This is a genomic window from Helicobacter sp. 11S03491-1 (assembly GCF_002272835.1).
Classification (GTDB): domain Bacteria; phylum Campylobacterota; class Campylobacteria; order Campylobacterales; family Helicobacteraceae; genus Helicobacter_J.
Genome location: NZ_MLAO01000009.1, coordinates 1 through 57671, shown reverse-complemented (window position 1 = coordinate 57671; position 57671 = coordinate 1). Strand labels below are relative to the sequence as shown.

58 protein-coding genes (1 of these 58 running past the window's edge) are annotated in these 57671 nt (G+C 33.3%); 43 read left to right on the top strand and 15 right to left on the bottom strand.

The window, feature by feature from the left end:
- The 7 genes from BKH45_RS06825 to BKH45_RS06795 form a co-directional block, all read left to right on the top strand.
- On the top strand, positions 1 to 92 hold the end of the coding sequence (locus BKH45_RS06825; protein ID WP_095274738.1) for a zinc ribbon domain-containing protein. It extends 616 nt beyond the left edge of the window; 92 of the gene's 708 nt are visible here — the last part of the coding sequence; its start codon lies off the left edge, out of view; it ends in the stop codon at positions 90 to 92.
- A 12-nt stretch (positions 93 to 104) separates the two neighbouring features.
- Entirely contained in the window at positions 105 to 1304 is a 1200-nt protein-coding gene (gene waaA / locus BKH45_RS06820) for a lipid IV(A) 3-deoxy-D-manno-octulosonic acid transferase (RefSeq protein ID WP_095274737.1), read from the top strand.
- A gap of 8 nt (positions 1305 to 1312) precedes the next feature.
- Positions 1313 to 2038: an RluA family pseudouridine synthase gene (locus BKH45_RS06815; RefSeq protein WP_095274736.1), complete on the top strand. Its 726-nt coding sequence runs from the start codon at positions 1313 to 1315 to the stop codon at positions 2036 to 2038.
- Between the two features lie 222 nt (positions 2039 to 2260).
- A complete protein-coding gene (locus tag BKH45_RS06810; RefSeq protein WP_095274735.1) occupies positions 2261 to 2581 on the top strand; it encodes a hypothetical protein in 321 nt (106 codons plus the stop codon).
- A gap of 12 nt (positions 2582 to 2593) precedes the next feature.
- Positions 2594 to 3436 (top strand): prolipoprotein diacylglyceryl transferase, encoded by an 843-nt coding sequence (gene lgt, locus BKH45_RS06805; RefSeq protein ID WP_095274734.1) that lies wholly within the window; start codon positions 2594 to 2596, stop codon positions 3434 to 3436.
- Positions 3429 to 3752: an SMR family transporter gene (locus BKH45_RS06800; protein WP_095274733.1), complete on the top strand. Its 324-nt coding sequence runs from the start codon at positions 3429 to 3431 to the stop codon at positions 3750 to 3752. Before lgt ends, BKH45_RS06800 begins: the two co-directional genes overlap by 8 nt.
- Before the next feature lie 5 nt (positions 3753 to 3757).
- Entirely contained in the window at positions 3758 to 4069 is a 312-nt protein-coding gene (locus tag BKH45_RS06795) for an SMR family transporter (RefSeq protein ID WP_257874519.1), read from the top strand.
- A gap of 47 nt (positions 4070 to 4116) precedes the next feature.
- Here BKH45_RS06795 and BKH45_RS06790 read toward each other — a convergent pair whose 3' ends face one another.
- A complete protein-coding gene (locus BKH45_RS06790; protein ID WP_095274731.1) occupies positions 4117 to 4941 on the bottom strand; it encodes a DUF5718 family protein in 825 nt (274 codons plus the stop codon).
- Between the two features lie 130 nt (positions 4942 to 5071).
- Between BKH45_RS06790 and BKH45_RS06785 the strand changes: the two genes are divergently transcribed.
- Positions 5072 to 7012 carry an acetate--CoA ligase family protein gene (locus tag BKH45_RS06785; protein WP_095274730.1) on the top strand — a complete coding sequence of 647 codons (1941 nt, stop codon included), beginning with the start codon at positions 5072 to 5074 and terminating at the stop codon, positions 7010 to 7012.
- 504 nt (positions 7013 to 7516) lie between these two features.
- Here BKH45_RS06785 and BKH45_RS06780 read toward each other — a convergent pair.
- The 5 genes from BKH45_RS06780 to BKH45_RS06760 are packed head-to-tail and all read right to left on the bottom strand — an operon-like array spanning position 7517 to position 12376.
- Positions 7517 to 8356, bottom strand: coding sequence for an SPOR domain-containing protein (locus tag BKH45_RS06780; protein WP_095274729.1), 840 nt, complete (start codon positions 8354 to 8356; stop codon positions 7517 to 7519).
- 20 nt (positions 8357 to 8376) lie between these two features.
- A complete protein-coding gene (locus tag BKH45_RS06775; RefSeq protein WP_095274728.1) occupies positions 8377 to 8919 on the bottom strand; it encodes a DUF1882 domain-containing protein in 543 nt (180 codons plus the stop codon).
- Between the two features lie 8 nt (positions 8920 to 8927).
- Entirely contained in the window at positions 8928 to 10178 is a 1251-nt protein-coding gene (locus BKH45_RS06770) for a serine hydroxymethyltransferase (protein ID WP_095274727.1), read from the bottom strand.
- Entirely contained in the window at positions 10178 to 11707 is a 1530-nt protein-coding gene (lysS, locus tag BKH45_RS06765) for a lysine--tRNA ligase (protein ID WP_095274726.1), read from the bottom strand. Before lysS ends, BKH45_RS06770 begins: the two co-directional genes overlap by 1 nt.
- Positions 11708 to 11710: 3 nt before the next feature.
- Complete coding sequence (locus BKH45_RS06760; protein ID WP_095274725.1) at positions 11711 to 12376, bottom strand: CvpA family protein; 666 nt, start codon at positions 12374 to 12376, stop codon at positions 11711 to 11713.
- A 120-nt stretch (positions 12377 to 12496) separates the two neighbouring features.
- On the opposite strand from BKH45_RS06760, the gene BKH45_RS06755 reads away from it, so the two are divergent.
- Complete coding sequence (locus BKH45_RS06755; protein WP_095274724.1) at positions 12497 to 13816, top strand: apolipoprotein N-acyltransferase; 1320 nt, start codon at positions 12497 to 12499, stop codon at positions 13814 to 13816.
- A gap of 9 nt (positions 13817 to 13825) precedes the next feature.
- Entirely contained in the window at positions 13826 to 14464 is a 639-nt protein-coding gene (locus tag BKH45_RS06750) for an ATP-binding cassette domain-containing protein (RefSeq protein ID WP_095274723.1), read from the top strand.
- On the opposite strand, the gene BKH45_RS06745 is transcribed toward BKH45_RS06750, so the two are convergent.
- Both BKH45_RS06745 and BKH45_RS06740 read right to left on the bottom strand, forming a co-directional pair.
- Positions 14461 to 15363, bottom strand: coding sequence for a tetraacyldisaccharide 4'-kinase (locus BKH45_RS06745; protein WP_095274722.1), 903 nt, complete (start codon positions 15361 to 15363; stop codon positions 14461 to 14463). The two genes, BKH45_RS06750 and BKH45_RS06745, sit on opposite strands and share 4 nt — an antisense overlap.
- Positions 15364 to 15414: 51 nt before the next feature.
- A complete protein-coding gene (locus BKH45_RS06740) occupies positions 15415 to 16200 on the bottom strand; it encodes an NAD+ synthase (RefSeq protein ID WP_095274721.1) in 786 nt (261 codons plus the stop codon).
- A gap of 302 nt (positions 16201 to 16502) precedes the next feature.
- Between BKH45_RS06740 and petA the strand changes: the two genes are divergently transcribed.
- The 4 genes from petA (at position 16503) to BKH45_RS06720 (ending at position 20977) form a co-directional block, all read left to right on the top strand.
- Complete coding sequence (gene petA, locus BKH45_RS06735) at positions 16503 to 17006, top strand: ubiquinol-cytochrome c reductase iron-sulfur subunit (protein ID WP_095274720.1); 504 nt, start codon at positions 16503 to 16505, stop codon at positions 17004 to 17006.
- Positions 17007 to 17016: 10 nt separating this feature from the next.
- Positions 17017 to 18252, top strand: a complete 1236-nt coding sequence (locus BKH45_RS06730) for a cytochrome bc complex cytochrome b subunit (RefSeq protein ID WP_095274719.1) — start codon at positions 17017 to 17019, stop codon at positions 18250 to 18252.
- Positions 18249 to 19106 carry a c-type cytochrome gene (locus BKH45_RS06725; RefSeq protein WP_095274718.1) on the top strand — a complete coding sequence of 286 codons (858 nt, stop codon included), beginning with the start codon at positions 18249 to 18251 and terminating at the stop codon, positions 19104 to 19106. The genes BKH45_RS06730 and BKH45_RS06725 overlap by 4 nt, the downstream gene beginning before the upstream one ends.
- A 305-nt stretch (positions 19107 to 19411) precedes the next feature.
- Complete coding sequence (locus tag BKH45_RS06720) at positions 19412 to 20977, top strand: type I restriction-modification system subunit M (RefSeq protein ID WP_095274717.1); 1566 nt, start codon at positions 19412 to 19414, stop codon at positions 20975 to 20977.
- Between the two features lie 52 nt (positions 20978 to 21029).
- Here the strand turns inward: BKH45_RS06720 and BKH45_RS06715 are convergent, their stop codons facing one another.
- From BKH45_RS06715 to thrC, 4 genes are all read right to left on the bottom strand, one after another.
- Complete coding sequence (locus BKH45_RS06715) at positions 21030 to 23780, bottom strand: type I restriction endonuclease subunit R (RefSeq protein WP_257874516.1); 2751 nt, start codon at positions 23778 to 23780, stop codon at positions 21030 to 21032.
- Positions 23747 to 24076 (bottom strand): hypothetical protein, encoded by a 330-nt coding sequence (locus BKH45_RS09075; protein WP_257874515.1) that lies wholly within the window; start codon positions 24074 to 24076, stop codon positions 23747 to 23749. Before BKH45_RS09075 ends, BKH45_RS06715 begins: the two co-directional genes overlap by 34 nt.
- A 62-nt stretch (positions 24077 to 24138) precedes the next feature.
- A complete protein-coding gene (locus BKH45_RS06710) occupies positions 24139 to 25338 on the bottom strand; it encodes a restriction endonuclease subunit S (protein WP_095274716.1) in 1200 nt (399 codons plus the stop codon).
- A 29-nt stretch (positions 25339 to 25367) separates the two neighbouring features.
- Complete coding sequence (gene thrC / locus BKH45_RS06705) at positions 25368 to 26828, bottom strand: threonine synthase (protein ID WP_095274715.1); 1461 nt, start codon at positions 26826 to 26828, stop codon at positions 25368 to 25370.
- Positions 26829 to 26947: 119 nt separating this feature from the next.
- Between thrC and BKH45_RS06700 the strand changes: the two genes are divergently transcribed.
- The 19 genes from BKH45_RS06700 to BKH45_RS06610 all read left to right on the top strand — a co-directional run bounded on the left by BKH45_RS06700 (position 26948) and on the right by BKH45_RS06610 (position 44443).
- The gene (locus tag BKH45_RS06700; RefSeq protein WP_257874514.1) at positions 26948 to 27154 is read left to right on the top strand and encodes a hypothetical protein; all 207 of its coding nucleotides are present in this window, start codon (positions 26948 to 26950) and stop codon (positions 27152 to 27154) included.
- A gap of 3 nt (positions 27155 to 27157) precedes the next feature.
- Positions 27158 to 28171: an NADH:flavin oxidoreductase/NADH oxidase gene (locus tag BKH45_RS06695; protein WP_095274713.1), complete on the top strand. Its 1014-nt coding sequence runs from the start codon at positions 27158 to 27160 to the stop codon at positions 28169 to 28171.
- 8 nt (positions 28172 to 28179) lie between these two features.
- Positions 28180 to 29529, top strand: coding sequence for a potassium transporter TrkG (locus BKH45_RS06690; protein WP_095274712.1), 1350 nt, complete (start codon positions 28180 to 28182; stop codon positions 29527 to 29529).
- Entirely contained in the window at positions 29526 to 30218 is a 693-nt protein-coding gene (locus BKH45_RS06685) for a TrkA family potassium uptake protein (RefSeq protein WP_095274711.1), read from the top strand. Before BKH45_RS06690 ends, BKH45_RS06685 begins: the two co-directional genes overlap by 4 nt.
- A gap of 60 nt (positions 30219 to 30278) precedes the next feature.
- A complete protein-coding gene (locus BKH45_RS06680) occupies positions 30279 to 30656 on the top strand; it encodes a hypothetical protein (RefSeq protein WP_095274710.1) in 378 nt (125 codons plus the stop codon).
- Positions 30657 to 30667: 11 nt separating this feature from the next.
- Positions 30668 to 31336 (top strand): response regulator transcription factor, encoded by a 669-nt coding sequence (locus tag BKH45_RS06675; protein ID WP_095274709.1) that lies wholly within the window; start codon positions 30668 to 30670, stop codon positions 31334 to 31336.
- On the top strand, positions 31327 to 32535 hold the full coding sequence (locus BKH45_RS06670; RefSeq protein ID WP_095274708.1) for a HAMP domain-containing protein: 1209 nt from the start codon (positions 31327 to 31329) through the stop codon (positions 32533 to 32535). Before BKH45_RS06675 ends, BKH45_RS06670 begins: the two co-directional genes overlap by 10 nt.
- A 120-nt stretch (positions 32536 to 32655) precedes the next feature.
- Entirely contained in the window at positions 32656 to 35265 is a 2610-nt protein-coding gene (locus tag BKH45_RS06665; protein ID WP_095274707.1) for an HD domain-containing phosphohydrolase, read from the top strand.
- Positions 35266 to 35267: 2 nt separating this feature from the next.
- On the top strand, positions 35268 to 35645 hold the full coding sequence (locus tag BKH45_RS06660; protein WP_095274706.1) for a LysR family transcriptional regulator: 378 nt from the start codon (positions 35268 to 35270) through the stop codon (positions 35643 to 35645).
- A 53-nt stretch (positions 35646 to 35698) separates the two neighbouring features.
- On the top strand, positions 35699 to 36436 hold the full coding sequence (modA, locus tag BKH45_RS06655) for a molybdate ABC transporter substrate-binding protein (protein WP_257874513.1): 738 nt from the start codon (positions 35699 to 35701) through the stop codon (positions 36434 to 36436).
- A complete protein-coding gene (locus tag BKH45_RS06650) occupies positions 36429 to 36821 on the top strand; it encodes a TOBE domain-containing protein (RefSeq protein WP_095274705.1) in 393 nt (130 codons plus the stop codon). The genes modA and BKH45_RS06650 overlap by 8 nt, the downstream gene beginning before the upstream one ends.
- Entirely contained in the window at positions 36817 to 37497 is a 681-nt protein-coding gene (gene modB, locus BKH45_RS06645) for a molybdate ABC transporter permease subunit (protein WP_095274750.1), read from the top strand. The genes BKH45_RS06650 and modB overlap by 5 nt, the downstream gene beginning before the upstream one ends.
- Complete coding sequence (locus BKH45_RS06640) at positions 37494 to 38357, top strand: ATP-binding cassette domain-containing protein (RefSeq protein WP_095274704.1); 864 nt, start codon at positions 37494 to 37496, stop codon at positions 38355 to 38357. Before modB ends, BKH45_RS06640 begins: the two co-directional genes overlap by 4 nt.
- Positions 38358 to 38411: 54 nt before the next feature.
- Complete coding sequence (locus BKH45_RS06635) at positions 38412 to 39059, top strand: LPP20 family lipoprotein (RefSeq protein WP_095274703.1); 648 nt, start codon at positions 38412 to 38414, stop codon at positions 39057 to 39059.
- A 23-nt stretch (positions 39060 to 39082) separates the two neighbouring features.
- Positions 39083 to 39664, top strand: coding sequence for a hypothetical protein (locus BKH45_RS06630; RefSeq protein WP_143428392.1), 582 nt, complete (start codon positions 39083 to 39085; stop codon positions 39662 to 39664).
- Positions 39665 to 39762: 98 nt separating this feature from the next.
- Positions 39763 to 41421 (top strand): outer membrane protein transport protein, encoded by a 1659-nt coding sequence (locus BKH45_RS06625; protein ID WP_095274701.1) that lies wholly within the window; start codon positions 39763 to 39765, stop codon positions 41419 to 41421.
- 18 nt (positions 41422 to 41439) lie between these two features.
- Positions 41440 to 42438, top strand: coding sequence for a UDP-N-acetylglucosamine 4,6-dehydratase (inverting) (gene pseB, locus BKH45_RS06620; RefSeq protein ID WP_095274749.1), 999 nt, complete (start codon positions 41440 to 41442; stop codon positions 42436 to 42438).
- A gap of 14 nt (positions 42439 to 42452) precedes the next feature.
- Entirely contained in the window at positions 42453 to 43694 is a 1242-nt protein-coding gene (gene coaBC / locus BKH45_RS06615) for a bifunctional phosphopantothenoylcysteine decarboxylase/phosphopantothenate--cysteine ligase CoaBC (protein WP_095274700.1), read from the top strand.
- Positions 43688 to 44443: a hypothetical protein gene (locus tag BKH45_RS06610; RefSeq protein WP_095274699.1), complete on the top strand. Its 756-nt coding sequence runs from the start codon at positions 43688 to 43690 to the stop codon at positions 44441 to 44443. The genes coaBC and BKH45_RS06610 overlap by 7 nt, the downstream gene beginning before the upstream one ends.
- Before the next feature lie 352 nt (positions 44444 to 44795).
- On the opposite strand, the gene icd is transcribed toward BKH45_RS06610, so the two are convergent.
- Positions 44796 to 46088, bottom strand: coding sequence for an NADP-dependent isocitrate dehydrogenase (gene icd, locus BKH45_RS06605; protein WP_095274698.1), 1293 nt, complete (start codon positions 46086 to 46088; stop codon positions 44796 to 44798).
- A gap of 175 nt (positions 46089 to 46263) precedes the next feature.
- Here icd and BKH45_RS06600 point away from each other — a divergent pair, with 175 nt between their 5' ends.
- The 4 genes from BKH45_RS06600 to BKH45_RS06585 all read left to right on the top strand — a co-directional run bounded on the left by BKH45_RS06600 (position 46264) and on the right by BKH45_RS06585 (position 50180).
- Positions 46264 to 47547 (top strand): citrate synthase, encoded by a 1284-nt coding sequence (locus tag BKH45_RS06600; RefSeq protein WP_095274748.1) that lies wholly within the window; start codon positions 46264 to 46266, stop codon positions 47545 to 47547.
- 58 nt (positions 47548 to 47605) lie between these two features.
- Entirely contained in the window at positions 47606 to 48553 is a 948-nt protein-coding gene (locus BKH45_RS06595) for a bile acid:sodium symporter family protein (protein ID WP_095274697.1), read from the top strand.
- A 77-nt stretch (positions 48554 to 48630) separates the two neighbouring features.
- Positions 48631 to 49143, top strand: a complete 513-nt coding sequence (locus BKH45_RS06590; protein ID WP_095274696.1) for a DinB family protein — start codon at positions 48631 to 48633, stop codon at positions 49141 to 49143.
- Entirely contained in the window at positions 49143 to 50180 is a 1038-nt protein-coding gene (locus BKH45_RS06585) for an AI-2E family transporter (protein WP_095274695.1), read from the top strand. Before BKH45_RS06590 ends, BKH45_RS06585 begins: the two co-directional genes overlap by 1 nt.
- A gap of 92 nt (positions 50181 to 50272) precedes the next feature.
- Here BKH45_RS06585 and BKH45_RS06580 read toward each other — a convergent pair whose 3' ends face one another.
- Positions 50273 to 51928, bottom strand: coding sequence for an L-lactate permease (locus BKH45_RS06580; protein WP_095274694.1), 1656 nt, complete (start codon positions 51926 to 51928; stop codon positions 50273 to 50275).
- A 228-nt stretch (positions 51929 to 52156) separates the two neighbouring features.
- Here BKH45_RS06580 and BKH45_RS06575 point away from each other — a divergent pair, with 228 nt between their 5' ends.
- From BKH45_RS06575 to BKH45_RS06550, 6 genes are all read left to right on the top strand, one after another.
- Positions 52157 to 52900 (top strand): (Fe-S)-binding protein, encoded by a 744-nt coding sequence (locus BKH45_RS06575; protein ID WP_095274747.1) that lies wholly within the window; start codon positions 52157 to 52159, stop codon positions 52898 to 52900.
- Positions 52900 to 54354 (top strand): LutB/LldF family L-lactate oxidation iron-sulfur protein, encoded by a 1455-nt coding sequence (locus BKH45_RS06570; RefSeq protein WP_095274693.1) that lies wholly within the window; start codon positions 52900 to 52902, stop codon positions 54352 to 54354. The genes BKH45_RS06575 and BKH45_RS06570 overlap by 1 nt, the downstream gene beginning before the upstream one ends.
- Positions 54347 to 54979: a lactate utilization protein C gene (locus tag BKH45_RS06565; RefSeq protein ID WP_095274692.1), complete on the top strand. Its 633-nt coding sequence runs from the start codon at positions 54347 to 54349 to the stop codon at positions 54977 to 54979. The genes BKH45_RS06570 and BKH45_RS06565 overlap by 8 nt, the downstream gene beginning before the upstream one ends.
- Before the next feature lie 12 nt (positions 54980 to 54991).
- Entirely contained in the window at positions 54992 to 55447 is a 456-nt protein-coding gene (bcp, locus tag BKH45_RS06560) for a thioredoxin-dependent thiol peroxidase (RefSeq protein WP_095274691.1), read from the top strand.
- A 134-nt stretch (positions 55448 to 55581) separates the two neighbouring features.
- Positions 55582 to 56424, top strand: coding sequence for a biotin synthase (locus BKH45_RS06555; protein WP_095274690.1), 843 nt, complete (start codon positions 55582 to 55584; stop codon positions 56422 to 56424).
- An 11-nt stretch (positions 56425 to 56435) separates the two neighbouring features.
- Positions 56436 to 57260 carry a YihY family inner membrane protein gene (locus BKH45_RS06550; protein ID WP_257874512.1) on the top strand — a complete coding sequence of 275 codons (825 nt, stop codon included), beginning with the start codon at positions 56436 to 56438 and terminating at the stop codon, positions 57258 to 57260.
- A 131-nt stretch (positions 57261 to 57391) separates the two neighbouring features.
- On the opposite strand, the gene BKH45_RS08900 is transcribed toward BKH45_RS06550, so the two are convergent.
- Positions 57392 to 57671, bottom strand: a 280-nt coding sequence (locus BKH45_RS08900; RefSeq protein WP_180675685.1) for a hypothetical protein, incomplete at its 5' end; no start/stop codon positions are given.

Here is a 57671-nt window from a genome sequence, read left to right as displayed (position 1 = left end):
TCAACGATCGCGTATATGCTGAAATTATTCAAAGTAACGATATTATTACTTGTCCTCATTGTGGAAGGATTCTTTATATTGAAGAATCTTAATAGAGCTTTTTGATGTTTGAAGTGATATATTATTTATTAACAGTTATAGTTTATATTATTTCGCTTCCATTATTACTTTTTGCTTTATTGAAGTCTAAATACAGGCATTCTATCCCTGCAAGATTTTTTCTCAAAGATTTTTATCTTTACACGTCTCCTGCTTTTTGGTTTCATGCTTGTTCTTATGGTGAGATAAAATCCTTGGAACCCATCATCAAAGCAATGCCTCTAAAACCTATTCTTATTACAACTATTACACAAACCGGATTTGATTTAGCAAGACACACATATCAAGATTACGCCCATATACAAGTTAAGTTTTTGCCTTTTGAAATTTTTATTCCTTTTTGGAAAAAAAAACTTCAATTTCTTCAAACTCTCATTATCACAGAGGCAGAATTGTGGTATTTGGTGCTAAAGACTGCTAAAAATGTGGGAGCAAAAACAATGCTTATCAATTCTAGAATTTCTACGCATTCTTTCCCCAGGTATAAAAAAATTGCATGGTTTTATAAGAGGTTGTTCCATCAGATTGATGAAGTTCTCGCACAAGGGAAGGATGACATTTTAAGACTTGAATTATTAGGAGCAAAAAATCCAAAGGTTTTTGGAAATCTTAAACTTCTAGGCACCCCTCATATTCGCACTCATTATCCCAAAAGTCCAAAACTTACTATCATCGCAGCAAGCACTCATCCCGGAGAAGAAGAATTGATTTTGCAAGCTTTTTTAAAGCTCAGAGATTCTCTGGAAAAATGTTGGCTTATTGTCGTTCCCAGACATCCTGAGAGGTTTAAGGAAGTTGAGAGATTTATTGAAAAAACACTTGCAAATACTCCTTATAAATATAAAGTTTTTTCCCAAGAGGGTTTTTCTCAAGAATGTGATGTTTTGCTTGCGGATATTTTAGGAGAACTCTTTAATCTTTATGCCATTGGCGATGTGGTTATTTTGGGTGGATCGTTTGATAAAATAGGAGGTCATAATCCACTTGAGCCGGCATTTTTTCATACAAAGCTTCTTAGTGGTCCTCATATTTTTAATCAAAGCGCTCTTTTTGAGGCTATTGAAGGGTACCAAATTGTTGAGGCAAATCAATTAGCCCAAACTCTTTGTAATTATCATTTTTTGCCAAATACAAATATTTTAAATCAAGATAATAAACTTCAAAGTCTTCTGAATTCTATTACAAATTCTCATCATCATTTCTAAGGAAAAATATGGAAAAAGCCTATAAACTTTTAAGTCTGCAAGAAAAAATTTCAAATAAAAAGGCTAAAACTTTAATCGATAAGGGTCTTGTAAGTCTAAAAGGTAAAAAAATCATGCTCGGACGCATGGAATTACCTAAAGATTCTATTTTTCAAATTTCTCAAGTCCAAAAACCCAAAGTTATTTTTGAAGACAAAAATATTCTTGCTGTGGATAAACCCCCTTTTATTGAGAGCTATGAGTTAGCTCAAATGTTTAAAGACCGGGTATTGTTGCATCGATTGGATAAGGATACAAGTGGGGTTATTTTGTTTGTAAAAGACAGGAGTCCTTTCCATTTGCAAGCAAAAAATGCCTTTAAAAATCAAGAAGTATATAAGGAATATCTTGCTTTGGTAGAGGGGATTGTTAGCCAAGAGTGCGAAATCAATAAGCCTATCTTGACAATTAAAACCACTCACGCTAAAAGCAAAATTTCCAAAGCAGGGCTTCAGGCGCAAACTTATATCAAGCCACTTCGCATTATAGGTAAAAAAACCTTGCTTGAAGTTGTTATCAAAACAGGACGCACACATCAAATCAGAGTACATTTAAAAAGTATTTTTCACCCCATTGTTGGAGATAATTTTTATGGGGGTATGGATGCAAAACGTTTAATGCTTCATGCCCATAAAATTTCTTTGTTGGGATATGAGTTTGTTTCTCAAGAGCCTATGGAGTTTCAAAATTTATAGTTTATTCTTGAAATATTTTTCAAAATATATTTCAATTTAAATAAACTAAAATAAATATGCAATAGCAAATATGAAGGAAAGATAACATGTTAAAATTATTTTTTATATGTATTGAAGTTTATAGGAAATGCCGTTATTTCAATGATGACAAAAAAATCATAAAATATCGGATGGCTGTTGGGGTAGTTAAAATGAGATAAGAATGATAATTAAGGGGAGACAATGATTATTGAAACTCAAGAAGTTCAAAATGGGATAATGGTAAAATATGAAGGCAAAATTAAAACTTATGCTAATTTTTTAGAATTCAAAAGCGCCATGATACCCATTGTAAAACAAATCAAGCAAACTCCCAATCAAACTCTTTTTGTCTTTTTTGTTCATGCTTACCCTATTAATTCTTATGCTTTGGGTTATTTGCTTAAACTGAAAGAAAATGATTTGATAGATGTAAAAATTTATACTGATGAGATGAAGTTATTCAATCTATTTGAGAATATAAGTTTAGATAAGAAACTTGAAATTTCAATCAAACAAAATTAACAAAGGAAAAAGATGTATAGCAAATGGAATGAAATTTATAGTATTTTTAATCCCATAGCTTTTGAAATATTTGGTATTCAAGTGCATTGGTATGGCATTGCTTATGTTTTAGCCTTGTTGGTTTCTCTTTATATTGCTAAATATTTTATAAGACATGATCCACAAAGATTCCCTATTTCAAATAAAAATATAGATAATTATTTTATTTGGGTTGAAATTGGTGTTATTTTGGGAGCAAGAATTGGGTATATTGCTATTTATGATCCAAATAGTTTGTATTATTTTAGCCATCCTTGGCAGATTTTTAATCCTTTTGATATGCAAGGTAATTTTGTAGGGATTCGGGGCATGAGTTATCATGGAGCTTTGATTGGATTTTTGATAGCTTCTGTTTTGTTTGCATACAAGAAACATCAAAAGTTTTTACTTTATATGGATTTGGTTGCCATAAGTGTGCCCTTAGGTTATGTATTTGGTAGGATTGGTAATTTCCTTAATCAAGAACTTTATGGTCGTATTGTGCCTTTAGGAGATAGTTGGGGACAAAAAATTGGCATTCTTGTGAATAGCGAACTTCGCTATCCTAGCCAGCTTATTGAAGCTTTTTTAGAAGGAATTGTTGTTTTTATCCTTGTCATAATTGCAAAAAAATTTTTAAAAACACAAGGTATGCTTATTGTTGTTTATGGCGTATCTTACGGGATTATGCGCTTTGTTGCTGAATTTTGGCGTGAGCCTGATGTGCAAATGGGATATTATTTTGGGGGGTTGAGTATGGGGCAGATTTTAAGCATCCTCATGATTTTGGTTTCCTTAGGATTGTTATTTTATATCAAAAGCAAAAAAAATGTCTAAAACACGTGCATGGATATTTCTCATGATTGCTATAGTTGCAGAAGTGATTGCCACTATTTCTCTCAAAGTTTCTTCCGGGGATTTATGGGGATATATTTTAATGGGGATTTTTATTATTTTTTCATATTATATGATGGGTTTATCCGTGAAAATTATCCCTATTAGCATTGCTTATGCAATGTGGGAAGTTTTGGGGTTGATATTGATTTGTAGTTTTGGCATAGTTGTTTTCGGAGAGATTTTAACTTTTTATCAAAAGCTTGGCTTAGGCTTTGGTATTATTGGGATTATTTTAATCAACTTAGGCAAAAAATAATGAGTATTTATTTTGTTTTCATTGTTTTTGCAGCATTCCTTGATGTTATCGCCAATCTTATGTTAAAAAAATCTGAAGGTTTTAGTCATAAATTCTTAGGTATAGGTTCTATCATTTTGGTTTTGTGCGCTTTTATTAGTCTTTCTATTGCTCTGAAAGAAGTTTCTTTAAGTATTGCTTATTGTGTTTGGGGGACAATTGGAATTATTGGGACTGTTTTTGGAGGGTATTTATTTTTTGGTGAAAGACTTAAGCTTATTGGTTGGGTTGGAGTTATCTTTGTTGTTGTCTCTGTTGTGTTATTGAGTGCTTTTTAGAGGATTATTTTTACAAATCTGTAATAGATCTGTAAAAATTTAGATATTTATTTCACTTCTTGTCGGATGATAGAAATATCTTGTAAATTTGTTGGAATACAATCTTTAGAAACAAGTTCTTTGATATTTTCAAAACTATATTTTGTATGATCAAAAACTACAATAGCAACAACATCGCCTTTTTGTAAAAATCTTGTTTCAGCAAGATGGGTATAGCGTGTTGCCCCAATGGCAATAATGATTTTTGTAGGGTAACAAGCCTCTTTGAGTATTTCGCTAAGATTTTCCAAAACAGAATATTCTTTTTGATGGTTGAGTTTGTCTTTTATCCATTCAATCAATTTATCATAAAAATAGCTATAACCTGTTAATTCACTGCATTCTCCATACTCTTGTGTTTTGTTATCAAAAATAAGAAAAGAAGCAAGAGAATAACGATCGCAGATTCCTCCACTACTGAAATGATCGATGGGGATTTTTGCTCCTATTGCTTTAGATCCGTCAGAAAAATTCTTTTTTTGAGATAGTTTTTTAGCATTTTTATCATTCCTCACTGAAGAGTCATTAAAAGCCATAAAAAATTTTGGAATTACTTTAATGACTTCATTGTTTTGATACTCTAATTCACATTCTAAAGCAACTTCAGGTTCTGCTTGTACTCTAAATGAACTATCATTGGGTAAAATAATTGCTTGATTGTTGATACAATATCTACCTAAAGGCGTAACACTACAAGGAATGTAAAAAGGAAAAATTCCCTTAGGGGCATTTTTTTCATCCGTTATAATCTCGGAGAAATCATTGGATTCTCCGGCTTGTTCGAGATGATTGGCAAAATTTCCTGCAACTCCAAAGCCTAAATATTCTTTCATCGCCATTCCTTAAAGTTTTAGTAAAAATAATACTCTAATTAAAAATAATAATTGATAAAAAATTTCAAAAAATTTAAAATTTAATCTATAATATCAAACATATAAACAAAAATAAAAAAGAGGAGTTTCTATGACAGAAAGCGAATTATACCAATGGTTAGGGAAATATGGCATCAAAACACCACAATGTAGAGTAGTAAAAATGGATGAAAAAATCAATATTGATTTTTTTCCGGCTGTTTTGAAAATTCAATCTCCTAAAATAGTTCATAAAAGCGATGTAGGCGGGGTTATGCTCAATTTGAACTCAAATGAAGAGCTTGAAAATGCACGCGAGAAAATGAAAAAAAATATTCAAGAAAAACACAAAATTCCTTTAGATAGTAATGATTGTTTCATAATTACACAAATGCTGGAAGGCGAAGAATTGTATATTGGTTCTGTTGAAGATAGTGTGTTTGGAGATATTATTCTTTTTGGGAAGGGTGGGATTTATTTAGAGCTTTATAAAGATATTTGTTACATCGATTCTCAAGCCAAAGAAGATGAAATACTTCGAGCATTTAAAACTACTAAAATTTCCAAACTTTTTGAAGGTTTTCGTGGAAGCACACATCAAATGAGCGAGGTAGTAGAGCTTGTAAAAAGTGTTCAGAAACTCATCCTGAGCAATCCTGATATCCTAGAGCTTGATATTAATCCTCTGAAACTTACCAAAAATGGGCTTGTAGCTGTAGATGCCAGAATCAAAAAAGGTTCTTTAGTCTCTGGAGATACTCAAAGAAAACTTCCCAGACCTGATTTCTTGAATAATCAACGTATAGCTATTATTGGAGCGAGTACAGACAAAACAAAAACCGGTCATGTGGTTGCCAAAAATTCTATGGGCTTTAAGGGTGAATTGTTTTTTGTTAATCAAAAAGGCGGAGAACTTTTTGGCAAACCTTTGTTAAAAAGTGTTGGAGAAATTAATGGAGATATTGATACAGCTGTGCTTGCTATACCTGCACAGTTTGTTATCCCTACCATCAAAGATCTAATCAAAAAAAATCTCAAAAACCTCATTGTCATTACAGCAGGATTCAAAGAAAGCGGGCATGAACAAGAGGAGCTTGAAATTGGCAAGCTTGCGCAAGAGAATAATTTTAATGTTTTAGGTCCTAATTGTTTGGGATATTTCAATGATAATACAAATTTGAATTTAACTTTTGGAACAGGTAATCTTAAAAGTGGTGGTGTGGCTTTTATTTCTCAGTCAGGCGCAGTTTTAGCTGCCCTTATGGATAGCGCAAATACGCTTGAAATTGGTTTTTCTCACATTGTTAGCACTGGAAATGCAGTTGATTTAGAAAGTTCAGATTTGATCCCAATGCTACAAAAAGATCCTCGTTGTAAAAGTATTTCTTTGTATTTAGAAGGAGTCAATAAAGGAAAAAATCTTTTAGAGAGTATTCGATCATGTCAAAAACCTATCTTTTTATTTAAATCAGGTAAAAGCGAAGAGGCTGCCAAAGCCGCTTTTTCACATACCGGTAATTTAAGTGGAAATTATGATATGTTTGCAGGTTTGATGAAAAGCTTAGATGTGCGAGTAGTCGATAATATTGAGGCTTTGATTTTAAAACCTATGTTTCACAATAGTAAAGAAATTGCTATTATTACAAATGCCGGAGGTCCCGGAACAGTATTGACTGATGCTATTGTAGCTAGAGGCAAAAAATTATATACATTAAACGATCAAAACATTCAAGCTCTTAATAAAATTTTGCCTGAACACTGGTCTCACAATAATCCTATAGATATTATAGGAGATGCCTTAGCAGATAGATATAAAGCGGCTTTAGATGTTGTGGATTCATTTGATGGGGTTGATTTTATCTATATGTTAATCACACCTCAAGACATGACCGATCCCCTTGGCTCTGTTAAAATTCTCAAAGAGAGCGTTTATAAACACAAAGTTGCTCCCATCCTCATTGGAGGAGAAATGGTTGAGGAAGCTAAAGAATTCTGCAGGATTAATAAAATTTTATTCTTTTCAAGCATTACTGAAGCTACTTCTTTCTTATAGTAAATAAAGAGTTGAAAAATTCAACTCTTTATTTATAGAATATTCTTTATATTCTGCTATTTCATTTTTCATCATTGTTCTGATAGATATTTTTAAGATTTTTTATAATTTTAGTAAACTCTGAAGAAATAAAAGATCGCGCTATATTTAAAAATACTTAGATGCTAAGAACCATTATGGATATAACTTTAAGCTTATTTTAATTTTTACTATATAAAATAAAAGTGAGAAACTCACTTGGATACAAGTAGTAAATTGCAGAAGGCTTTGAAAGAATTGAATTAAAGAATTACTGATAAGTACTAATAAAACCCTATAACAGCTGATTGTTTGGTAAAAATTCCCTATTATCAATCGTATTTTTATTCAAATAATATAATTAAAATGATAATCATCAGTATGTTATGTATTTTGCAAAACAATTTATTTGGATTTTAGATCTCTAAATATTTGGATTGGATAGTTCATGTATTCAAAAGGGGGTACTCCCCCTTTGTGTCAAGACTATTTAATTTCAATATGGATAGGCTTACCAATATCTGTTGTGATTTGCAATACATCTCTATTTGCATCTGTTCTTGATTTGTATGGACCAATGAGGTACTTGGTAATAGTTTGCCCATTATTATTTGTAGAAGTTTGAATACGGTAGCTATATTTTTTGATTTTTTCTAAGAAATATTTGTTGGGTGTCTTGCTAAATGCTCCTATTTGCAAATAATGACCCGCAGTAGCTATAGAACCATTTTTAGAAGCCTGTATTTTTGCAGAGGCTTGTTTTGGTTTTGCTGCTGATGAAGATTGCTTTTGAGGTTTTTTATCTTCTTTTTTTGGAGAGGTTTTTGCAGTAAGAGTCTTTTGGGATTTGTTTGATTTTGTAATATTTTTGTCCGGACTCAAAGCCGGCTCTTGAATAGTTTCAGATTGGAGGGCTTGATGATTGTGAGAGTCTCCTAAGACAGGTTTTTCTATTTTAGATGATTCTTGCGCAGATTCTTGAGTGCTTCCGAGTTGTTTGGACTTAATATCTTGGACGATTTTGTCAAATTTATTGTCTTCTTCTGTTTTGGACATATCATCAATAGACATATTTTCAAAATTATCATTAGTTTGCACGCTATTTTCATTTTCATCATGGAATGTATCCATTTTTTGAATAGAGTTATCAATTGTGCTTACTTGTTCTTTAGGCTCTTCTCGAGTCATTTTCCAAACAACTACTAACAAAATAAATACAATAATGATCGCAACAATAATCATCAAAATTAGTTTTTTTGTTTTTGACGGTTGGTTGTTGTTATGATCTCCTAGCAAAATTTCATTCAACTCTTTTTTTTCTTCCATTTTTTACTCCTTGAATAGATTTAAAGATGTCTTGCCCATGAAGCACCACGTTCTTTTGCATAAATTTCATAGGGCAGTATTAATATATTAAATTCTGAGGGCATTTCATCATTTGGAAATACTCTCCACTCTGTTGGATAGGTTTGAGATAGTCTCACAGAAAGCGTTCTGGCCAATCTTTTTGCTTCATTAAGCTCAGTATGTCCCTTATGGATATAAAGATGAAGATGACCGGGCGTTTTTGAATGATAAGCAGTAAAATTAATAAACCCTTCTTCGCGTAACATCAATTGAGCTTTGTGATAGAATTTTTCAGGATTCCTGCCATTGTAGTCAAAAACTATATTTTCTACTCTATTGTCTTCAATGATAAGAGAATGTGCAATGGTAAGTTCTTTTTTGAAATGCTTACGGATAATAAGATTTGAAAGAAATGAGTCAATTTTTTCAAATTTATCAAAAAAGACTTTTCCCATATGTGTAATTTTTTTGCCTAACCCTTCTATTTTTTGGTAATAAAAAGAAGTATTGATTTTAATCAGGCTTAAATCCATTTCAGTCATTGTTTGCCTTAAAAAATTGGTTTATCATATACTTGAAATCCTTTTGTGAGTTGCTTAATTTCTTCTTTAATTTTACTCTGCAAGGATACATTATTAATATCATCAAGTATATCGGCAATTTTATGAGATATCCATTCAAATTCATTTTCTTTCATTCCTCTTGCGCTTAAAGCAGCCGAACCTATTCTAATACCACTTGTTATAAAAGGGCTTCTATTTTCGCCCGGAACGGTATTTTTATTGACGGTAATGCCTGCATTGCCAAGGGCTATATCAGCATCTTTTCCACTAAAGCTTTTATCTAAGAAACTCATTAAAATAAGATGGTTATCACTATCGCCACTTACGAGATTATAACCCCTATTAACTAATACATGGACCATTTTTTTAATATTTGCTTTTATTTGTTTGGCATAAATTTTCCATTCCGGCTTGAGATTTTCCCCAAACCCAACAGCTTTACCCGCAATTACATGCATTAAAGGACCCCCTTGTAAGCCCGGAAATACAGCTTTATTGATTTTTTGAGCTATTTCTTCATCATTAGTTAGAATGATCCCTCCTCTAGGTCCTCTAAGAGTTTTGTGAGTAGTAGTAGTAACTATATGACAATGGGGGAATGGGTGAGGGTATTCATCTGCAACAACAAGTCCGGCAACATGTGCGATATCCCCCATTAAAATAGCTCCTACGCTATCAGCTATTTCTCGAAATTTTTTAAAATCAAGTTCTCCGGTATAGGCAGAAAAACCGCATATAATCATTTTGGGTTTGATGAGTTGGGCATACTCAGCAACTTTGTCATAATTGATCCTCCCATCAAGTTCAACTCCATAAAAAAAACTTTGATATATTTGTCCGCTAACACTTACTTTTGCGCCATGGGTAAGATGTCCCCCATGACTTAAATCCATCCCTAAAATTTTATCATAAGGTTTTAGTAGGGCCGCATAAACAGCACCATTAGCCTGACTGCCCGAATGGGGTTGGACATTAGCAAACTCGCATTTAAAAAGCTTTTTGACTCGATTGAGGGCAATTGTTTCTATCTCATCTACGAATTCACAACCTCCATAATATCGTTTTCCCGGATACCCCTCAGCGTATTTATTGGTCAGGATACTCCCCATAGCTTCCATAACACTTGGGAATGTATAGTTTTCGCTAGCGATCATCTCAAGATGATCGTTTTGTCTTTGGAGTTCTTTTGAAATGAAATCAAAAACTTCTTTATCTGAGTGTTGCATTGCATAATCCATTATAGATCCTTTTTTTCTTTTTCTTCTTGTGTGATTGTATCATCATAATCTATTCTAATAGGTTTCATTGCAGGAAATAAAATAACATCTTTGATGGTTTTTGAATCACTAAGGAGCATGATGAGCCTATCAATCCCAATGCCTTGACCGGCTGTTGGGGGAAGTCCATATCCCAATGCCCAAACATAATCTTCATCCATATATTGGGCTTCTTCATCCCCGGCATCTTTTGCCTTTACTTGAGCTTTAAATCTTTCAAGTTGATCAAGAGGATCATTAAGCTCGCTAAAACCATTAGCTATTTCTTTCCCGCCGATAAAAAGCTCAAAACGATCGGCAATTTCAGGATCCAGATCGTTCCTGCGTGCCAGAGGACTAATATCAATAGGGTATTGAGTAATAAAGGTTGGATTGATAAGTTTTGCTTCGACAAATTCATCAAATGCTTCTGCTAAAAGTTTGCCATAGCTTATGGATTTGTCCAATTTAATATTATGTTGTTGGAGGAAGTTTTTGAGTTTATCTTCATTTTCGACAATATCTTTAGGAATACCTCCAATTTCTTGGAGAGCATCTTTGTAAGAGATAATTTTAAAATTACTAAAATCAATTTCATTATCCATATGCTTGATTCTGATAGGGAGTTGGAGTTTATCTAAAAGATAAGCAAAAAGTTCTTTAGTCAATTCAATTAAGTCAGAGTAAGTTTTGTAAGCCCAATAAAATTCAATTGTTGTAAATTCGGGATTATGGGAGTGATCCATACCTTCATTTCTAAAATTTCTATTAATTTCAAATACAGCTTCAAAACCACCTACAATCAAACGTTTAAGATAAAGTTCAGGAGCAATTCTAAGATATCTTTGGACATCAAGGGCGTTATGATGAGTGATAAAAGGTTTGGCATTGGCTCCTCCGGGAATGGGGTGGAGCATGGGCGTTTCAACTTCCAGGAATCCTTTGTCTTCAAAAAATCTGCGAATATTTGAGATAATTTGCGTGCGAAGTTTGAATGTTTCTTTGACATTTGGGTTCATAATAAGATCGAGGTAACGTTGTCTGTAACGTAATTCAACATCTGTAAGACCATGAAATTTTTCAGGTAAGGGGATGATTGATTTGGTGAGAATTTTACATTCCAGGGCATGGATACTTAATTCTCCTGTTTTGGTAACAAAAGGATATCCATAGATATTGATAATATCTCCAACTTCTAGAATTTTTTTGATAAGAGAAAATTCATCACCCAAATCATTTTGAGAAAGATAAGCTTGTAAAGTGGCGCTTTCATCTTCAATTTTGACAAAACAAGCTTTGCCCATAAGCCGCAAAAATTTTATCCTTCCTGTGATAGCATAATTTTGTGAAGTTACTTTTTGTTCAGTTTGGGATTTGAGGTATTCAAATTTTTGAATAAAGCCAAGATTGCTGATAGTTTTAGATGCGTCATTGCGATAAGGATTTTTACCTACATTTCTAAGATCACGTGCTTTTTGGATTCTTTGTTGTATGTATTGATTTTCAAACATATATTATTCCTTATGTGTATCTGTCTTATCGTGAGTTTGTGGTGGAATATCTTTGGATATGTCTTTAAGTGAGTTATTTATTGTGTCTGAAATATTTGGACCGGCTTCATTCACAGCTTTTTGCAGATTTTCTATTGCAGCATCAGCGGCAGGTTGGGTTGTATTTTTAATATTATTGGTTGTTTCTTGCACGATTTGAAGTTTCATGATTGAAGAAGAAATTGTGTTCATTATCGTATAAATCTTGCTATTTTGTTTCATGTATTTTTGGAAGTCTTTCATAAAATTTAGGTTAGAAATTCCATAAAGAATAAAACCGATAATTAAGAATATTTTGCAACATGAAAAGATAAATCCAAGTGTTTTGTCAATAATACCAAAATCGCTGATTTTAATAAATTTACTAATAATGATGCCTAAAATCAAAAATGCTATCCAAATTACAGCCAAAATAATAACAAATCCAATCAAGCTTGCAACTGATGGGCTATGAAAGTTATATACATCGGATGAAAACCAATCCCCCATTCTGCCGGCAAACCTTGAGGCAAAAAATACACCCAGGATAATCCCTATTACGCCCGAAATTTCATTTATGAAACCATTATAAAAACCTCTTAATCCAATTACGATGATGATTACTGTCAGTATTAAGTCTATATAGCCCATTTTTCACTCTACAATTCAATTAATTTAGCTTTAAAAAGCTATTATTCTACAATAAATAACCTAAAAATAAAAATTTTAAATCAAATAAATTTCACGATATTAAGGAAATCCGGAAAAATCATGAATAGAATTTTAAATAAAATAGAAAAATCACAAACATATGGTATTTGGAGAATCTGGGTTCGCCCAAAGATATTAGGGCTTTATTTGGTCAGTGCTTTTATATTGGGAGCCATTTTTTTAATCCCTGTTTATGGGAGTATTTTATTTTTTTATCAAGATTGGCAAAAAGAAATACTCGTTTTTAATAGTATTTTTGCTCTCTTGAGTGTATGGGTATGGTTTAGTGTCCCTAAAAAAATTGGTTTTTGGTTTGGATTTTTTGTTGGTTTGGGGTTATTTTATTGGATAGGATTGAGTTTCCGATTTTCTGTAATGGAGTTTTTGATTCCAATCATAATGGTTGGTGTGGGCGTTGGATATGGGATTATTTTTTATTTTTTATTGTGGTTTCCTTCTTGGTTGTATCGCATGATAACTTTGATGATAATGAGTTATATTCACCCTTTTGGTTTTGATTGGATGGTAGTAGAATCATTTTTTTCTTATAGTATTTTTGGAGTTGATAAACTTCATTTCTTGTGTATTATTGTGGGTGTGGGTGTGTGGATTCATTTTAAGAGATTTTATAGAATATTTGCTGTTTGCTTTTTACTCTTTGGCATAGATTGGGGGCATATAAATGGTGAGATAACTTTGCCTTTAAAAGTAGAAGTTACTACAACTCACGTTTCTCAAGACTCAAAATGGCAATCTCAAAATTTTCAAAAAATTATTGATAAGAATTTTGATTTGATTGATCAAGCAATTTTAAAAGGCAAAGATATTGTAGTTTTGCCGGAAACAGCATTTCCAATTGTCTTGAACAAAAGCATCCTAAAAGAAGTTTTGGAAAAATTAAGTAGCCAAATAAGTATCGTTACAGGGGGGTTGCGTGAAGAAAAAGGAAAAATTTACAATAGCACTTATTTGTTTGAAAATGGCGATTTTAGTTTTATTGATAAAGTTGTACTCGCTCCTTTTGGAGAAAAAATCCCTTTGCCTGATTTTTTGGCAAGACCACTTTATAAGGCATTTTTTGGTAAAGAATATGGCTTAAGTGAGGGGAAAATTCCCGAAAATTTTCAAATCAAGGGCGATGTATTTCGAAGTGCAATTTGTTATGAAGGAACTTCAAAAATTATGTATCAAGATAAGCCAAAATATATGATTCTTATCAGCAATAATGGTTGGTTTGTTCCAAGTATTGAGCCATTTTTTCAACGAATGTTGGTGAAATACTATGCTAGAATTTATAAAAGCATTGTAATTCATAGTATCAATCAATCAAGTTCTTATATTCTCTCACCTTCAGTTTTGGGAGATAAGCTTGTTTTATGAAAGGAAAAAATGTTAAAAGCAATTCAAATGTCTCATCGTTTTGACACATTGTTATATGAAGATCTTAATTTTGAGGTTTCATCCGGGGAATCTGTAGCGATTTTGGGAGTAAGCGGGAGTGGAAAATCCACGATATTAAATAATCTTTCTACAATGTTAAAGCCAATAAGCGGGAGAGTTAGTCTTCTGGAATTTGAGGATATTTACGGACTTTCTCCCAACAAGCTTTTAGAAATTCGACGTTATCAAATAGGGATTATTTTTCAATCTCATTATTTATTTCGCGGGTTTAATGGGTATGAGAATTTAAAAGTTGCTTCAATTCTTTCAGGGCAGCCTATTGATAAGAGTTTGTTAGAATCTTTAGGAATTGCTCAAGTGCTTCATCAAAATATTGGAGAGCTTAGTGGAGGGCAACAACAACGTCTCTCGATTGCTAGGGTATTGACCAAAAAACCCAAGATTATCTTTGCTGATGAACCTACAGGAAATTTAGATAAACAAACAGCCCAAAATGTGATGGAGATTATATTTGAATATGTTGATAAGAGCGGGGGTATTCTTGTGTTGGCTACTCATGATGAGAAAATCGCCAAAAAATGCACTCAAACATTTCGCCTTGAAAATACAAAATTGGATGTGCTCTAAGCATAAGATTCAATGTAGTGAGAAATCTTTTTTTTGATAATGGGGTTGATTTGGAGTCTGAGTTGCATAATGCTTAAAGGAATAGGACAATCTTGAAGTTTGACTTCATCTTTTTGGGTAACAAGCAAAGAAGAGGCTTTTTGTTTGATGGCTTGAGATTGCAGATAGTTGATATCAAAGACATAATGATCTCTAAAAGTGAGTTTGCCAATCACATTAGGAAGATATTCATCCAGTCTTGATGGATTGGCAATGGCAGTAACCAAAAGCATTCTTTGTGTTGGATTTATAATTTTTACTTCGCGTTGATAATCTATCCCTTCAGTTGCCAGAATATCAGCACTTTTGTATAAAGAGGGCTTTTCGCGATAAATACCACTTGGAATGCAAAATTTGAAATAAGGCTCTAATTTAGGCTTTAATAAGATATTTAATTTTTTAAAATTAAAACGAAACCCATCATCAAGTAAAATTATTTTACACCCTAGTTTTTTAGCTTCTTTGATAGCGGGGACTCTTTTTTTGCTCACGATAATGGTAGCATGGGTGAGTGTTTTGGCAATCAGATAAGCTTCATCCCCGGCATCTTGTTGCGAAACAAGAATTTTGCCTTTTTGGCTGACAATAAGCAATCCTTTGGATTTTCTTTTATAGCCTCTGGAAATAATGGCAACATCTTGGTAATCTTTTGCAATTTCGATGATGAAAGGAGTCTTGCCGCTTCCTCCGGCAACAAGATTGCCTACACTGATAATAGGGATATGAAAGTCTTTGAGAAATCCTATATGGCGTCTAATAGTTGCAGCTATGTAATATAAAAGAGAAATGGGCAAAACAATTAATGCAAGAATTTTTTGCCAAAAATTCGGTTTATAAAAATATTGATCTATAAAACGCATTAAAAATAACTTTTTAAATATTTTGGGAAAAAATAACCCATTTATGAAACTTTATTTTATTTCATAAATGGTAGGGAGGGCATGTTTGAAGAGATTTTTCTTGATTCTTGGAACGATAATATTGAGCATTTCTTTATCATAGCCCATTTGATAGAGTTTCTTGACATCAATTTGCGAAAAATCATCATAAATTTTACAAATTTCAAAAAGAAGTCTGTCAATTTTTTCATATCCATAACCTAATTCTTCTTCATCGCTTTGTCCTGCATAAAGATCAGCGCTTGGTTTTTTCTCAATAATATGTCTGGGAATATTGAGTATTTTGGCAAGTTCATAAACTTGAGTTTTGAATAGATTGCCAATGGGGTTAATAGCATAAGCGAGATCCCCATAAAGAGTGCCATACCCCAACATCAATTCACTTTTATTGCTGGTTCCTACTACAAGGGCGCGAATTTCTTGAGAAAGATCATATAAAAGAGCCATACGAATACGGGTGCAAAAATTCCCCTTGCGGATAAGATTGGCATCTTTATGATTCATTCTGAAGGCTTCATCATAGGGATTGATTGATTGTATTTGATAGGGAATATCAAATTGCTCGCATAAAGCTATTCCATCTGTCACACTGGATTTTGATGAGGTGATCGAAGGCATAAGAAGGGCTTGAAGATGATTGCCAAAGGTCATTTTACATAAAACAGCGACTACAGCGCTATCTAAACCACCACTTACTCCTAAAATTACTCTATTGAAACCGCGGCTTTTAGACTCCTGATATAAAAAATTAATCAGTGATTTAACAATATTTTGAGGTAAAGGAGGGATATTATTCATAAATTTATTCCTATAAAATTAATTTTGATGTAATTCTACCAAAAATATTCGTTAGAATTGACAAAGAAAAATACTTTAAATATAACTATAAAAATCTTTTGCCGGTTCTTGTCTTCGTAGTTTTCATAAAATATTTTTCTTTGTCAATATACTCTTGATATTTCAGTTTGAAACATTTTGAGGTTTAAATAAGAGTTTCAAAAAGTGAAATAAAAAATATTTAAGTCTAATTGAACTACAATTACTAGATTTTTTACATTAATTTACAATAAAAATCAACTCAAACTAAAGGAGAATAAGCGATGGCTGAGATAAAGAGACGCGATTTTTTAGGAATGACACTAGGAGGGGTGACTGCCGTTGGTGCGATAGCTTCTCTAGTTGCCATGAAGAAAACATGGGATCCGTTGCCAAGCGTAGTTTCAGCGGGTTTTACTACTACTGATGTGGGGAGTATGACAGAAGGTGAATTTTCTACCGTGGAATGGAGAGGTAAGCCTGTGTATATTATCAAAAAAACTAAAGCAGAGGGTTTTAATCCCAAAAGAGATTTTAAGATCAATGGAGATGTTTTTACTGTGGGGATTCAAATTTGCACACATTTAGGTTGTATCCCAATTTTTAATGCCGATGAAAAAGGATTTTTGTGTCCTTGCCATGGGGGTAGATTCACTCTTGATGGAATCAATGTGCCCGGAACTCCACCGCCAAGACCTTTTGATATTCCTCCTTTTAAAATTGACGGAACAAAGATTGTATTTGGGGAAGTAGGTAGCCAATATCAAGAAATGATAGGCAAAGCATAAGGAGCAAAAAATGGCAGAGATAAGAAAAGCTGATGGATTGATTGATTGGTTAGATCAGAGATTGGGTGTTAAAAAACTGACAAAAGTTTTGATGACTGAATATTGGATTCCTAAAAATATAAATTTTTTATGGGCAATGGGTGTGGTTTTGACTGCATTATTCACAATGCTGGTTGTTTCGGGAATTTTTTTATTAATGTATTATAAGCCGGATGCAAAGATGGCTTTTGATAGTGTAAATTATACAATTATGCAAGAAGTTGCCTATGGCTGGTTATGGAGACATATTCATGCAGTCGCAGCAAGTATGATATTTGTAATTATCTATATCCATATGTTTGTAGCTATTTACTATGGATCTTACAAAAGAGGCAGGGAAATGATATGGGTAAGCGGCATGCTTTTATTCGTAGTCTTCTCTGCAGAGGCTTTTAGCGGTTATATGTTGCCTTGGGGGCAAATGAGTTATTGGGCTGCTACAGTTATTACCAATCTTTTTGGAGGCATTCCTTTTATCGGAAATGATGTTGTTGAGTGGGTACGAGGTAATTATGTCGTGGCTGATGCGACTTTGACAAGATTTTTTATGCTCCATGTATTTTTGTTGCCGGTGGTCATTATGATTTTGATTGTAGTGCATTTTTATGCTCTTAGAATCCCTCATGTTAATAATCAAGATGGAGAAGTTTTTGACTTTGAGGCAGAGGAGAAAAAATACATTGAAGGCAAAAAGAAAGAATCAAAAGTAATTCCATTTTGGCCGGTATTTCTTTCAAAGGATATTTTTGTAATTTGCGCTTTCATGATATTTTTCTTTTATCTGGTTTGTTATCATTTTGATTTTGCGATGGATCCGGTTAATTTTGATCCCGCCAATAGCCTTAAAACCCCTACGCATATTTATCCTGAATGGTATTTCTTATGGAGTTATGAAGTTTTAAGAGGATTTTTCTTTAGTGCCGATTTGGGTTTGATAGCCTTTGGAATTGCTCAAGTGATTTTCTTTTTCTTGCCTTGGCTTGATAGAAGTTCTAAAGTAGCTCCCGCACATAGGAGACCTGCCTTTCTTATTTGGTTTTGGTTAATGATATTGGATTTGATCGTGCTGACAATTTTTGGAAAGCTACCTCCTGAGGGGGCTAATATTTATGTCGGGTTTGTGGCTTCTATTTCATTCTTGATATTATTTCTTGTGGTGTTGCCTATTATTACAATTGTCGAGAGAAAAAAAGGAGGTGCTCAATGAAAGAGTTCAAAATACTTATTCTTTTAATAGTTGTAATTGGTATTATTTATTGGGGTGTAGAGCCTTTAGCGCATTCTATTATGCACCCTAAGGTGGCTCCGGCTGATTATACTTTTAGTGATTTGGAAAAAATTGATTTGTCCAAAGGAGATGCTACAAAAGGTAAGACGCTTGTAGAGGAGAATTGTACAGCTTGTCATGGGATTAAATCTCAAAATATTCCTGCTCCTATGGATAATGCCAGTGCGGCCGGTGCTTATGGTGTTGTGCCCCCGGATTTATCTGATATAGGCGCTGTATTTGATCATAATTTTTTGGCTAATTTTATTAAAAATCCTGTTAAAGCAACTTTGCTTTCTCATAAGTTTGGTGAGAATACACCTTATCCGATGCCGGGGTATGATTGGATGAGTAATGATGATATATCTAATATTGTGGCTTATTTTGTTTCGATAGCTCCTCAAAGTCTTACAGATGCGCAAGTGTTTGATCAAGCTTGTCAGAGATGCCATAGCGTAGAGTATGCTAAAACTTATGCCCTCACTCCCGAGAGTGATTTGGAAAAATATTTAGGAGCAAAAGCGCCTGATCTATCTATGATGATTAGAAGTAGAGGGGAACATACTTTGAGTATTTTTATTAATGATCCTCAAAAACTCCTTCCGGGAACTTCAATGCCAAGAGTTGGGTTAGACCAAAAAGCAGAGAAGCAAATTATTAATTATTTGCAAAAAATAGGCGATAGCAAAAAAGCTCAAAGAGATGGGCTGGGTATCAAGATTATGATATTTTTTGTAGTGATGGCATTACTTGCTTATGCATGGAAAAGAAGAATTTGGAAAGATTTGCATTAAGCCTATCTGCATCAAAAATCCCGGCTATTTTTAGCCGGGATTAACTCTCTTTATATAAGTCTTTGTATTTAAGATTATTTCTTCATATAAACACAAACAAAATTATCAGCTTAAAAAGTTTTTATTTAAAATATTTATAGAGATAAATGATTATCATTAAACTAAAATAATAAATCCGAGCAATAAGATATTTTTTGAAATAAATATTTTTCAAATTTTTTTAAGTAAGTAATTTAATTTATGAGAGATTTTTTGACATTATAATTTTGATATAATTTTAAAATTAAATATATTAAAGGCATTTTATGGAAAGTGTGCAGCAGAGAGCAAAACTACATAGAGCAATTTGGAAAATTGCAGAGGATTTGCGTGGGAGTGTTGATGGTTGGGACTTTAAGACTTATGTTTTGGGTTTTTTGTTTTATCGATTTATTTGTGAGAATTTGAAAACTTATATCAAAGAAGAATTTCCGGATGTTGAAGATTACTCAAAGATAGAGTATGAACAAATTAAGAGTTATGAGGATGACATCATTGATGACAAAGGTTTTTTTATCTCTCCTGAGGATTTATTTGAAAATATTTTAAAAGAAATCCGAGAAGATCACTCTAAATTAGAAAATCTTAATATGAGACTCAAAGAAGCATTTGATAATATTGAAAATTCTTGTAAAGGCAAAGCGAGCGAAGATAACTTTAAAGATCTTTTCAAAGATAAAGATATCGATGTAAATTCAGCTAAGCTTGGTAATAGCAATATTGAACGCAATAAAAAGTTGCTAAAGATTATGGAATCCATCAATGCGTTAGAACTTGATTATAGCAACAATAAAATCGATGCCTTTGGGGATGCTTATGAGTTTTTGATGATGATGTATGCGAGCAATGCAGGCAGAAGTGGTGGCGAGTTTTTTACTCCTCAAGAAGTCAGCAGGCTTTTAGTAGAAATTACTTTGAGTAATAAGGGAATTCCAAACAAAGTCTATGATCCTGCTTGTGGGTCAGGTTCATTGTTATTGCAATACAAAAAATCTCTAAAACAAGATCCGAAGTTGGGCTATTTTGGTCAAGAAGAAAATATCACTACTTATAATTTAGCGAGAATGAATATGTTTTTGCATAATGTTGGATATGAAAAATTTCATATCGCACACGGGGATACATTGGTAAATCCTTGTGAAAAACATAAAAATGAAGAACCTTTTGATGCTATCGTTAGTAATCCTCCTTATTCCAAAAAATGGGAAGGCAAAAATAATCCAATATTGATTAATGATGATCGTTTTAGTAGGGCAGGGGTTTTGGCTCCTACTTCTAAGGCAGATTTGGCATTTGTGATGCATATACTTTCTTGGCTTTCAGAGAAGGGAAGTGCAGCGATTGTCTGTTTTCCGGGTGTGCTGCATCGTAGAGGTGCAGAAGAGAAAATTAGGGGTTATTTGGTGGATAATAATTATGTTGATTGTATTATTTCATTGAGTGATAATCTCTTTTTTGGTACGTCTATTGCTGTTTGTATAATGGTATTGCGTAAAAATAAGCAAGATAATAATACCCTTTTTATCAACGCTTCTAAGGAATATATTAAGGTTACAAACAAAAATATGCTCACTGAAGAAAACATACAAAATATTTTGAGTCTCTATAAGAAACGCGAAAATATAGATTATCTTTGCTCATTAGCAGATAAAGGGGAAATCAAGGCAAATAACTATAATTTAAGCGTTTCAAGTTATATAGAGTCTGAAGATACACGTCAAAAAGTTGATATTAAATCTCTCAATAAAGAGATAGAAGAAATCGTAAAAAGGCAGTCAGAATTAAGGATACAGATAGATTCTATTGTGATGGAATTAGAAAAAATTTCCTAAATTAGCTTGAAGATTAAAATCAATCAAACAAGTTAGCCAAACCTGAAATCTCTTAATTTGCAGGAGATTTTTTTCTTATGTCGTTAAACCTTTCAAAGAAATCTTTGAGCTTTGAGATGATGTCTTTTCTTTTTTGAATATTTTGTTTTTGTATTTCTTTGGGAACAAGTAGTGGAAATTTTGGAAGTACGCTATTTATGCCTATACCTAAGTCTTGAAACTTATTGGTTTCAAAGGCATTTTGTAAGAATTTTTTTGTTTTCTCTTCATTGAGATTTTCATCTTTTATAATCTTTTGGAGTTCATTTTCTTGTTTTTCTTTTATATAGGCTTCAAAGAGTTGATCAAAATCTTCATCTTGTTTTTTATCGATTTCTTCTAAAAATGAACGTATCAAATCTTTTTTGTTGTATAAGGTAATGCTGGAATCAACTAGACGTAAGATACTTTTTTTAGAGTCTTTTTCTTTGTTTTTATAATATTTTTCTAATAAAAATAAAATATAATCTACATTGACTTCTACTTGTTTGATGAGTTCTATTTCAAAACTAATATCATCTTCAATAGTGACTTTTTCTTTGGTATTTCGTATTTGTTTGTATAGCTTAACATATTGGCTTTGATAGTCTTGCTCTAGAGATTCATCTAAAATATTGTGTTCTTTAAATTCATTAAAAACATCTAAGATATTTTTTAATTTGAGCAATTGACCAAAACATTGGATAAATTCCTTTTTTTCTTCATCGGTTGTAAGAGGGAAATTCTTTATATTAAATTTTTTTTCTAATTTGGTTACAAGTTCGTTATATCCAACTTGATGGATATTGTTTTCATTATAGCCTTTGAGGTATTCATCAAATGTTCTTAATAAAACGATATTTTTAGTTTCCTCATGTCCAAACAACTTTAAGCTAGCATTCATGGCTTGTTCCAGGTTTCTAAAACTCACAATATTGCCAAAAGTTTTGACATCATTGAGTATCCTATTGGTACGTGAAAAACTCTGTAAAAGTCCGTGATGTTGCAAGTTTTTATCCACCCATAATGTATTGAGGGTTTTGGAGTCAAATCCTGTTAAAAACATATTCACCACGATTAACAAATCCAATTCTTTATTTTTAAGTTTTAAAGAAACATCTTTATAATAATCATTAAAGTTATTTAAAGAAAAATTGCTTTTAAATATTCCGTTGTAGTCTTGGATCGCTGATTCTAGAAAGTTTTTGGAATCTTGAGTTTCTGCTCCCGGGTCTATTTCATCACCTATATCTTCATTGGGTGCATAAGAGTAGATGATACCTATTTTGATGCCATTTTCATTCCCTGCTAATTGTTTTTTGAATTCAAGATAATATGCTTTGGCAAATTCTACGCTGGCAGTAGCAAAAATAGAATTGAAACCTGATATCTTTTTGTTGTTGAGATTGTAGTGATTTTTTCGCTTTGTTTTTTGGTCAAAATGCTCTAGGATATAACTTACGATTTTAGCAATTCTATCTTTGTGTAATAGGGCAGATTCTTTTTGGATATTTTGTACTTTTTCATCAGAAATATTTTTTTGCTCTTTCATTGTTGATGTATGTTCATATCTGAATGGCAAGACATTACCATCTCTAATAGCATTTAAAATTGTGTAAGTGTGTAGTTCCTTGCCAAAGACAACATCTGTAGTTTTTATAACAGCATTTTCTTCGATTTGTCCGGATGGATTTTTTGTTTTTATTGTAGTGTAGTTTTTAGCAGCATTTTCTTTAAGTATGGGTGTTCCGGTGAAACCAAAAATATAATATTTTTTAAATTTTTTCTTGATTCGTTCATGCATACTGCCAAATTGACTCCTATGGCATTCATCAAAAATAAATACTATTTCTTTATTGAAAACATCAGAATTGCTATATTTACTTACAAATTTCGAGAGTTTTTGAATGGTTGTGATGATGATTTTTTCATCGTTATTATCAGATTCTATTAGTTTTTTGAGTTCATCAGTGCTTGCGGTTGCGTTGGCAGAACCTTTTTGGAATGAATCGTATTCGCGCATGGTTTGATAATCCAAGTCTTTTCTATCCACTACAAAAATGACTTTTTTGATGAATTCAAGATCGCAAGCCAGCAGGGCAGTTTTGAAAGAAGTTAGAGTCTTGCCGCTTCCTGTGCTATGCCATATATATCCGCCTGCTTCTGTTTTTCCATAAAGTTTTTCATTGTGGGCTAGGATTATTCTATAAATGATAGATTCAGTTGCTGCGATTTGATAAGGACGCATTACCAGGAGTTCTTTGTTAGTATTGAATACACAAAATTTTGTGAGGATATTCAATAGGGTGTTTTTTGCAAAAAATGTTTTTGTAAAATCTTCAAGCTCTTCAATGGCATTGTTTTGAAAGTCTGAAAAATGAATACAAAAAGCAAAATGATTATTTAAATTTTTTAAGTCGCCTGATTTATAGCGCGTAGAGTTGGCATAATATTTTGTTATTGTACCATTGCTGATGACAAAAATTTGCACAAATTCAAACAATCCATCTCCCGCCCAAAAACTCTCTCTACTGTAACGATCGATTTGATTAAAAGTTTCTTTTAAATCTATCCCTCTTTTTTTCAACTCAATATGCACCAATGGCAAGCCATTGACCAGAATGGTTATATCATAGCGATTTTTGTATTCGCCTTCGTTGTTTTCCAGCTGAGAAATTACTTGTAAAGAATTCTTAAAAATATCTTTCCTATCAATGAGTTTGATATTTTTTATACTCCCATCATCTCTGATTAATAGCTCTGTATGCATTTGTGTTTGCAACATTTCTGTTTTGTCTTCACGGGTTTTTGTGGATTTGTTAAGATATTTGTATAGAATGTTTCCCATTCATTTTGGCTGAATGTAATATCATTTAGTTTTTCTAGCTGTTTTTTGAGATTGGGCTTTAGCTCTTTTAAAGACTTGATAGTAATCCTTTGATAGCCTTGTTTTTCTAAATCTTGTAGGAGTTTTTCTTCAAGTTCTGCTTCGGTTTGATAACCTTTATTTTTTCTTTGTACTCGTTCATAGTTGCCGATAATGGTGCTGTTAGGATTTTGTGAAATCAAATCATTTATCATCATAATTCCTTATAATTCCTTTGGATATTTTTATTGTATTCAAAATTATAGTTTATAATTTTTTATCTTTTTTTAAAAGAAAGTAATTTTTCTCTGTAGTATTCATATTGTTTATGCCTGGCAGTGATTTCAGCTCTCAATCCTTTGTTTGAATCATTTGTCAAATCGTCAAATCTATCCAATGTATCGATAATATATTGTTGCACTTCCAAAGGAGGGATGGGGATTTGCTTTTGTTTGAATTTTTTTATATCCACGGAAGCAAAACTGGAAACATCAATATTATCTCTACACCATTTCCCCAGAATAAAGCCATAATAATAAATATATTTCATATCTATTTGCAAAGAAGAACCCACTTTTTTGCTCAAGCAGATAAATCGTTGATTTGCTAAGAAATCAACTTGTATGAGGGCGTGTTCACCAATTGTTGCACTTGTTGCCATAATAATAGAATCTTTTGGAAAAATTTTATTGTTTTTTATGGCTTGGGGTGTTATGTGTTGGATAGAATTTTTTAAGATTCTACCATTTTTACGAATATCCTCCATTCTAAACCAAGGAATGCTCCCATTTTCCCAAAATTCTTTGTTTGATTTTGAAGGTGTATATCCATTTTTAATATCAAAAATTTCCCCCAAGCTCTTAAACCCCCCCCCCCCCCCCCCCATATTATTTGCTGATTGATTGAGTATTTTTATATCTAAAAGCTTTTCTCTGTAGTATTCATATTGCTTTTTTCTTGCTTGTAATTCTGCTTGTAATTCTGCTTGTAATTCCGTGAATTTATCCAATATCCTAACAATCTCTTGTTGCACTTCCAAAGGAGGGATGGGGATTTGGAATTGAGAGTATATAGAAATCCAGTGTCTTGAATGTTCTTGTGGTATAAATTTTATGCACTTCATTGAATGAAATACAAATTTGAAATTTATATTTTTATGATTTATTCTTAAAATTTTAGCAGCAGAAGATTTTATTTTAAAAGGAAAATCAACCCAGTGAAACGATGTTGTAAAGTCATCAAAAATTATGATAGGATTTTGTTTATTTGCATTGCATATTCCTTGTATTTCATTGGTATATCCTAAAATAAAGCTTTTCCCTGCTGTGAGAACAGGAGTTTCAAAACTATTATCATAATTGGTAGATTTTACAATATATTTTGTTGGTTGTTCAAATTTTAAAATTTCCCCCAAGCTCTTAAACTCTACCCCCTCCCCGTTAGTGATTATTTGTAGTAATTCTTGTGTTTCTTTCATTTGTTTCCTTAAAAGTGTTTTATTTTGGTTTATTTTAGCCAGTCTAAAATGCTTGATTTGATTTCATCTTTGTCCAAAGTTTGTGTGTGGATAATGGGTTTGGAAAACAGATCATTTATAGAAGAATGGATTTGAATATGGGCTTGTTGATTTAAAAGTTCAATTGCCTCTTTATCGCAAAGATTTTTGCCCAAGATAGCTTTGGCTACTGTGGGGGCAAATTTACTCCACTCTGCCGTAGAACAAATAATCGCAGGTGTTTGATGGCATAATTCTTGGGCTGCTTTTATACCGGTGGCTGTGTGAGGATCTGATAAATAACCTATGTTAAAAGTTTCTTTGATGGTTTGGAGGCATTCTTTATCATCACAAGAAGTTGCTAAAAAATACGATTGCAATAAGCTGTGTTCATGGGGAGTAAGTTTATAACAAGATGTATTTTCCAGATTATTCATCCACTCCGTGGTGCGTTTTGCGCCAAATAAAGCAAATAAAACTCTCTCTATATTGGAGCTTCTTAAAATATCCATTGCCGGGGATAGGCTTTTGATAAGCGCTTTATTTTGGATATTATAAATACCTGTATGAATAAATTGAGTTAGAATATCATTTGGATTAGAAGCAACGATAATTTTCTTGATAGGCAATCCCATCATCTTAGCATAAAATGCTCCCAAAGCATTCCCAAAATTCCCACTGGGAATGACGATAAAAATTTCCTCTCCAAAATTGATTTGATTATTTTTAACCAGATTGAGATAACCCCATATATGATAAATAATTTGAAATGCGATCCGTCCAAAATTAACAGAATTAGCCGCTGATAGATAAATCTGTTTTTTTTCTAAAGTATTTTTAAATCCCTCATCATTTAAAAGTGATTTTAGGGTGCTTTGAGCATCATCAAAGTTGCCTTCAATACCTAATATTTTTAAGTTTTTGGCATTTTGGGTTGTCATTTGAAGGGCTTGGACATCGCTTGTCCCTCCTTTTGGGTAAAGACAGACAACAAAAATATTATCCCTATTGGCAAAGCTTTCTAGCGTAGCAGGACCTGTATCCCCACTTGTGGCTGTAAGTATGAGGTATTTTTTGTGTTTTTTATTTGCAAGTTTAGAAAAAATTACTCCAAATGGTTGGAGTGCCATATCTTTAAAGGCTCTTGTAGGTCCATGATAGAGTTCTTGGGCATAGAGATTTTCTTTGATTTTTACTAAAGGAGCGGGGTTTAGGGGATTATCAAATTTTTTGTAACATTGGAGTGCTTCTTCTAAAGTATTTGATTCCGGATCAATATTGAGGGCGCGAAAAATATATTTTGTAAGTTCTAAATAATCATAATTGATTATTGAAGCAAAATCAACTGAAGGGATATTTTCTAATGTGTAAAGACCCCGGGAAGATGTACCGGGATTCAAAATGACTTCCTCAAAATCTACTTTTTTGTCGCAGACACAATCATTAATACGTGTTTGTGTAAAAATATTCATAAATATCCTTTTGTAAGATTTACAAACAAGATTGCAATATTGTGATTTTAGCAAATATAGTATTTTTATGGTAGAGTATTTGGCATTAATTATTTTTATAAATAAGCAACGAGGGAATAATGGATTTTCAATATAAGCTTATGATGTTTGGTTTTTCAGCTTTGTGCGAAGATATAGATGAAGTATATCAAAGATTGCGTCAAATTCCTGTTGAGAGGGTCTTAGCAGAGACAATTGAACAATGTTATTTGATTGATTTAAAAAGTGGGGAAAAATTTGACATCACTTATAATGAAAAAGGATTTTACATCAAAAATCAGGAGTAGAAAATGAAAAACACACTTTTTTCAAGTTGGAAAATTAACAATCTTGAAATCAAAAATAGAATTGTAATGGCTCCAATGGACCAATATAGCGCCACAGATGGCAAAATAAACTCATGGCATTACACCCATTATCTCACCCGGGCTATTGGGCAAGTAGGGTTGATTATCATAGAAGCGAACGCAGTTTCAAAAGATAGCAGAATCTCTCCTCAAGATTTGGGGATTTGGAGTGATGAACATATTGAAGGGCTAAAGTCAGTTGTTGATGCTTGTCATGCTTATGGGGCAAAAATGGTTTTGCAATTAGGGCATGCCGGTAGAAAGTGCGAATGTGATGTGGCAGAAATTCTTGCTCCCTCAGCAATTGGCTTTTCTGAGAAATCTCCATTGCCAAAGGAGATGACCCAAGAAGATATTCAAAAGGTTATACAAGATTTTAAACAAGCAGGTATTCGTGCCTTGAAAGCAGGATTTGATGGTATTGAAATACATGGGGCACATGGGTATCTTATCAGTGAATTTCTCTCTCCATTGAGCAATAAACGCACTGATGAGTATGGCAAAGATAGAAAAAAATTTTTAAAAGAAATTCTTGAGGCGCTAAGATCTGTTTTGCCCAAAGAATTTCCTTTATTGCTTAGAATCTCAGCAAGAGATTATCATCCGGAGGGAAATGATGTGGATGATTTTGTTAGGTTATTAGATCCTATCAAGCATCTTTTTGATGTCCTTGATGTCAGTAGTGGGGGGATTGTGGAGGCTGCGATCAAGACTTATGCGGGTTATCAAATAGAATGTGCAAGAATTTTGCGTGAAAAACTTAATATTCCTTGTATTGGTGGAGGCATGATTACCCAACCCAAGATGGCTAATAAGTTAATTGAGTCAGGTGTGGTTGATGGCATATTCTTGGCTAGAGAATTATTAAAAAATCCTTATTGGCCAATTGGCGCCGGGCTTGAATTGAATCAAAATGTGAGTTTGCCAAAGCAATATGAGAGAGCAAGGTATCTTTAAGGAACAAAATGCATCTAAAAAGTATTAAATTCCTACTTTTTAGTTATATAGGGATTGCTCTTATGGGCGCATTATTGCTAACAATGCCATTTGCCCATCATGGCAAAATAAAATTTTTAGACGCATTTTTTACCTCTATTTCTGCATTTACGTGCACAGGACTCATCGTCAAAGATACAGCACTTGATTTTACTCCCTTAGGGCAAGGGATTATTTTAGCATTGATTCAATTAGGTGGGTTTGGCTATATGAGTATGTTGGGGTTGCTTTATGTATTTTTCCATAAAAATCTAAACAATGCAGAGAGAAACATGCTCAAGGAGGCTTTGAATTATTATTCTTATGAAGGATTAACGGGCTTTATCAAAAAGATTTTTATTTATGTAGTTATTATTGAAGGGATTGGAGCGGTAATCTTAAGTATTGATTTTTCTATGCGTTTTGGTTTGGCTGAGGGAATTTGGCATGGTGTTTTTCATTCAATTTCTGCTTTTAATAATGCGGGATTTTCGACATTTTCTACGAATTTAACGGGTTTTAGAAAAGATTTTTTAATTAATATTGTTGTTTGTTTGCTGATTATTATTGGAGGATTGGGTTATGTAAGCATCGCTCAATTGCATTTTTTTACGTATCAAAAATTTTATTCCCAAAAATCCTCAAAAAATCGCTTATCTTTACATCTTAAAATCGTGCTTTCAGGAACTTTGATTTTAATATTATCAGGGATGATAATGCTTTTGATTCTCGAATGGAAAAATCCCCATACATTTCAAAATTTTACACTTTATGAAAAAATATTAGGAGCATTTTTTACTTCGGTAAATTATCGCACGGCAGGTTTTGCCACTTATGATTTGAGTGGATTGTATGATTCAAGTATGTTTTTTTCTACATTATTGATGATTGTTGGGGGAGCACCCGGTGGGACTGCTGCGGGTATCAAAATCACCACGGTTGCTGTTTTGCTTGCATTTTGTCGTTCTATATTGACAAATTCACAACCCAGGCTTTTTCATCGGGCAATCAGCGAGGATGTCATACGTAAAGCAATTGTTATTTTCTTGATTGCTTGTATTTATGTTTTGGGGACAAATTTAATTTTGGCGATTGCTGAGCCTGAAGTGAGGTATTTGCCTATTATGTTTGAAGTGAGTTCGGCTTTTGCAACTACCGGGGTTTCTACAGGCAATGGAGGCGTCTTGAGTCTGAGTGCAAATTTTAATGATTTTGGCAAATCCATGATGATGATTGTGATGATTTCCGGAAAAATTGGAATTTTGGCTTTTTCATTGGCTTTGTTTGGGCGATCTAAGCCTAGTCGGGTTGAGCTTGTCGAAGAAAGGATTATGTTATGAAAAAAATATATGCAGTCATTGGATTGGGAAAATTTGGTTCTTATATGGCAAAAGGGCTTGTTGAACAAGGTGAGAATGTTATTGCATGCGATAATACACGCGAAAATTTTAGAGATTTGCAAGAAGATATTGAAGATTTGTATGTGTTAGATTCCACGGATAAGTCTGCATTGCAAGAGGCGGGTATAAGTGAATTGGATGTGGTGATTGTAAGTATTGGGGAAAATATTGAAGCCTCAATATTAACCGTAATGGCTCTAAAAGAATTGGGTAATAAATTTGTAGTTGCTAAGGCAGTTAGTAAAACTCATGGTCAGATACTTTCAAAAATTGGCGCAGATAAGGTTATTTATCCTGAAAGAGAAGCTGCTAATCATTTGCTTACAGAAATGATTAACTCAAGGGCAGAAGTAACAATTATCAGTGAAAATTTAAAAATGTGTAAAATGATTGCCGGAGAAACATTTGGGAAAAAGACCCTTAAAGAAATTCAAGATAAAAATGTAGAAAAAAATCAAAAAGATAATCGTTATTTGAGTAGAATAAAAATCATTGCTTTAAAACACAATGACGAATGGAGTATGGATATTGATCCATATTTTGAGATTTCTAATGATGATTTTGTGGTTTTTATAGGTGATAACGAAGCTCTAGATTTTTATACAAAAAAATCTGAAATTGTTCAATAATTGACAAAAACTCCAACCTTAGAGACTATAATCTTAAAATAAATATCTCTAAGGGATACAATGAAGAAGATATTATTTTGTTTGATGCTACTTCTCCCGGTTTTTATTTTTGCAGATAGCTGGAGAGATTTAAACGAGCTTCATCAAGAGCTTAAAGAAGTGGGGTTAAATGATGATCAAGAAAAAGCTGTTAAAAGTCTTTTTAAGCAATATCACCATGAACTCAAGCAATGGTGGAAAAATAATGGAAAAACAGATGCTTTAGTGATGAAAATTTTTTCTGAAAATGAACTGGATATTGATCAAATAAGATATAAACTCAAATCAATTCACAGAAAGAAAATAGAAATAGATTTAAGATTTTTAAAAGATCTTCATTCTATACTTACTAAAGAACAAAGGGATAAAATAGCCAATGAATTTGGAGAAGATGATTAAAAGGAGTAAAAATGGGCAAACTTTTATTGATTGAAGATGATATAGAAATGCAATGTTTGATAAAAACTTATTTAGAACAGGCAAAATTTGATGTGCTGGCAACAGATATGCCCACTCATGCATTGGAATTGTTAAGAGAATTTCAAGGTGGTATTGATTTAATAATACTAGATCTTACATTGCCTGAAATGGATGGGTTTGAGCTTTGCAAAAAAATCAGAAATATTTCTCAAGTCCCTATTATTATCTCTACAGCCAGAGGAGATATTTACAATAAGATTCAAGGATTTGAAAAAGGTGCGGATGATTATTTGGCAAAACCTTATGAGCCTGCTGAATTGATTGCCAGAATTAATGCCATGTTAAGAAGGTTTAAACCTAAAGAAATGGCATTTGATAACTTGATGATTAATATTCAAAAAAGAGAAGCCAGACTGAATAATCAGGTATTGGATTTGACAAATACAGAATTTGATATCCTGACATTTCTTATAGAAAATAGACTCCATCCTATCTCAAGAGAAGCGATTGCCAATACTATCAATGCTATTCATGAAGATAGCTTATTGCGGAGTATTGACACGCACGTAAGGAATCTGAGAGCAAAATTAAATGATAATGCCAAAGAACCCAAGTTTATTCAGTCTGTCTGGGGGATAGGGTATAAATTTTGTCTATAAGAAGTCTTCGTGTAAAATTTAGCATTCTTTTTGGAATGGCATTTTTATTTGTGATTAGTTTGTGGTATCAAACAGATAAAATTATTGTAGAGAAGCAAACCGAACGAGCAAAAAATGAAACAATGCTTTTTATCCAAAGTATTTTGCCTAATTATACTACAGGGAATTTGAGCGCTGTTTTGCTTGCAGTCAAAAAATTTGGTTACACGCGTTTATTTTTAATGCCCCGATACTACAAGGTGATTGAAACAAAAAATGATGATATGTTGGGTGTAGAAATATTTCGTACAGGGCAAAAAATAGGTTTTGGTATTAATTATTTTGGAGATAATTTTATCGTGGTAAAAAATATAGAATCAGATTTTTGGGAAGAGAATCGATTAAAAGTATTTTTTCTTCCCATTATGCTTATTTTAACTGTTCTTTATCTGATCTCTTTTACTTTATTGAATCCACTCAATAAGCTTAGTTGCGCCATTAAAGAATTTGCAAAAGGAAAATACGATTCAAGTCTTACTACAACTCGCAAAGATGAAATTGGAGATTTGATTAGAGCGTTTAATTTTATGGGAGATAAGATTTTTAAAATGCTTAAAAGTCGAGAGCTTATTCTTAGAAATATTGGTCATGAGCTTAAGACTCCCTTGGCAAAAATGAAGCTTATTTTGGCTTTGAAAAAAGATAAAACCAAAGAATTAAGGAAACTCGAAGGCTACGTAAGGGATATGCAAAAGATTTCAGATAATATGCTTGAATTTGAGCGTGTCAATAGTGGCAATATTGTTATTGCCAATGAGGAATTTTTGAGTGAGACTTTGGTATTTGAGGCTTTGGGAAGTTTTGGAGACGAGGAGGATAGAATCCATATCAATTTTGGTAAAAATTTTACCATAAAAGGCGACTTGAGATTATTGTCTGTAGCAGTCAAAAATCTTTTAGAAAATGCATTGAAATACACAGCAGATAATCAGATATTTATTGAGTGTATTGCAAATAAAATTGTTATCAAAAATAAAGGGGAAGCCCTAGAGCATCAAATCAGTTATTATTTAGAGCCTTTTTGCAGGGATATTTCTCACAACGCTATTAGTGGTCATGGATTAGGACTTTCGATTGTAAATGAAATTTTATCTTTACATGCTTATGGCTTGGAATACAATTATGAGGAAGGTTATCATATTTTTAGAATTTGTTTTTAGTTTTGTCAATCAAACACCCAATAAGAGTTTTGATTTAAGTATATTTTGATAATAAATATTATAGTATTTAAAAGTAATTTTTAAATAAGATCCTGAGATTTCAACGCTGAAGGAAAAAATTTGCGATTAATAAATATTATTTTCAAAAACAAAATTCAATTGCAAAATGAGCTGGAAAGTTATCAAATCAAAGCAGGCGGACAAGAGAAGTATTTTATTCAAATTTTTGGTTCTTTTGGTAAGGAATTGTCCCAATATTTGGTTGATCTTCTTAATGAGCAACTTCCCGGATGTGAAATATTGCTTGCTTCGTGTTCTTATCAAATTGCTGAATCTAAAGTATCCGAAAATCAGATTTGTCTGGGAATTTCATGTTTTTTGCATTCTGAAGTGAAAACAAGCTACTTTTCAAGTCATTTAGATGAGTCTCAAATGGCTCATGAACTCTTCAAAAACTTTATCACTCCAAGAACGAAACTTTTAGTTGTTTTTATTGAATATTTTAGTATTTCAGGCGAAAAATTTTTGAATGAGATTTATCAATTAGCCCCTAATTTGATTGTGTGTGGGGGAAAAGCCAGCGGGAGTGATATGCATGCAGTGCGGACGTTAATTGGTAATACCAAGGGCATTTATACCAATGGAATTGTCTGCGCTACGATTGATTCAGATACTTTAAATGTGCAAAATAGCCATATTTTTGGTTGGCGTGCTATTGGTTTAGATCTCAAAGTTACAAAATCACATAAAAATATTATTTATGAAATCAACAATACCCCTATTAAAGAAATTTATCGTCAATATTTAGGAGATAGTATTGCCAATAACCTCGAAAAAGAAGGCTGGGATTTTCCTTTTGTTTTTGAAGATAGGGAAGGGAATTTGATAGGCAGGGTTTTGGATAAAATCAATGATGATGGGAGCATTGCTTATTTAGGTGAAATTCCTGAGGGCAGTCATGTAAAATTTTCTTTTGGTCTGCTTGGTAATGTAAAAAAAGATCTTTTTGAAGAAGATCTAAATCGTCCCAGAAGACCCCAAGCAATTTATATGTATTCTTGTATTGGCAGAATACTATTTTTGGGAACAGAAGGGATCAATCAGCTTTTGAGTATTTTTACAGATATTAATACGGCATGCGGATTTTTCACTTTTGGCGAGGTTTATCATTTCAATCATTCAAATGTGATTTTGAACCTCACAAATACACGTATTATTTTGAGTGAAGAAAAATTTGATCTCAAACCTAAAGAAAAGTATTTGGATTTGGTTTGGAGTAAAGAATCTGTTATTTTAAATGCTGTAACACATTTGCTGGAAGTTACTTCCAGAGAACTTGATGCTACGACCACTTCGCTTAAAAGTTATCGTGATCTTTTGATTGAGGCTACCCAACATCTTGAAACTGATAAGGATTTGAATATTACTTATGTGAATGATAGGATATGTAAAGTTTCAGGTTGGACCAGAGAACAAGCAATAGGTAGGAGTGCTTTGGAATTTTTGGATGAAGAAATGGCTCAATATACAATTAATGAGGTTGTGCCTACACTCCAGAAATATGGTGTTTGGAGTGGAAAAATGAGCCATATAAAATCTGATGGAAGTATTTATTATGTAAATGCTTTTATTAAGGCTATTTTTGACAAAGATCATCAGGTTACTTCTTATATAGTTGGTGAGGTTGATAGGACTGATGAGGAAATGAGGCAAAGAAAGCTTGAAAAAGATGTGAAATTTTTGCAATATTCAGAAGAAGAAAAGCAATATCTTTTAAAGCAATATGAAGATTTAATAGATAAAAATCAAAGCCTTTTTAGGTTGGATTTGAATCGTAATTTTATTTATGCTAATGATACATTTTTGGAGATTTCCGGATTTAAATTAGAAGATATTATAGGGAGAAATATTTATGAGTTTTTGACCAAAGCCCAGAGTGAGCAATTCTTGAAAATTGGCAAAGCGCTGAATGAAAAAGGTATCTATAAGGGCATTATTGAACACAATAGAGCAGATAAAACGCATTTTTATATCAATAGTGTAGGGGTTTATATCCGTAATCTTGAAGGAAATCCTATTGAGATCATGGCAGTAGGGAATGATATTACTAAAATTATTGAATTTCAAAAAGAAATCGAAAGTGTCCAAAGAGATATTATCGTTGCTATGGGAACAATTTGTGAGGGCAAAAGTAGAGAAACAGGCAATCATATCAAAAGAGTGGCAAAATATTCTAAATTGCTTGCCAAACTTTATGGTTGCACCCCAGAAGAACAAAAATTAATAGAAATTGCTTCTCCGATGCATGATATAGGAAAAATAGGAATCCCTGATTTGATTTTGAATAAACCGGGCAAACTTACTCCTGAAGAATTTGAAATAATGAAGACTCACACGACCATTGGAGAAAATATGCTTAAGGGTTCTAATCGTTTGATTCTGGAAACTGCTTCTCAAATTGCAGGGAGTCATCATGAATGGTGGGCAGGAGGAGGCTACCCTAAGAATATTAAAGGTGATGTTATACCTCTTTTTGGTAGAATTACAGCTGTTGTAGATGTATTTGATGCCATTAGTAATGATAGATGTTATAAAAAAGCTTGGCCACTTCCTGAAGTCATTGAATATATCAAGAATCTCAAAGGCAAGCAATTTCAACCTGAATTGGTTGATTTGCTTTTAGGACATATGGATGAATTTTTAGCCATCAGCAATAAATATAAGGATTAAAAATGGATATTTGTTTGCGCTTTTGGATCAAAGAAGAGAATAAAAATTTTTTAGGTAAAGGCAGAGTAGAGTTGCTTGAGCATATCAAAGCGAGCGGTTCTATTTCAAAAGCGGCAAAGACAATGAAAATGAGTTATAAAGCAGCATGGGATAGTATTGATAGCATGAATCATCTTATTCAGGGAAATATAGTAGAGAGCATAAGTGGTGGTAAAGGGGGTGGGGGAACTATCGTTACCCCACAGGGTGAAAAAGCTATTGTAGTTTTTAAAAAACTTGAAAAAATGCTTTATGGATTAGAAGATTTACTTGGGGATTCACAAAATTTAGATGAATTAGAAAAAAATATCGCCTTTTTGGAAGCAAAACTTTTTAATTAATTTATTCGTTATATAAAATATTATATAATGAATAAAACAAAAAGGAATAAGTTGTGAAAAAATTATTATGGATATTGTGTTTGATAGGGGGGATATTATTGGGTAGAGAGGCTAATATTGCTGCTGCTGCAAATCTCCGGTACGTCTTAAACGAATTACAAAAAGAGTTTTCCTCTAGCCATGCAAATGATAAGCTTCAAATAAGTTATTCTTCATCGGGCAAGGCTTACACGCAGATCATACAAGGAGCTCCTATTGATTTGTTCGTTTCTGCCGATGAAGAATTTCCTCAAAAACTTTATGCACAAGGCAAAGCCCCTCAAAAAGAACAAATATACGCACAAGGAGTGCTTGTGCTTTGGAGTGCAAATCCGGAAATTAAAATAACATCTCTAGAGATTCTTACAAGTCCAAATATCAAGCATGTTGCTATCCCGAACCCAAAATTAGCCCCCTATGGAAGGGCAGCTCAAGAAGTCCTGGAAAAAATCAATCTTGATAAAACACTCGCTTTTAAACTTATCAATGCCACTTCTATTTCCCAAGCCCATCAATTTGTCGCAACAAGAAGCGCAGAATTGGGTTTTGGCGCTTTTTCTCTCATTGATAAGGCAGATAAAAAAGTCAGTTATTATATAGTTGATAAATCTCTTTATGCTCCAATCAATCAAGCATTAGTTTTGACAAATTATGGCAAGAATAATACCCTGGCCAAAGAATTTAAAGATTTTATCTTAAGTCCCAAAGCAAAAAAAATATTTGAAAAATATGGTTATATTGTGAATGAATAAAATTCCCTGCATAATTAAAAAGATTTTATATGATGAAGGGATTGCGTTTGTGCGCTTAGAGTTTAGAGAACATTTTTTGAGTGCAATGCTTTTAGAAGGGAACCATCAATTAAAAGAGGGAAGTAGAGCGCAAGCTATTTTTAAAGAAACTGAAGTGATGGTTTGTGATAAAGAATATTTTAAAATAAGCGCTAGAAATCGTTTTGTTTCAAAAGTTTTGAGAATAGAGATGGGGCAGGCTATTGCTAGAATTATTTTTGAGTTTGAGGGGTTAGAGATTGCCTCTTTGATTTCTTTAGAAGCATGCAAAGAGCTTGGTATAGAGAAAAATAAGGTTTTTCAGTGGTTTGTAAAATCTTCAGAAGTGATGCTTGAATATGATTGATGCAGAATTTTTCGAAACTATGCGTTTAACCTTTGGTTTAGCCTTGATTACTACGATTATTTTACTGCCTGTTGGAGTTATTGTGGGGAATTATTTGGCTTTTGGGAAAGGGATTTTAAGAGTTTTGTTAGAGACTTTGACATGGATGCCTTTAATCCTCCCTCCAACGGTTTTGGGATTTTATTTATTACTGGCCTTTTCGCCAAACTATGGGCTAGGTGCTTTTTTGCAAAATTATTTAGGGATCAAGCTGGTTTTTAATTTTTGGGGACTGGTATTTGGGAGTGTGATTTTTTCTTTTCCTTTTATGATCAATCCTCTTAAAAATGCCCTTATTTCTCTCCCGCCTTCTTTAAAAGAAGCGAGTCAAACATTAGGAAAGGGCAAGGTTTATACGTTATTATTCGTGCTTTTACCTAATATTAGAGCGAGTATTTTGATGGCAATAGTTACGACTTTTGCTCATACAGTAGGGGAATTTGGTATGGTTATGATGATAGGGGGGGATATACCGGGAGAGACAAGAGTGGCAAGCATTGCTATTTATACTCAATCAGAAGCGACCAATTATACTCTTGCCAATCAGTATGCCCTCACTCTTTGTATTATTAGCTTTACATTACTTTTTATAGTGCTTTTTATTCACAAAAAGATGAATAATAAAGGGATTTTATGATTGTGCTTGATTTTGAAAAGAAACTTTATGGCACTCAGGGGGAATTTGTTTTGAGGGTTCAGGCTTGTTTTCCTATGGGGGAATTTATTTCTATATTTGGCAAATCAGGAGTGGGCAAAACAACAATTTTACGTATTTTATCCGGGCTTGAGACTCCCAATAAGGGCAAAATAATTGTTGGAGATAAAGTTTATTTTGATTCTGAAAAAAATATCAACCTGGATGTGCAAAAAAGAAAAATCGGTTTTGTTTTTCAAGATTATGCTCTTTTTCCTCATTTGAATGTCTATAAAAACATTACTTTTGGCAAAAATAACCAAGCAGATGTTGATAAAATTATTTCTTTAATGGAATTAGAGCCTTTTTGCCAAAAAAAGATTTCTATGCTTTCCGGTGGGCAAGCTCAAAGGGTAGCTATAGCTAGGGCATTGGCAAGTTCTCCGGATATTTTGCTTTTAGATGAACCCTTAAGCGCTATTGATGGGGAGTTACGATTGAAACTTCAGGTTGAATTAAAAAATTTAAGCAAACATTTTGGAGTAAGTAGTTTTTTAGTTAGCCATGATTTGGGAGAAGTTTTTAGGCTTTCTGATCGTGTTATTTGTATAGAAAATGGCAAAATAAGTAAAATTGGCACGCCTGATGAAGTATTTGTAAATAAGCATTTGAGTGGAAGAATTCAAATAAGTGGAGAAATACTTAAAATCACTAAAAGTTCTATTGTTTGTATTGCAGATGTTTTAATTCATCATGCTATTATTAGAGTTATTCTTTCCGGTGATGAAGCCAAAAAGTTTAAAGTAGGCGATTGCGTAGGAGTTATAACAAAGGCTTTTAACCCTTCTCTTGTTATGTTATAAAATTGGCACAAATTTTGCTTGAATTGTGAAACAATATTTTAAAAGGATGTTTTTATGACAAGAAGGTTATTGAATAATTCAGCTTTTTTAGTAGCGAGTATCGGATTAGCAGGATGTAATTCATTGCTAACTCCCTCATCTGATGATACAAGCTTGATCCCTCCATCAGCAGTATATCAACCCGGTGGCATTCAAGCTCCTATTTATCCCCCCACAGGGTTTAGCAATCCCAATCTCAATGCAGGCAATCTGCAACCCAGACGCGATTATGAAGTCCCTTTGCCTGATACGCGTTTTGATAATTCAAATGATTCAATTGCACCTAAAAATGCCGATCCAATGATTCCAAATACGCCAATCTTAACGCCTACAAATGTGATTGAATTAAGCGCTGTGGGTATGGGTGTTGCTCCGGAATCAACTATTTCTCCTTCACAAGCTTTGGCATTAGCAAAACGCGCAGCTATTGTAGATGCTTACAGACAATTAGGTGAAAAAATGTATGGTATTCGTGTAAATGCTCAAGATACTGTTCGAGATATGGTTTTGCAAAATTCTACTGTTAAAACAAAAGTACAAGCCCTTATCCGTAACGCAGAAATTACAGAGACTGTGTATAAAGATGGCTTATGCCAAGTAAGCATGGAGCTTAAACTTGATGGGAGAGTGTGGTATCGTGCATTAAGTGGTGGTCGCGGTTAAAAATGTGCCTTCATAAAACATTCATGAATAAACTTATCCTATTTTTATGGATAGGTTTTATTTGTTTTTTTCTTGCATCTTGCGCTTCTATGGAGAAAATCTTTCTCAATCAGCCTCTCAAAGAAGACAAAACCGGGCAATCTCAACCTGAGGTAAAGCCTGCAAAATTTAAGCTTGTCTATATCAAAACAGCTATGTTACGCTATTATGATTATGGTATTTTGGATGTTAAACCCAAAGAAATTAAGTTAGAGCTTTTTAAATTAGGCAGAAGCATAGGGAGTATTCGTATCACACATTCTGAAATTTGTTTTTTAAGCGATTGTGCCCCTAAATGGCCTGCAGCTAAGAATTTTTTTGGCAAGGTGAGTTATGGGGATTTGTTTGATGATATTTTGCTCCAAAAAGATATATTTGGAGGTATTGGCAAGCAAGTGGGTCCTGATGGAATAATGATTCAGAGATTCCAAAAAAGCGGAGAAATTATTTTTTATGAGAGGAAGCCCGGACATACGTTATTTCGCAATATGAGCACAGGCGTGGCAATCTCAATTGATGATTATAATTCTGCGGATGATCAAATAGACCAACCAAATAATCCTTAACCTCTTTATTTATCTAATAAAATTTGAAGTTTTAACGATATTCAGATAAAATAATGCTTTAATCCTGTTGTATATGCAACAATATAATATGGTAGATAATGAAGAAGATTTTGTGGGTTTTGTTAATGTCCTCTTTTGCTTTTGGAAATGGATTTAAAATCCAAGAGCAAAGCCTGAATGCCACTGCGCTAAGTTCGGCATATGTTGCAGGTGCCGGAGGGGCAGATGCAAGTTATTATAACCCTGCAAATATGGGATTTAAAAATGATTGGGGTGAAAATAAAAGTGAGTTTGAGATTGCCACCTCACTCATTACAATTCCGGGATTTAAATTTAATGTGCCTACGACAAATCAAGGACTAAGATCGAAAACTGTTGTGCAATTAAAAGGACTGGCAAGTGTTGCAGGATCTCAGACTGTGAATATAGATCATATGGATCCTGATCCTCAAGTTGTTTTTGGTTCAACTGAGGTTACCAATTTCATTTTGCCTAAATTTTTTTATAAATCTCGCACGCACAATGGACTTACTTTTGGAGCAAGCTTTATTGCCCCTTCAGGATTGGCAATGAATTGGGCAGATAAGGGTGGGGAGTTTTTGCAAGATGTATTTATTATGATGATTGAGTTTGCTCCAAGTGTGAGTTATACAATTGGCGATCGTTTCTCAGTAGGGTTTGCCCCAAGATTTTTGTATGCAATGGGGAGTTTCAACAATGTTGTTTATGTGCCCATGCGTTGGAAAGATGGACAAAAACCTGCCGGCACAGGAAGCACTTGTACAGATTCCGTAAATTCTTGTATTGAGCTTACCGGATCAGACTTTGACAAATTAGGAAGCAATAATGATGAACGTTTGGCTGCATTGCAAGCTACCGGATTAATGACTTCAAGCCAAGTAACAATGTTGAAGGGGTTATTGGATGCCGGGAATGTTACCGGGGGGCTATTTGGCACATTGCCCAAAAGTCTCAAAGATGTTATAGCCACTTCTACAACAACAATGTATGGTTCTTCAAAAGTTTATCAAAAATCTCAAGGAAAGGCTGTTTCGGCAGGTTATCGTTTATCTGCATCTTTGAGAGTATTTGATAACGGTATGTTTTCGGTGGTATATAACTCTCCGGTGAAATTCAACATGAAAGGGGATTTGTCAGCTACTACTTATATTGGTGGGACAATAGGGAATGTTCTTACTGAAACAACTCTTGATATTGCTGTAACAGTCCCTGAAATTTTGAGTGTTGCTTATGCTCAGACATTTTTTAAAAATCATTTGCGAATAGAAGGCGTATATGAAAGGACTTTTTGGAGTAGGGGAAGTAAATTTTTAGTAACTCCTGATTTTGCTAATGCTACTTATACGGGATTGAGTGGTTTAGTAGCCAATAAAGGTTTATTTACCAATAAAAAACTTGCAAGTATGGTTGGATTGGCTGATTTTGCCGGTGTGATGAATATGGGGGCAGGTTGGAGGGATACGAATACTTATCGTTTGGGTGTTACTTATATGGGCAAGGCTTTGCGTTTGATGGGTTCTTTGGCTTATGATGAAGCTCCCAGCCCTCAAGACAAGATAGGAATCCCTGATTCGGATGGATATATGATAGGGGTTGGAGCAAAATATAATTTCAGAGGTTTTGACTTGGGGATAGCTTATTCAGTAACTTTCAAAGACAATAGACGCAGCATGTATCAATCTGATGGACTTGGACAATTAAAAATTGCTACAATGAGCTTAGGCTATCGTTGGTAAGGGGAATAAATGGGGCACATAATTAATGGTAAAACAATTTTAATTACAGGGGGAACAGGTAGTTTTGGAAAGAAATTTGTCCAAACAATTTTAGAAAACCATGAACCTAAAAAAATTATTATTTATAGTCGTGATGAATTGAAACAATACGAAATGGCGAATATTTTTAATGATAAAAGAATGCGATATTTTATTGGAGATGTCAGGGATAAGGAGAGATTAGAGAGTGCTTTAAGAGGAGTAGATATTTGTATCCATGCTGCTGCACTCAAACATGTTCCTATTGCTGAATACAACCCAATGGAATGTATCAAGACTAATATACAAGGTGCCGGCAATGTTATTAATGCAGCTTTGGTCAATGGTGTGGAGCATGTTGTTGCCCTAAGCACCGATAAAGCAGCCAATCCCATCAATCTCTATGGGGCGACCAAACTTTGTAGTGATAAACTTTTTGTAACTGCTAATAACATCAAGGGTGCGCAAAAGTCTAAATTTAGCGTAGTGCGTTATGGTAATGTTGTAGGGAGTAGAGGGAGTGTTATTCCTTTTTTTAAACGTTTGATTGCGCAGGGAGCAAAAGAGCTTCCAATCACTGATGAAAGAATGACGCGTTTTTGGATTACCCTTGATGAAGGTGTTCATTTTGTGCTTCAAAGCTTAGAGCGAATGTATGGAGGGGAAATTTTTGTTCCTAAAATTCCCAGTATGAAAATCATTGATCTAGCCCATGCCCTAGCCCCACATCTTCAAATCAAAATCATAGGGATTAGACCGGGTGAAAAACTTCATGAAGTGATGATTCCCAAAGATGATTCGCATTTGACTTTAGAGTTTGAAAAGTTTTTTATCCTTACCCCGACGATTAATTTTCAAACACCTGTTAATTATGCCCAAACTCTTAAGGGTGAGGTAGGTAAAAGCGTGTCAGAAGGATTTGAATACAGTAGTGATGGGAATAAATATTGGCTTGATGAACAAACCATTTTAAAAATGAGTTCCGGTATATCCTTTTAGACAAAGGAGGAGATATGCAAGATTTAGAGTTGATAAACAATAAGAATATCTTATTGCTAGTTAGTGGTTCTATAGCAGCCTATAAAGCACTTGAGATTGCAAGCGCTTTGAAAAAATCAGGGGCAAATGTGCGTGTAGTTATGAGTGAGGAAGCTAAAAAGTTTATCACTCCTTTATCTTTTGAGGCATTGGTGCATACACGAGTTTTGCATGCAGCAACTGAAAATTGGGTAAATACTCCTAACGAAATATCTTGTAATCACATTGCTTATGCAAGATGGGCAGATATGGCTTTGTTAGCTCCGGCTACAGCTAATACGTTAGCAAAAATAGCCTCAGGGATTGGGGACAATCTTGTCTTAACCACCCTTTTGGCGTGCAATGTTCCTAAAATTGTTGCTCCTGCAATGAATACAATAATGTTTGAAGCACCTCAAATTCAAGAAGCTATCACTAAGATATTAGGACTTGGATTTGATGTGATTGCCCCCAGAGTTTCTCTTTTGGCTTGTGATACTTATGGTAAAGGGGCAATGGAGAATGTTTGTGAAATTGTTTTTAGAGTATGTAGAGAATTAAGAAAAAATTCTTTTTGGAAAGATAAAGAAGTCATTATTACAGGGGGCGGGAGTATTGAAAATATTGATTGTGTACGTTATCTTTCTAATTATTCCAGCGGGCTTCAAGCGAGTTATTTGGCTATAGCATTGTATATTTTAGGAGCAAAAGTAAGTTTAATTGCTTCTGTTTTTCCTATAGAATTGCCTTTAGGGATAGAATGTATATATGTTAAAAGTGCCGGTTCTTATTTGGAAGCTATACATTCAAAAACCCCCACTAAAGGGAGGGCATTTTTATTTATGGCCGCAGCTATTAGTGATTACACTCCCATAGATCCTGCAAATACCAAGCTTAAAAAAGATGAAATTGGATTAGAATGGAAAATAGAGTGCCAAAAAAATATTGATGTTCTTCAAGAGATCGATTCTCCCAATATTTTTAAAATCGGGTTTAAGGCTGAATGTGATCATGCAAATGCATCCCATAGCGCCAGAAAGTTACTTGAAAAGACACAAGATGGAGGTAAGGGTTGTGAAGTGGTATGCCTCAATATTATTGGAAATCATAATCCTTTTGGTGCGCAAGAAAACGAAATGATGTTTTTTTCCAAAAATGCAACACGTCATACAGGATTAAAATCAAAACTTGAGATTAGTTTTGAAATAGCTGATTTTGTCCAAAATTTATTATGCTAGAACATATTGTTTCTTTAGAGCGTCTTTATAATTCTATAGGGAAAATAAATAATATTACTGAATTTAACGCAGCTTTGCCTATAATAATCAAAGTACTTTCAAAAATAAAATCAGGAGAATACCTTTTAAAAATTGGCAATACCACCATTGAGACCAAAAGCCAAAAAGATCTTTTAAGCGGGCAAAGATATTGGGCTAATATGTCCAGGAATGCAGCAGGGGCAATTGTTCTCTCTAATCTCACCCATCTGCCCAAAATGTTTGAAATGATTGAAAAAAGTCCTTTAAAATTAAATTTAAAAGATTTAGAAAAAATTCTCAAAAATTCTCAAACCGATGGTTTGAGGGAATATAGGGATTTTTTGTTAGATAAATTGAGTGATGCCCAAAATAAATATGAATTTTTAAATTTAGGGAATTTGCTTTTTTCACTCCATAAGGGCGTGATTTCTTTTGTTATTTCGCACAAATATCACGAAGCTTTTGTGCAAATAAAGCCTTCAAAAATAAAAAAACAAAGTTTAGATTTTTATGCAATTTATTCTAATTTAGGATCTATAAAAGGTAAAATTTATTTATCAGATAAAGGTATGGGGGCAAATATTTATGTGTTATATGAAAGTGTCAAAAAAATACTAGAGACAAATAAAGACATATTAAAGGGATTTTTTTCTATCAATATATCCAAAATTGAAAAAATAGATCCCTTGTTTGAATTTGAAGAGAGTCTTTTAGACATTAAAGGTTAATTATATATTTATTTTATATTATTAACTGATTATAAAATTTATTTAAATTATATTTTATTTTTGAGTTATAAGTGTTTTGAAAATCATCAGAGTAAGGTAATTGAGAATACCAAATTTTTATATTTTGTATGTGGTTTGTAGAAATAGGATCTCTACTTTTGATTTAAAATCCTTTATTAACAATAATTCTTGATTGCTTTAAGATAAAAAGGCAATAATACAAGTATATTAATTTTATTATTAATATTTTATTGAAATTATATGGGTATCAAATCTCATATTAATATATTTATTTAAAATTACACAAAAATATTCTCTAATCTTTATTTTATAAAATAAAGATTAGAATTTTTTACATATGAGCAATCATCACATCTCCAAATTCAGAGCATTTAACTTCTTTTGCTCCTTCCATTAATCTGGCAAAATCATAAGTAACTTTTTTGGATTCAATAGCTTTTTTCATTGATGAAACAACTAAATCTGCTGCCTCAATCCAACCCATATAACGCAACATCATTTCGGCGCTTAAAATAAGCGATCCCGGATTTACCTTGTCTTTTCGGGCATATTTTGGAGCAGTGCCATGAGTGGCTTCAAACATTGCAACACTATCATTGAGATTTGCTCCGGGAGCAATGCCAATGCCTCCTACCATTGCTGCGAGTGCATCTGAGATATAATCACCATTGAGATTCATTGTGGCAATGACATCATATTCGGCAGGACGTAAAAGAATTTGTTGCAAAAAGGCATCTGCAATGACATCTTTGATGATGATTTCTTTGCCGGATTTGGGATTTTTGAATTTGCACCAAGGACCCCCATCAATTTCAATAGCTCCAAATTCTTTTTTGGCAAGTCCATAGCCCCATTTCATAAATGCCCCTTCGGTAAATTTCATAATATTTCCCTTATGGACAATTGTAACTGAAGCTCTATCATTATCAATGGCATATTCAATAGCCTTGCGAACAAGACGTTCTGTCCCTTCTTTGCTCGTAGGTTTAATGCCAATACCACTTGTTTGAGGAAAACGAATTTTGGTTACTTTCATTTCATTTTGTAAGAAATGAATAATTTTTTCTGCTTCGGGGGTGCCTTGTGCAAACTCAATCCCTGCATAAATATCTTCGCTATTTTCTCGAAAAATGACCATATCTACTTTGTTGGGTTCTTTGACAGGGCTTGGGCTACCATACCATCTGACAGGGCGAAGACAAACATATAAATCCATCATTTGACGCAAAGCCACATTCAGAGATCGAAAACCCTCTCCTACCGGGGTAGTAAGGGGACCTTTGATAGACACTTTGAAATAATTAATAGCATCAATTGTATCCGGCAAAAGCCATTGTTCCATTGGACTTAGTGAGCTTTCATTTTTGAATTTGTTAAAACACTTCTCTCCTGTATAAACCTCATACCAAGAGATTTTTTTGTCATCTTTATAAGCTTTTTTAACTGCAGCATTGATGACTTTTATCATTGTAGGTGTTATATCTACTCCAATGCCATCTCCCTCTATGTAGGGGATGATTGGATTGTTAGGGACGTTTAGCTTGCCTTCTTTGGTGAGAGTAATTGCTTGGCCGCTTTGTGGTAATTCTAAAAACTTTGGATTATAACCATTAAATTTTGACATTCTATTATCTCCTTTGAATGTATTTTTAGATAGGATAGTTTAGCATTAAAAGATAAAAATGTACGAATATAATATTATGTTGATTTATTTTAAGAGTTTGTGTGTAAAATAGTGCTTTATAAGAGTAAGATATTTGAATGATAAAAAACAAAAATTTACAGAGAAAGGCAATCAAATGGGAACAATAACTTTAATCAATAATGAGACAAATCAAAAATTTGATTTTAATATTATTGATTGCACACGCGGTCCTAAAGCAGTTGATTTTTCAAAATTATTTGAAACCACAGGTATATTTTCATATGATCCGGGATATGGTTCTACAGCAGGGTGTGAATCTACTATTAGTTATATAGATGGCAAAAAGGGGGAATTGCTTTATAAGGGGCATCCAATTGAAGAGTTGGTCAAACAATATCAATTTACTGATGTTTGCAAACTTTTAATCAGCGATGAATTACCCAAAAATGCACAAGAATCTCTTGGATTTGATTTGGAATTAAGGCATCGGAGTTTTTTGCATGAAGGGTTGATCAATCTTTTTTCAGCCTTTCCTGATGGCGCACACCCTATGGCAACTTTATCTTCTGCTGTCTCTGTGCTTGCAACATTGTATTTTGATCATAAAGATATGGAAGATGAAGATGATTATCAAACAATGGCACGCAGAATTATTGCCAAAATCCCTACAATGGTAGCATTTTGTTATCGCAATGCTGTGGGGGCACCTTTTGTTTATCCTGATATTGAGCGTTCTTATGTGGAGAATTTTCTTTATATGTTGCGTGCATATCCTCATGGGAGACTCAAGCAAACTTTAAACGGGAAAGAAGAAATTACAGATTTAGAAGTCCAAGCGCTGGATAAAATCCTGACATTGCATGCCGATCATGGACAAAATGCTTCTACAACAACAGTTAGAAATGTTGCTTCTACAGGCGTGCATCCTTATGCTGCTATTAGCGCAGGAATTTCTGCTTTATGGGGACCTGCACATGGGGGCGCAAACGAAAAAGTGCTCAAACAGCTTAATGCAATTGCTGATATAAAAAATGTAGATAAGTTTATTGCAAGAGCTAAAGACAAGAATGATCCTTTTAGATTAATGGGTTTTGGGCATAGGGTCTATAAAAATTATGATCCTCGCGCAAAGGTTCTCAAAAATCTTAAAGATGAATTAGACAAAAAAGGCATTAGGATGGATGCTCACTTAAATGAAATAGCTCAAAAAGTTGAGGAAGTTGCCTTGCATGATCCCTATTTTATAGAGAAAAATTTATATCCTAATGTGGATTTTTACTCCGGAATTATCTTGACAGCCTTAAAAATCCCTGTCCAGCTTTTTACTCCTATATTTGTTATTGGAAGAATGCCCGGTTGGTGTGCGCAGCTTTTAGAACATATTAAAAATCCACATGCAAGAATTACTCGTCCCAGACAGGTTTATATTGGAAAATGAATTTAGATTTTAAAATTATTGATAGGATTGTTATAAAAACTTAGATGAAGGGGGAGTCATGAAATTTTTAAGGCAAACAAGTGGATTTGTAGGTAAAAATATTGCTGTTATTGTGATTATTTTTGCTGCATTGGCATTATTTTTTCCACAAAATTTTAATTTTATTAATCCGGGTCTTATTGCTCCATTGCTTGGTGTGATTATGTTTGGGATGGGGCTTACAATTAGGCTTGATGATTTTAAAATACTTTTTTTCAGACCCAAGGAAGTCATTATTGGCGTTTTGGCGCAATTCATCGTGATGCCATTGTTGGCTTTTGTGCTTGTGAAGATATTTCATTTATCTCCGGATCTTGCTATTGGTGTGATTTTGGTAGGCACAAGTCCGGGCGGGACGAGTTCTAATGTGATTACATATCTTTCAAAAGGAGATGTAAGCCTTTCAGTTGCTATTACGAGTTGCACAACGTTGTTAGCTCCTATCATGACACCTTTATTGACTTATTTTCTTGCAGGAGAGAGCATTGAAGTAAATATTTTTAGTATGTTTTTAAGTATTATCCAAATAATTATTATACCTATATTTTTAGGCATAATTGTTCATAAGTTTTTACCTAAAATTGCCAATTCTATTCAAGATATTTTGCCATTAATTTCAACTATAGGCATCGTTGCTATCATTATTTCTATCGTGAGTGCAAATGCTTCAAAAATTTTAATCAGTAGTTTTGTAATCATATCAATTGTCATTTTGCATAATATTTTTGGATATTTAATTGGATTTTTAATAGGTAAAGTTACAAGGCAACCTTTGGCTAAAATAAAGGCACTTTCTATTGAAGTAGGGATGCAAAATTCAGGACTTGCAGCTTCTTTAGCGATAACACATTTTGCTATATATCCTCTTGCTGCAGTTCCGGCAGTAATTTTTAGCGTATGGCATAATATATCCGGGGGTATTTTGGCCGGTATTTATTCAAGAATGAAAAATACTCCCCATGAATAGATATTTCAAGTTTAAAAAATAAATATATTTTTAAATATATGATATAATTTCAATACAAACTAAAAAAAGGAGTTGTAATGAAAGAGATACTTAGGTTGCATGCAAGATATAATAAAAATGCAAATAAAGGGATGATAGAGTGTCTTAAAAAATTAAGCCCCGGTGAATTTAATAAAGATGTGGAGCTTTATTATAAATCTATAGCCGGAGCTTTTGAACATGCCTTAGCTTTAGATGCTCTTGTTTTTGGTAATGTTTATGCAAAATACAGCATAAAACCATTGGATAACAAATCAATTGTTTCTATTGCCGGTCCTAATATGACTATCAATGAACCTATCAAATCAGACATGGATAAATTATTTCAAGCAAGGATAAAAGTAGATGATTTCATTGTTGAATTAATCGAAAATATTGATGATTTTTCTAAAGTTGAGGTTTTGGAATTTCCTGGAATTAAATTTGAAAAACCTATTTATCAGCTTTTAATTTCCATTCTTACTCATGATACTCATCATAGGGGACAAATTGCCGGAGCATTAGATAGGATGAAAATTGAAAATGACTTCAATGGAATGTTAGGGGTTTAGTGCGTCCGATATATTTTTTCTGGATTGTTTTTGCCATCAGTGTTTATTGGATGGCTTATTTATACCAAGATTTTTTAATGAATCTTTTGATAGCGGGACTTTTGTGTGTCGCTACTTTTTGGCTCAAAGATTTTTTTGGGCGTTATATTAAAAATGAGATTTTAAATTCTTTTTGCTGTGTGATTGTGCTTTTGGCTTTTTTGATTGTGCCCCTTTATTTTGTGGGGCACAGGAGTATCGGGTTTATTGTTGGGCTTGATATGGATAGTTTTTCTTCTTTTGTTGATAAAACAAAGCAATTCATTATCGGTATTTTTGAATATTTTCCTGTTTTAAGTTCCGGTATCAAAAAATCTCTTGCAAATATTTCTGCTCAATCTATCATGACTTATGCAATTCATTTTAGTAGCTATATTGGCAAATATAGTTTGAGTTTTTTAATCAATACCGGTTTTATCGTGGTATTTTTATTTTTCTTTTTTTATTATGGTCGTCGGATTTATAATTATATACTGCAATTATTGCCTTTTGAAATTTCCCAAAGCAAAGCAGTTTTTAGGGAAATAAACGGAGTATTGCGCGTGGTGTTTTTAACTTCTATTATTAATGTTATTTTGCAAGGGTTTGCTTTTGGAATTGCTGTTGTTTGGTTGGGCTATGATGGATTTTTGTTAGGCGTGCTTTATGGATTGACATCTTTGATCCCTGTTATTGGAGGGGCATTATTATGGCTACCTATCGCAGGATATGAGATTTATTTAGGAAATGTTGGCATAGCTATTTTTATTGGCGTGTATTCATTGGTTTTTATAGGATTTGTGATTGATAATCTTATCAAGCCTATTATCATCGCTTTTATTAAACAAAAAATTTTAAAAACTCCTCTGCAAATTAATGAAATTTTGATTTTCTTTTCTATCTTGGCCGGATTTTCTACATTTGGTTTTTGGGGAATTGTTGTGGGACCTACAATTACAGCATTTTTTATCGCATTGCTTAGATTATATCAGAGTAATTTTTCTCATAAAAATCCCTAATGAATGCCATTTAATCCGGATAAATAGAAATTTGAATGCAATGAGTAGAGAGATTAATAAAATTTTGCGTCTTTTAAAGGACGCAAAATTTGTTATCCTGCGGGGATGATTTGGGGGAAAACATAAGCGATAAGAGTAGTAATAATTCCAATAGCAATTACTAGCAAAATAGAATATTTTACAGTGAACCTAAAGAGTTCTGATTCTCTCCCTACAAGTCCAACAGCAGCGCAAGCTACTGCAATACTTTGGGGGCTAATCATCTTGCCTACAACACCTCCTACAGAATTAGCAGCTAAAAATAATACTTCAGGGATTCCTAATTGACGAGCTGTGAGTTGTTGGAGTGAGCCAAAAAGTAGGTTTGAGCTTGTATCGCTTCCTGTCAAAAATACTCCAATCCATCCAATAATGGGTGAAAAGAAAGTAAATGCACTCCCTGTGCTTGCTAAAGCAAGTGCTAGGGTGGCAGATATACCACTATAGTTTGAAATATAAGCAAATGCAAGCACAAGACCAATAGTAAGAATAGGGAATTTCATTTCATTTAATGTTTCTCCAAAGACACTGAGGGCATCTTTGGCTTTTACTCGAAGAATAAAAATGCTAATAATGGCTGCTGCAAAAATAGAAGTTCCTGTAGTTCCAATCAAAGGAAGAGAAAAAATGATTTTTGTAGTGGGTGATTGCCCTTCTACAGCAATAGGAGCAGTTTTTATAATTTTTTCACTAATAGAGTTGAATTCAAAACTAAAAGTTGTAAATGACAATACTCCGCCAGGCTTGAAAAGTTCTTTAAACCAAGGCTGTGTCCAAATTATAATTGTGATAATCAACATGACAAAAGGAGCCCATGCCAACAATACTTTGCAAATATGGTGTTTGGAATGTTGCGTCATATTTTCATTACCATCAGTGCGGAAGATTCTTTTGGGTTGCCAAAATTTTAAGAAAATAGTAGTGGCGATGATTGAGACTATTGCAGAGATAATATCAGGAAGTTCAGGTCCTAAATGGTTGGAGCTGAAAAATTGCACAATTGCAAAAGAGAGCGCAGCTACCAACACAACCGGAAAAGTTTCTTTAATCCCTCGCCATCCGTCCATTAAAAAAACGATAAAGAATGGAATGAATATTGTAAGAGGGGGCAATATACGTCCTGTCATTGCTGAAATATCAAGTGCCGGAACATTCACAACTCCTGCCATTGCAATAATAGGTATGCCTACAGCTCCAAAAGCAACAGGTGCTGTATTGGCAATCATACAAAGACCTGCTGCGTATAAAGGACGCAATCCTAATCCCACGAGAATGGCAGCTGTGATAGCTACCGGACCTCCAAATCCAATAGCGCCTTCTAAAAAAGCTCCAAAACAAAAACCAATAAGAATTACTAAAATTCTATGATCGGGGGTAATTGAAAGAATGCTTTCTCTTAAAATATCAAAATATCCTGATTTGACAGACAATTTATAAAGAAAAATAGCAGCTACAATTATCCAAGCAATTGGCCATAAGCCATATAAAAAGCCATATCCAAAAGCAGAAGCGACCATATCAAAAGGCATTCCATAAATAAAGATTGAAATGAGTGCAGCAAGAACAACGGTTAAAAATCCTGCTACATGACCTTTAAGTTTAAAAATAATTAGTGAAACAAAAAATAATAATATAGGCAAAAAAGCTACAAAAGCACTTAACCAAATATTGTCAAATGGGTTATAAGTTTGCGCATAAACATCATTCATTTATTCTCCTTTGTGTTATTTAAGTTTTTGTTTTTATTGAAAGACAATTTAGTATAACCAAAAGATTTGGGTTGTCATTTATTTTTATAGAGGATAAAAATTGTTTCTTGGACAGATGAGTAATTCTGTATCAAAAATAGTCTGTTTTATAAAAAATCAAAATTGATATTTTGATTTTTTTTATACCTTTTAGGATATATTTATAGGAAATATTAAAAGGAGATAATGTTGAAGGTTTATTTTTTTGCCACTTGTTTGGGTGGAGTCGCTTATAGCAATACCTGTGTTAATGCAATCAAATTATTACAAAAAGAAGGAATAGAAGTAATTTTTAAAAAAGATCAAACATGCTGTGGGCAACCTAGCTATAACTCAGGCTATTATGATGAAAGCGCAGAAGTAGTCCTTTATAATGTAGAGCTTTTTAAGGGAGATTATCCTATTATAGTGCCTAGTGGTTCTTGCGCGGGCATGATGAAGCATGATTATTTGGAATTATTTGAGGGAAAGAGTGAATATCAAAGAATCCGGCAGTTTTCCTCACGCATTTTTGAACTCAGTGAGTTTTTAGATAAAAAATTAGGTGTAAGATATCAAGACTATGGAGAACCTGTTAGGATTACATGGCATTCTAATTGCCATGCATTGAGAGTTGCAAAGATTGTGGATTCTTCCAAGGCGCTTTTAAGAAGCCTTAAGAATGTTGAACTCATAGAGTTGGAGAGAGAGGAGGAATGTTGCGGGTTTGGAGGGACTTTTAGTGTTAAAGAGCCCGAAATTTCTAAAGCAATGGTGAGTGAAAAAATTGCAGATATCCAATCCAGGAATGTTGAATATTTAGTAGCAGGGGATGGGGGTTGTTTGCTTAATATTAGCGGCGCTATGGAGAAAATGAATTCTAAAATCAAAACAATTCATTTATATGATTTTTTAGCCCAAAGAATTGGAATCTCAGATAAAAAGGAAGCATAATGAGTGAAAATATACTATTTCATTCCACCAAAGAATATGAAGAAGCAATTACTGCCAAGCTTTCTGATGAGCAGTTGCGGAAAAATCTCAAATCTGCAATGGATGTGCTAAAAACTAATAGAAAAAATCTCATTCAAAATAGATACACAGATTGGGAAGGGCTAAGAGAACTTGGGAAGGAAGTCAAAATAAAAGCGCTTTCTCATCTTGATGAGCTTTTGGAAAGATTTGAGAGTAACGCACTCAAAAATGGCTTTAAAGTTCATTGGGCAAGTAATTCTCAAGAGGCAAATGAAATTATTTATCGTCTTAGCGTAGAAAAGAAAATTTCATATGTTTTGAAGGGCAAATCAATGGCAAGCGAAGAAATCCATCTTAATAGTTACTTGAAACAAAAGGGAGTTTTGGCTACTGAGACAGATTTAGGCGAATTAATTATCCAGCTTATTGATGAACCCCCTGTGCATATTGTTGTCCCTGCTATTCATAAAAATCGTTATCAAATCGGAGAAATTTTTAGAGACAAATTAGGCGCTTCATTTGAGAGTGAGCCTCAAAAACTAAATGGTATTGCCAGAAAACATTTGAGAAAAGAGTTTGAGGATTTTAAAATGGGTATCTCAGGAGTAAATTTTGCCATTGCCAATGAAGGGGCAATTTGGTTGGTTGAAAATGAAGGCAACGGAAGAATGAGTACTACTGCTTGTGATATTCATGTAGCTATTTGTGGGATTGAAAAAATAGTAGAGAGTTTTGAAGATGCTTCGATTTTGGATACATTGCTTGTCCCTAGCGCTGTGGGAGCACCTATTACTTGCTATAACAATATCATTACAGGACCTAGGAAACAAGATGATCTTGATGGTCCAAGAGAAGTACATATTATCATGCTTGATAATAATCGTTCAAATATTTTGGCAGACTCTCATTATTATCGTTCTTTAAGTTGTATTCGGTGTGGGACTTGTTTGAATCATTGCCCTGTATATGACAAGATTGGAGGGCATGCTTATTTGTCTGCTTACCCCGGACCTATTGGAGAAGTCATTTCCCCTCAATTATTTGGATTAGATAATTGTGGTTATATGGTTAATCTTTGCAGTCTTTGTGGGAGGTGTTCAGAAGTTTGTCCTGTTAAGATTCCTTTAGCAGACCTTATTAGAGATCTCAGAAGTGAAAAAGTCAAAGAAGGGCGTGGAGATGTAAAAGGCTATGCCAATACGCATCAAAATAAAAATGAAAAAATTGCCATGAAAATTTTTGTAAAATTAGCTACAAGTGGCGTAAAATGGAGAATTTTGTTAAATTTTGTAAATATTTTTTCTCCATTAGGCAAGATGATGCAACATGTTTTGCCCGGAATAAAGGCTTGGACATCCTGTCGAGAATTTCCTCATATCAATGCGACATTGCATGCAAAAGTTAAGAATATCAAAGGAGTGATTTATGAGTAAAATACAAATATTAAATCGTATCCGATCTGCCTTGAATAACAATCATATTCCAAGTTTTGACCCTCACTATAAAGATATTCTAAAATATGAAAATACAGATTTATTACAAGAGTATAAACGACTTCAAATTGCTAATAAAGCCAAAGTAATACAATCTCAGGATTTATCAAGAGATGTTTTGGATACTTTGGTAGAAATAGAAGCAAAAAAGGTTTTATATACCCTGGATTTGCCTTTTGATATAAAAGATCTGGAGGGTAATTTTGAAACAATTGCTTATGATAAAAAGGTTGAGGCTATTCGATCAGAACTTTTTGGGATTGACACCTCTATTGTAAAGGCAGTTTGTGGGGTAGCAAATTTAGGAATTATAGGAATAGCGTCTTCACCCTATAGCCCACGTCTTGCATCTTTGATTACATTAAATTGTATTATTTTATTAGATAAAAATAATATCGTTCCTAATTTATTCGAAGGGACGCAAATGCTCAAAAGCAAAGCAAACAAAGGTATTTTACCTGCAAATTTATTATTTATCGCAGGTCCTTCAAGAACTGCCGATATTGAATTGCAGACAGTTTTTGGAGTACATGGTCCTCAAAATGTGAGTGTTATTTTATATTAAATAAGGAAAGAAATGAAATTAGAAATAGGTGATAAAGCTCCTGATTTTAGACTCAAAAATCAAGATGATATAGAAATTGGCTTGAAAGATTTAAATTCTAAAGTGATTGTTTTGTATTTTTATCCCAAAGACAATACTCCCGGTTGCACGATTGAAGCGCAAGATTTTACAGAAAAATTAGATGATTTTGCTAAAAAAGGTGTTGTAATAGTGGGTATTAGTCCTGATAGCCCCAAGAGTCATAAAAAATTCATTGAAAAGCAAAATCTAAAGCATATTTTACTGAGCGATCCTACTCGTAGCGTAGCTACGAATTATGGTGTATATGCTAAAAAAATGATGTATGGCAAAGAAGTGTTTGGAATTGTGCGATCCAGCTTTATTATTGACAAAAATGGGGAGATAAAAAAAGTATTTTATAATATCAAAGCAAAAGGTCATGCTCAAGATGTTTTAGATAGCTTATGACGAGAAAACCATAAAGTGAGGATTTTAGTTTTTAGCATAAAGAAGTCTGAAATTTATTTTTGCTCAGGAAACATTGTTGTTGCAATATTGGTATTTTGCTATAATCGTATCTTTAAAATAAAAGGATAATTTCAATGGATAATGGAATATTTTTATGCTCAATTTCAAATGTAAGTAGTGGGAATTGTAGTGAAGATTGCGGGTATTGTGCCCAAAGTTCTCATTATCAAAGTGATATTGAAAAATATAAATTTAAAGATCCGGATATTGTACTTAAAGAAGCAAGGATGCTTAAAAATTATGGTGCTTTGGGATTTTGTCTTGTGACTGCCGGGAGAGGCTTGGATGATAAAAAATGTGAATACATTGCCAAAACAGCTAAAATGATTAAAGATGACGGACTGGATTTGCATATTATTGCTTGTTGTGGGCGAGCAGATATTGATTCGCTTATTTATCTCAAAAAAAATGGCGTTGATAGTTATAATCATAATCTTGAAACAGCTAAAGATTTTTTTCCTAAAATCTGCACGACCCATCCATGGAGTGAGAAATTTGAAACTTGTGAAAATGCTTTGAGTGCAGGGTTGGGACTTTGTAGTGGTGGGATATTTGGTTTGGGAGAAAGTTGGGGAGATAGGATTGAATTACTCAAAGCTCTCCAGATTCTCTCTCCGCACTCCACACCTGTTAATTTTTTTATCCCTAATTCTGCTTTGCCTATCAAACAAGATATTTTGAGTCCTGAGGAAGCTCTGGAATGCGTCGTGTTAGCAAGAGAATTTTTGCCAAAAGTACGTTTAATGATAGCCGGAGGTAGAGAAATTGTATTTGGCACAGATCAAAAAGCATTGTTTGATTGTGGTATCAATGCTGTGGTATTGGGTAATTATCTCACTACAAAAGGAGACACTCCTCAAAAAGATGTAGAAATGATTCGATCCTATGGGCTTGAAATTGCTACTACTTGCCATTGAGAAAAGAGAAAATGCTCAAAGAAATTTGTCAAAATATTAAAAAAAGGATTCAAGAAGCTTATGCTTTTCTTACACATGAACAAGAAATGTTTTATTATGCTTCATCACTGAGTTTTTATACAATTTTTGCTTTGATTCCTTTGTTATTGATATTATTTTCAGTGATGTTGAATTTTCCTAATTTTAAAGATAGTCTCAATCAAATTAAAACTTTGATTCTCTCAAATATTCTCCCTGCTCATACAGAAATCATTACTTCTTTTCTGGATACTTTTATACAAAATAGCTCAAAACTTGGGATAATAGGATTTATTTATATTATTTTTACTTCTTTAATGTTTTTCAGGAATTATGAGTATATTTCTTCTAAAATGTTTAATTCCAAACCCAGAAAATTTTTTGATTCTTTGATAGTGTATTGGGCGATGGTAACGCTTTTTCCTATAGCGATATCTTTGAGTATTTATTTTAGTGGTGAAGTCCAAAATGTGCTTAAAAATAAGGCAGATGATTCATTCTTGTCTGATTTTTTATTATGGTTGGCAACTTGTGTATTGTTTTTAATTTTATTTCGTATCTCTGCTAATAAACCGCTCAATAAAAAAATATTAGTTTTTACTTCATTTTTAAGTGCAAGTATATGGGATTTATTAAAATGGGGGTTTGTGTATTATATTTCATACAACAAAACTTATCCTACTCTTTATGGATCTGTATCGATTTTATTAATTTTGATGCTTTGGATTTATATTTCTTGGTTAGTGCTGCTCTTTGGAATGCGTTCATGTCAAGCTTGTATCAGCAATTTTGGAAAAAAAGATGAAAAGGTAATTTAGGATTTGCCCTATTTTTATCCTTCTTCTATCTCTATGTTTTCTATCCCTTCTTCTGCCTAACTTTCCTATCTCTGCTATCTTTCTGACTTGTTTTCTCCTATCCTTATCTCTTACTCTATCTTACTTTGATTTTATTGTATTTTTCTTGCAGGACGCATACTTTGCCATTTAGGATGAGATTTTATTTGAAGTTGGTATTTTTGTTTTTTGTTTTGCTCTTCTTGGAGTTTTTTTTGTTTTTCTTTTTTTTCAATCAAATCTTTTTTGTCGATGGTTTTAGGGTCATAATGATTATTCTGATAAAAACTATCACTCTTTGGGGATGGGATTGATTCATAAGGTTTAAATACATTTTTAGGTCTTGCTTTTTGGGTTTGATTGACTTGGGGTCTGTAATTGAGTGATTTGTAT

Bases quoted from the DNA above. Each gene is read 5' to 3' on its own strand.
- waaA (WP_095274737.1), top strand. From the start codon at position 105: ATGTTTGAAGTGATATATTATTTATTAACAGTTATAGTTTATATTATT.
- BKH45_RS06815 (WP_095274736.1), top strand. From the start codon at position 1,313: ATGGAAAAAGCCTATAAACTTTTAAGTCTGCAAGAAAAAATTTCAAAT.
- BKH45_RS06810 (WP_095274735.1), top strand. From the start codon at position 2,261: ATGATTATTGAAACTCAAGAAGTTCAAAATGGGATAATGGTAAAATAT.
- lgt (WP_095274734.1), top strand. From the start codon at position 2,594: ATGTATAGCAAATGGAATGAAATTTATAGTATTTTTAATCCCATAGCT.
- BKH45_RS06800 (WP_095274733.1), top strand. From the start codon at position 3,429: ATGTCTAAAACACGTGCATGGATATTTCTCATGATTGCTATAGTTGCA.
- BKH45_RS06790 (WP_095274731.1), bottom strand. From the start codon at position 4,941: ATGAAAGAATATTTAGGCTTTGGAGTTGCAGGAAATTTTGCCAATCAT.
- BKH45_RS06785 (WP_095274730.1), top strand. From the start codon at position 5,072: ATGACAGAAAGCGAATTATACCAATGGTTAGGGAAATATGGCATCAAA.
- BKH45_RS06780 (WP_095274729.1), bottom strand. From the start codon at position 8,356: ATGGAAGAAAAAAAAGAGTTGAATGAAATTTTGCTAGGAGATCATAAC.
- BKH45_RS06775 (WP_095274728.1), bottom strand. From the start codon at position 8,919: ATGACTGAAATGGATTTAAGCCTGATTAAAATCAATACTTCTTTTTAT.
- BKH45_RS06770 (WP_095274727.1), bottom strand. From the start codon at position 10,178: ATGGATTATGCAATGCAACACTCAGATAAAGAAGTTTTTGATTTCATT.
- lysS (WP_095274726.1), bottom strand. From the start codon at position 11,707: ATGTTTGAAAATCAATACATACAACAAAGAATCCAAAAAGCACGTGAT.
- BKH45_RS06760 (WP_095274725.1), bottom strand. From the start codon at position 12,376: ATGGGCTATATAGACTTAATACTGACAGTAATCATCATCGTAATTGGA.
- BKH45_RS06755 (WP_095274724.1), top strand. From the start codon at position 12,497: ATGAATAGAATTTTAAATAAAATAGAAAAATCACAAACATATGGTATT.
- BKH45_RS06750 (WP_095274723.1), top strand. From the start codon at position 13,826: ATGTTAAAAGCAATTCAAATGTCTCATCGTTTTGACACATTGTTATAT.
- BKH45_RS06745 (WP_095274722.1), bottom strand. From the start codon at position 15,363: ATGCGTTTTATAGATCAATATTTTTATAAACCGAATTTTTGGCAAAAA.
- BKH45_RS06740 (WP_095274721.1), bottom strand. From the start codon at position 16,200: ATGAATAATATCCCTCCTTTACCTCAAAATATTGTTAAATCACTGATT.
- petA (WP_095274720.1), top strand. From the start codon at position 16,503: ATGGCTGAGATAAAGAGACGCGATTTTTTAGGAATGACACTAGGAGGG.
- BKH45_RS06730 (WP_095274719.1), top strand. From the start codon at position 17,017: ATGGCAGAGATAAGAAAAGCTGATGGATTGATTGATTGGTTAGATCAG.
- BKH45_RS06725 (WP_095274718.1), top strand. From the start codon at position 18,249: ATGAAAGAGTTCAAAATACTTATTCTTTTAATAGTTGTAATTGGTATT.
- BKH45_RS06720 (WP_095274717.1), top strand. From the start codon at position 19,412: ATGGAAAGTGTGCAGCAGAGAGCAAAACTACATAGAGCAATTTGGAAA.
- BKH45_RS06715 (WP_257874516.1), bottom strand. From the start codon at position 23,780: ATGTTGCAAACACAAATGCATACAGAGCTATTAATCAGAGATGATGGG.
- BKH45_RS09075 (WP_257874515.1), bottom strand. From the start codon at position 24,076: ATGATAAATGATTTGATTTCACAAAATCCTAACAGCACCATTATCGGC.
- BKH45_RS06710 (WP_095274716.1), bottom strand. From the start codon at position 25,338: ATGAAAGAAACACAAGAATTACTACAAATAATCACTAACGGGGAGGGG.
- thrC (WP_095274715.1), bottom strand. From the start codon at position 26,828: ATGAATATTTTTACACAAACACGTATTAATGATTGTGTCTGCGACAAA.
- BKH45_RS06700 (WP_257874514.1), top strand. From the start codon at position 26,948: ATGGATTTTCAATATAAGCTTATGATGTTTGGTTTTTCAGCTTTGTGC.
- BKH45_RS06695 (WP_095274713.1), top strand. From the start codon at position 27,158: ATGAAAAACACACTTTTTTCAAGTTGGAAAATTAACAATCTTGAAATC.
- BKH45_RS06690 (WP_095274712.1), top strand. From the start codon at position 28,180: ATGCATCTAAAAAGTATTAAATTCCTACTTTTTAGTTATATAGGGATT.
- BKH45_RS06685 (WP_095274711.1), top strand. From the start codon at position 29,526: ATGAAAAAAATATATGCAGTCATTGGATTGGGAAAATTTGGTTCTTAT.
- BKH45_RS06680 (WP_095274710.1), top strand. From the start codon at position 30,279: ATGAAGAAGATATTATTTTGTTTGATGCTACTTCTCCCGGTTTTTATT.
- BKH45_RS06675 (WP_095274709.1), top strand. From the start codon at position 30,668: ATGGGCAAACTTTTATTGATTGAAGATGATATAGAAATGCAATGTTTG.
- BKH45_RS06660 (WP_095274706.1), top strand. From the start codon at position 35,268: ATGGATATTTGTTTGCGCTTTTGGATCAAAGAAGAGAATAAAAATTTT.
- BKH45_RS06650 (WP_095274705.1), top strand. From the start codon at position 36,429: ATGAATAAAATTCCCTGCATAATTAAAAAGATTTTATATGATGAAGGG.
- BKH45_RS06640 (WP_095274704.1), top strand. From the start codon at position 37,494: ATGATTGTGCTTGATTTTGAAAAGAAACTTTATGGCACTCAGGGGGAA.
- BKH45_RS06635 (WP_095274703.1), top strand. From the start codon at position 38,412: ATGACAAGAAGGTTATTGAATAATTCAGCTTTTTTAGTAGCGAGTATC.
- BKH45_RS06630 (WP_143428392.1), top strand. From the start codon at position 39,083: ATGAATAAACTTATCCTATTTTTATGGATAGGTTTTATTTGTTTTTTT.
- BKH45_RS06625 (WP_095274701.1), top strand. From the start codon at position 39,763: ATGAAGAAGATTTTGTGGGTTTTGTTAATGTCCTCTTTTGCTTTTGGA.
- coaBC (WP_095274700.1), top strand. From the start codon at position 42,453: ATGCAAGATTTAGAGTTGATAAACAATAAGAATATCTTATTGCTAGTT.
- BKH45_RS06610 (WP_095274699.1), top strand. From the start codon at position 43,688: ATGCTAGAACATATTGTTTCTTTAGAGCGTCTTTATAATTCTATAGGG.
- icd (WP_095274698.1), bottom strand. From the start codon at position 46,088: ATGTCAAAATTTAATGGTTATAATCCAAAGTTTTTAGAATTACCACAA.
- BKH45_RS06600 (WP_095274748.1), top strand. From the start codon at position 46,264: ATGGGAACAATAACTTTAATCAATAATGAGACAAATCAAAAATTTGAT.
- BKH45_RS06595 (WP_095274697.1), top strand. From the start codon at position 47,606: ATGAAATTTTTAAGGCAAACAAGTGGATTTGTAGGTAAAAATATTGCT.
- BKH45_RS06590 (WP_095274696.1), top strand. From the start codon at position 48,631: ATGAAAGAGATACTTAGGTTGCATGCAAGATATAATAAAAATGCAAAT.
- BKH45_RS06580 (WP_095274694.1), bottom strand. From the start codon at position 51,928: ATGAATGATGTTTATGCGCAAACTTATAACCCATTTGACAATATTTGG.
- BKH45_RS06570 (WP_095274693.1), top strand. From the start codon at position 52,900: ATGAGTGAAAATATACTATTTCATTCCACCAAAGAATATGAAGAAGCA.
- BKH45_RS06565 (WP_095274692.1), top strand. From the start codon at position 54,347: ATGAGTAAAATACAAATATTAAATCGTATCCGATCTGCCTTGAATAAC.
- bcp (WP_095274691.1), top strand. From the start codon at position 54,992: ATGAAATTAGAAATAGGTGATAAAGCTCCTGATTTTAGACTCAAAAAT.
- BKH45_RS06555 (WP_095274690.1), top strand. From the start codon at position 55,582: ATGGATAATGGAATATTTTTATGCTCAATTTCAAATGTAAGTAGTGGG.
- BKH45_RS06550 (WP_257874512.1), top strand. From the start codon at position 56,436: ATGCTCAAAGAAATTTGTCAAAATATTAAAAAAAGGATTCAAGAAGCT.